The sequence below is a fragment of the Pseudomonas marginalis genome (assembly GCF_008692035.1).
Lineage (GTDB): Bacteria > Pseudomonadota > Gammaproteobacteria > Pseudomonadales > Pseudomonadaceae > Aquipseudomonas > Aquipseudomonas marginalis.
Window position 1 is genome coordinate 3,148,849 of the sequence record NZ_VTFG01000001.1, and the last position, 57,671, is coordinate 3,206,519.

The following is a 57,671-nucleotide window of genomic DNA, read 5'->3' on the forward strand; positions in this document are numbered from 1 at the left end:
GAGCATGAAATCAGGAGTAATCGGAAACTCGCCGACCCGACCACGGATACCGTCGGTGCCAAAGTATTTTTTAGTCATAAGTGCTCCATCATTCTTATTCGGCTGATTCCACAGCTGCAATCATGCGTACCACATCCAAGGTCTCAGCAACGTCATGCACACGCAAGATGCGCGCACCCTTGGTCACCGCGAGCGCCGCCAGTGCAAGACCGCCGTACAACCGCTCACCCACCGGACGGCTCAATGCCAGCCCTATCATGCTCTTGCGCGAAACACCGACCAACAGGGGCCGACCAAGGGCATGCAAGGACTCCATGTGTTTGAACAAACTCAAATTGTGTTGCAGGGTCTTGGCGAAACCAAACCCCGGATCAAGGATGATCCTTTCCGGCGCAATACCTACCGCGACGCACTGGGCAACGCGCTCGGAGAGAAAACCACTCACTTCACCAACTAGGTCATCATAGTGCGGGCTGTCCTGCATATTGCCGGGCTCACCCAGCATATGCATCAAACACACCGGCAAACCGGTAGCTGCGGCTGCATCCAGGGCACCGTCGCGCCGCAGGGACCGCACATCGTTGATCAAGCCGGCACCTAATCGCGCAGTCTCACGCATCACGGCCGGGGTGGAGGTATCAACCGAAATGATCACATCCAACTCTCGAGCGATGCGCTCGACAATCGGCGCCACGCGCTCCAACTCCTCCAGAGGAGAAACTGCGCGAGCACCAGGCCGAGTCGATTCACCGCCCACATCAATCAAGGTCGCGCCGGCCGCCACCATGGCTTCTGCGTGACGCAATGCAGCATCAAGCTGGCTGAAGCGGCCACCATCGGAAAAGGAGTCAGGGGTTACATTAAGAATGCCCATGACATGCGTATGGGCCAAATCAAGAACCCGGTTGCCGCAAGGCAACCGGGGGGAGGACGGAGCAAAAGTCATTTCAAACCTTAATGATCAGCTGCCGGGCCACCGATTGGGGTTTCAGGGCGTTCGTTCTGAACCACAGGCGGGGTGCCCGAAGTACCCGAACCACCTTCCCAATCACGAGGCTCACGAGGTGCCCGACCGGCCATAATGTCGTCGATCTGGTCTGCGTCGATGGTCTCGTACTTCATCAGTGCATCAGCCATTGCATCAAGTTTGTCGCGATTATCCGTCAGGATCTGCTTGGCAGTGCCGTAGCACTGGTCAATGATACTGCGCACCTCAGAATCGATCAGCTTGGCTGTCTCACCGGAGAAACTGGCGTTTTGACCACCGCCGCCACGCCCCAGGAATACTTCACCTTCTTCTTCGGCATACATCAAAGGACCGAGTTTTTCCGACAAGCCCCACTTGGTCACCATGTTCCGCGCAATCTGGCTGGCGCGCATGATGTCGTTGGAAGCCCCAGTGGTCACGCCGTCGAAGCCCAAGGTCATTTCTTCAGCAATTCGACCGCCGTACAGCGAGCAGATCTGACTGATCAGCGCACGCTTGGAGAGGCTATAGCGATCCTCCTCCGGCAGGAACATGGTGACACCCAACGCACGACCACGAGGAATAATCGACACTTTGTAGACCGGGTCATGCTCAGGCACGACGCGCCCCACAATGGCGTGGCCGGCTTCGTGATAAGCAGTGTTCTGCTTCTCTTTTTCGGACATGACCATGGATTTGCGCTCAGCGCCCATCATGATCTTGTCTTTCGCCAACTCGAACTCTTTCATTTCAACGATGCGCTTGCCGGTACGGGCTGCAAACAGCGAAGCCTCGTTCACCAGGTTGGCCAGGTCAGCACCCGAGAACCCCGGGGTACCACGGGCAATCACAGCCGGTGCAACGTCGTCGCCCATTGGCACTTTGCGCATGTGCACTTTCAGGATTTGTTCGCGCCCACGGATGTCCGGCAGGCCAACCACCACCTGGCGGTCAAAGCGGCCTGGACGCAGCAGCGCAGGATCCAACACGTCCGGACGGTTGGTTGCCGCGATGACGATGATGCCGTCATTCATCTCGAAACCATCCATCTCGACCAGCAACTGGTTGAGGGTTTGCTCACGCTCATCATGACCACCGCCCATGCCAGCACCACGATGGCGACCAACGGCGTCGATTTCATCGATGAAGATGATGCATGGCGCATGCTTCTTGGCCTGTTCGAACATGTCGCGAACGCGGCTCGCACCGACACCGACGAACATTTCAACGAAGTCAGAACCGGAAATGGTGAAGAACGGTACCTTGGCTTCGCCGGCAATGGCCTTGGCCAGCAAGGTTTTACCGGTACCTGGAGGGCCGACCATCAGCACGCCGCGAGGAATACGGCCACCCAGGCGCTGGAATTTGCCTGGATCGCGCAAGAACTCAACCAACTCGCCGACTTCTTCCTTGGCTTCGTCGCAACCCGCTACGTCCGCCAGGGTAGTCTTTACCTGATCTTCAGAGAGCAGGCGCGCCTTGCTCTTGCCGAAGCTCATCGGCCCGCCCTTGCCTCCCGCACCGCCTTGCATCTGGCGCATGAAGAACATGAACACGGCAATGATCACCAGGATCGGGAAGCTTGCCACCAGGAGTTGAGTCCAGATGCTCTGCTGCTCAGGCTGCTTGCCTTCGACAACCACGTGGTTATCCACCAGGTCGCCGATCAGACCGTTGTCCTGAATTGCCGGACGAATGGTCTTGAAGCTGTCGCCATCGTTGCGTTTGCCGGTGATCACGTAGCCATCAACCGCTACGCGCTCGACCTTGCCATCCTTAACTTGCTGGATGAAGTCGGAATAGTTGAGGGTCTGCGGCTCGTTAGGGCTGGAGAAGTTGTTCATCACCGTCACGAGGACAGCCGCGATGATCAACCACAGGATCAGATTCTTTGCCATATCGTTCAATTAACTACCCTCTGAAGCAAGCTCCGCTACTGGCGCGCGCTTCGCATGATATTCACCGGCCTAACTTACTACATTACCTACAACTCTGGCAGGCGCCGTCTGTAACCCTTTGTGAAACTTTGACTACACAATATTCGTAAAGCTTCGTGACGAAAGCGATATAAAAAAACCTATCGCCCTCCTCGAATTCCTCAAAAACGCTCTTCACTCGCCGCGCCTTCGACGCCACGGAAGCCGCGGCACAGCAGGTATTGCTCCCTGGACCGGTCCCGGGAAGAGTCTGGTTTACGCGTCTGCACCTTGTCGAACAATTTGCGGATGTTCTTGTGGTACTCGTCGAAACCCTCTCCCTGGAACACCTTCACCAGGAAATCGCCACCGGGACGCAACACCCGACCCGCCAAATCCAGCGCCAATTCGCAAAGGAACATGGCCCGCGGCATATCAACGGCCGGTAATCCACTCATATTGGGGGCCATGTCGGAAATCACAAGGTCTACCTGCGAATTTCCCACAGCCTCAAGGATCTGGGCGAGCACTGTGTCCTGGGTAAAGTCTCCATGAACAAAGGTCACATCCGGGATGCTGTCCATTTCCAGGATGTCGGAAGCAATCAGGCGACCTTGACCACCAATCAGACGACTGGTCACCTGGGACCAGCCACCGGGAGCCGCGCCAAGATCGATGACGCTCATGCCTGGACGAATCAACTTGTCCTTGTCCTGGATCTCCAACAGCTTGTAGCTGGCCCGGGAACGATAGCCATCCTTTTGCGCCTTTTTGACGTAAGGATCGTTGAAATGCTCTTGCAGCCACTTAAGGCTAGTTTTGGAACGGGCCACGGGCCACCTCGAAAATAAAACGGGTCGTGATTAACTGGGCGGTCCCGGACTCGCTCGGGTAAACTGGCCGCCGCTTTTTACAAGATCAGACGCAGGGGTCAGATTATGCCGCTCACTCAAGAGCAGAAGAAACAGTACAAATCCATTGGCCACCATCTGAAACCAGTTCTGATTGTGGCAGACAACGGTTTGACTGAAGGTGTGTTAGCCGAACTTGAACGCGCATTGGGCGATCACGAACTGATCAAGATCAAGGTCAACATCCTTGACCGCGAGGCGCGCCTGGCCGCCATTGCAGAACTGTGCAAGGCTGGCAAGGCGGACCTGGTTCAGGTCATCGGCAAGATGGCGCTGCTGTATCGCAAGAACTTCAGCGTCAACAAGCAACTGTCGAACGTACACCGCTTCAAGTAATACAAAGGGTCACGGGCGTGCTTCGCGCGCCCCGCCACTCCATCCCGGAGCAGGCTGTATAACCAGCACCAGGCCGGAGAACCCTAGCACAAGATAGCTGAATAGCTGCCAGCGCAACGCTTCCGGCAGCCAGACATGCACAATGCAATACATTGCACACGCATACAGCGCCATCAACAGCAGTTGGCCGCGAATATCCCGCCACAGACTCTCCAAGCCTTCAGCCTTGACCAGCACCAACGCCTGAAGTGCTACGCACGCCGCCGCGAAACCCACCAGCAGCGCACTCAGTAATCCATCGATTTCATCGATCAGCAACGGAGCCAGGCCAATCACGCCCAGCACCGGCAATACACCAAGATGTAACAACCATAGGCCGCCCACCCAAAGCATCTGGGCAAGCTGCCAAAGCATGGCGCCCGCACGAAGCGGGCGCCGCCTTTCAGACGTGACGAACTTCAACAATCTCGTACTCGATCACACCGCCTGGCGTTTTGACAGACACCACATCACCCTCTTCCTTAGCGATCAAGGCACGGGCCAGTGGTGAGCCGACGGAGATCTTGCCGAGCTTGAAGTCAGCCTCGTCCTCTCCCACGATGTGGTAGACCACGCTCTCGTCAGTCTCGACGTTGGCGATCTCCACGGTGGTACCGAAAATCACCTTGCCAGTGTGCGGAATAGTCGTGACGTCGATGATCACCGCATTCTGCAAACGGCCTTCGATATCACGGATCCGCGCTTCGACCATACCCTGCTGCTCACGAGCAGCGTGGTATTCGGCGTTTTCCTTCAGGTCACCCAGCTCGCGGGCCGTACCAATGTCCTGGCTCAGCTTTGGACGTACGACCTTGGTCAGATGGGCGTGCTCCTCTTCCAGGGCCTTGGCACCCTGGACGGTCATTGGGTATTTGATCATGCCTTCAATCCTGCGTGTAGATCCTGCAAGCGACGCACGGTCTTTTCCGGACCGAACTTGAGCGCTTCGCAGATAGCTTCGCCAGCAGCAATAGTGGTGGTGCAGTAGATCTTGTGCTGCAAGGCATTACGGCGAATGGAGTAGGAATCCGCGATCGACTGGCGACCTTCGGTGGTGTTGATGATCAGCGTGACTTCATCATTCTTGATCATGTCGACCACATGCGGACGGCCTTCCGTCACCTTGTTCACGCGGCGCACTTTCAAGCCGGCCGCTTCGATCAGCTTGGCGGTCCCGGCAGTTGCCACGATTTCAAAGCCCAAGTTGATCAGATCACGGGCCACGCCTGCAACCAGCGGCTTGTCATCATCACGCACGCTGATAAACGCAGTACCGCCGGTCGGCAGCACTTCGCTGGCGCCCATCTGGGCCTTGGCGAATGCTTCACCGAAGGTGTCGCCCACGCCCATCACTTCACCGGTGGACTTCATCTCCGGACCGAGGATCGGGTCCACACCAGGGAATTTGGCAAATGGGAACACTGCCTCTTTCACACTGTAGAAGTTCGGAATGATTTCCTTGGTGAAGCCAATTTCCTTCAGGGTCTTACCCGCCATCACACGCGCAGCGATCATGGCAAGGGACACGCCGATGCACTTGGAAACGAACGGCACGGTACGCGAAGCACGCGGGTTGACTTCAATGACGTAGATGTCTTCGCCCTGCAGCGCCAACTGTACGTTCATCAGGCCGACAACACCCAACTCCAAGGCCATTTTCTTGACCTGCTCGCGCATCTCGTCCTGGATATGTGCAGGCAACGAGTACGGCGGCAGCGAGCACGCGGAGTCACCGGAGTGGACCCCCGCCTGCTCGATGTGCTGCATGATCGCGCCGATGACCACGTCGGTACCGTCGCAAACTGCATCCACGTCCATCTCGATGGCGCAGTTGAGGAAGTGGTCCAGCAGCACCGGGCTGTCGTTGGACACTTTTACCGCATCACGCAGGTAACGCTTGAGCTCTTCTTCTTCGTAGACGATTTCCATCGCCCGGCCGCCCAGCACGTAGGATGGACGCACCACCAGCGGGTAGCCGATCTTGCTGGCTGCACGGATGGCCTCGTCTTCGCTGCGCACGGTAGCGTTTGGCGGCTGGCGCAGGTTCAGGCGCTCAACCATTTGCTGGAAGCGCTCACGATCTTCGGCACGGTCGATGGCGTCAGGGCTCGTGCCGATGATTGGCACGCCGGCGGCCTCAAGGGCACGCGCCAGTTTCAGCGGGGTTTGGCCGCCGTACTGGACGATCACGCCTTTGGGCTTCTCGACGCGACAGATTTCCAACACGTCTTCCAACGTTACCGGCTCGAAGTACAGGCGGTCGGAAGTGTCGTAGTCAGTGGAAACAGTTTCCGGGTTGCAGTTGACCATGATGGTCTCGTACCCGTCTTCGCGCAGCGCGAGGGCGGCATGTACGCAGCAATAGTCGAATTCGATGCCTTGGCCGATACGGTTCGGACCACCACCCAGGATGATAATCTTGTCGCGGCCCGACGGCGCGGCCTCGCACTCTTCCTCGTAGGTGGAGTACAGGTACGCAGTGTCGGTGGCGAACTCGGCAGCACAGGTGTCAACGCGCTTGTAGACCGGGAAGATCTCCAGCTTGTGGCGATGCGTGCGCAGGTTTTTCTCGGTCACACCCAGCAGCTTGGCCAGGCGCTGGTCGGAGAAGCCTTTGCGCTTGAGGCGGAACATCATGTCGCGATCGATGCTGGCCAGACCCAGGGTCTTGACCTTCTCCTCTTCCTTGATCAGATCTTCGATCTGCACCAGGAACCACGGATCGATCATGTTCATGCCGAAGATGTCTTCGACAGTCATGCCGGCGCGGAAGGCGTCAGCCACATACCAGATACGCTCGGCGCCCGGCACGGTCAGCTCGCGCTTGAGGATGCTCATGCTTTCCGGATTGCTCAGGTCGAGCTTCTCGTCCAGGCCGCAAACGCCCACTTCCAGGCCACGCAGGGCTTTCTGCAGGGACTCCTGGAAGGTTCGGCCGATGGCCATGACTTCACCCACCGACTTCATCTGGGTGGTCAGGCGCGCGTCGGCTTTGGCGAACTTCTCGAAGGCAAAGCGTGGCAGCTTGGTCACGACATAGTCGATGGACGGTTCGAAGGACGCCGGCGTAGCGCCGCCCGTGATTTCGTTTTGCAGTTCGTCCAGGGTGTAACCGATAGCCAGCTTGGCGGCGATACGCGCAATCGGGAAGCCGGTCGCTTTCGATGCCAGCGCCGAAGAACGCGATACACGCGGGTTCATCTCGATCACGACCATGCGGCCGGTGTCCGGGCAGATACCGAACTGAACGTTGGAGCCACCGGTTTCAACGCCGATCTCACGCAATACCGCCAACGAGGCGTTACGCATGATCTGGTATTCCTTGTCCGTCAGGGTCTGCGCCGGAGCAACGGTGATCGAGTCACCGGTGTGCACACCCATCGGGTCGAAGTTTTCGATGGAGCAGACGATGATGCAATTGTCCTTTTTGTCACGGACAACCTCCATCTCATACTCTTTCCAGCCAATCAGGGATTCGTCGATCAGCAGCTCTTTGGTCGGAGACAGGTCCAGGCCACGGGCGCAGATTTCTTCGAACTCTTCACGGTTGTAGGCAATGCCACCACCGGTGCCGCCCATGGTGAAGGACGGACGGATAATGCACGGGAAGCCGAGCTTTTCGAGAACTGCGTTAGCCTCCTCCATGCTGTGGGCGATACCGGAGCGCGGGCAGTCAAGGCCGATGGACTTCATGGCCTTGTCGAAGCGCGAACGGTCTTCAGCCTTGTCGATGGTGTCGGCATTGGCGCCGATCATCTCTACGCCGAATTTTTCCAGGACGCCTTCGCGCTCCAGATCCAGGGCGCAGTTCAATGCAGTCTGGCCGCCCATGGTCGGCAGCAGTGCGTCCGGACGCTCTTTCTCGATGATCTTGGCAACCGTCTGCCACTTGATCGGCTCGATGTAGGTAGCGTCGGCCATGTCCGGATCGGTCATGATGGTGGCCGGGTTGGAGTTCACCAGGATGACGCGGTAACCCTCTTCGCGCAGGGCTTTGCAGGCCTGGGCGCCGGAGTAGTCGAATTCGCAGGCCTGGCCGATAACGATCGGGCCAGCGCCGAGAATCAGGATGCTTTTTATGTCTGTACGTTTTGGCATGGGTTTGTCACTCAAATCCGCAGGTCAGTCGGCAAGCCGTCTTGAACAATCTTCGAAGAGCCTGCAGGGGCCGCCAAGGTAGGGGCCGCCCGCAGGCCGCTCAGTCAGCGTCGCTTGGCCATCTCATTGATGAAACGGTCGAACAGCGGTGCTACGTCATTCGGGCCCGGGCTTGCTTCAGGGTGGCCCTGGAAGCTGAACGCGCTCTTGTCAGTACGCTCGATACCCTGCAGGGAACCGTCGAACAACGACTTGTGAATCGCGCGGACATTGCTCGGCAAGGTCGCTTCATCCACCGCAAAACCGTGGTTCTGGCTGGTGATCATCACAACGCCGGTGTCCAGGTCCTGCACAGGGTGGTTGGCGCCGTGATGGCCATGACCCATTTTCAGGGTCTTGGCGCCGGAGGCCAGCGCCAGCAGTTGGTGACCGAGGCAGATACCAAATACCGGAATCTCGGTTTCCAGCACTTCCTTGATGGCCTGGATGGCGTAGTCACAAGGCTCAGGATCACCCGGGCCGTTGGACAGGAACACGCCGTCAGGTTGCAGGGCCAGCACGTCGCTGGCAGGCGTTTGCGCCGGCACCACGGTCACGCGGCACCCACGCTCGACCAGCATACGCAGGATGTTGTACTTGACGCCGTAGTCGTATGCGACCACGTGATACGGCAGGTCAGCCGCTTCGATAGTCTCGTGGCTGTCGGTCTTCAAGTCCCAGACAGTGGAGCGCCACTCGTACTGCTCCTTGGTGCTGACGACTTTCGCCAGGTCCATGCCTTTCAGGCCTGGGAAGCCTTGCGCTGCAGCAATCGCCGCTGCTTCGGAAATATTGTCACCGACCATGATGCAGCCATTCTGCGAGCCCTTTTCACGCAGGATGCGCGTCAGGCGGCGCGTATCGATACCGGCGATCGCCACAACGTTGTTGGCTTTCAGGTAATCGGACAGCGACATCGTGTTACGCCAGTTGCTCGCAACCAGTGGCAGATCACGAATGACCAGACCTGCCGACCAGACACGATCAGACTCAACGTCTTCCGGCGTAGTACCGGTGTTGCCGATGTGCGGATAGGTCAGGGTAACGATCTGTTGGGCGTAGGAAGGATCGGTAAGGATTTCCTGATAGCCGGTCATGGCGGTGTTAAACACCACCTCTCCAACGGTTTGACCGTCGGCTCCAATGGCTTCGCCGCGAAAAATGCTGCCATCAGCAAGGGCGAGTATGGCTGGCTTAGTCAAGAAGACCTCCCGTAAATAAAGCCTGAAAGGGCGATCGCAGGTTGTAAAAAAGCGGAGTGACGTATGGACACGTCACCCCGCTTCTTCACTGAATTATTCTGCGCGCTTTTAGTGGACACACTAAAGCTGTAGCTTACAGAAAAAGGCTTTTTTGGTCCACCGCTAATGAGCCTTAAAGGCAGGAGAATGCGACAGGACGTCGCTTAGCGGGTAAAAACGGGGCCTAGGATAATCCCGAGGCCCGGTTTTAGCTACTGCTTAGTGCAGATCCAACACATCGCGCATGTCGTACAGACCAGCCTCGCGACCTTCCAACCAGAGCGCGGCACGCACCGCGCCCTTGGCGAATGTCATGCGGCTCGAAGCCTTGTGGGTAATTTCCAGGCGCTCACCCTCGGTAGCAAACAAGACCGTGTGGTCGCCTACGACATCACCGCCACGGACGGTCGCAAAACCAATGGTGTCACGCGCACGCGCACCGGTATGCCCTTCGCGACCGTAAACCGCCACTTTGGACAGATCACGCCCCAGCGCATCGGCAATAGCCTCCCCCATGCGCAGCGCGGTACCCGACGGCGCATCGATCTTGTGACGGTGATGCGTCTCGATAATCTCGATATCCGCCTCATCCCCCAGCACCCGCGCCGCCATGTCCAGCAACTTGAGCGACAGATTCACGCCGACACTGAAGTTGGCTGCGAAGACGACGGGAATATCCTTACCCGCCTCCTCCAACAACTGCTTCTGCTGCGCAGTCAAACCCGTGGTACCAATCACCATCGCCTTGCCCGCCTTGCGGCAGAACGCGAGGTTTTTCAGCATCACTTCCGGCAGGGTGAAGTCGATCAGCACATCGAATTCGTCAGCCACCTGCTCCAGGCTGCCTGACAATGAGACACCGATACGCCCCAGCGAAGCCAACTCACCCGCATCCGCACCGATCAACGTGCTACCGGGACGAACAATCGCCGCGGTCAGCCCAGAGGCCGGGGAGCGCTGCTGCACCGCCTCGACCAGCGTCTTGCCCATGCGCCCGGCAGCGCCCATTACGGCTATACGTCGCATACTCACTTCCTTACAGGTCGCCGAAGAAGCGCTTCACGCCTTCGAAAAAGCCAGTGGTTTTCGGCGAATGCGTGTCATCGCCCTCCAGCGAACTGCGGAATTCCTCAAGCAATTCACGCTGACGGCGCCCCAGATTGACCGGAGTCTCCACGGCCACACGACACATCAAGTCGCCAGCACCGCCACCGCGCACCGGCGCTACGCCCTTGCCACGAATACGGAACTGCTTGCCGGTCTGCGTACCTTCAGGGATCTTGAGCTTGACCCGACCGTCCAGGGTCGGGATCTCCAATTCGCCACCCAGGGCTGCATCGACAAAGCTGATCGGCACTTCACAGAACAAGTGCTTGCCGTCGCGCTGGAAGATCGAGTGCTCGCGCACATTGATCACCACGTACAGGTCGCCCGTAGGACCGCCCTGGGTACCGGCCTCACCCTCACCCGACAGACGAATACGGTCTCCGGTATCGACTCCCGCCGGCACTTTCACCGCCAGGGTCTTGTACTCTTCGACGCGGCCTTCGCCGTGGCAGGAATCGCACGGATCGGAAATGATCTTGCCCTGCCCATGGCAACGCGGACAGGTCTGCTGCACCGAGAAGAAACCCTGCTGCATACGCACCTGGCCGATACCGCCGCATGTCGGGCAAGTAATCGGCGCGGAACCTTTCTTGGCACCCGAACCATCACACGGCTTGCAGTTAACCAGCGTCGGTACGCGAATATTGACGCTGGTGCCGCGTACAGCTTCTTCCAGGTTCAGCTCCAGGGTGTAACGCAAGTCGCTGCCACGCTGGGCACCGCCACGCTGACCACCCCGGCCACCACCAAAGAAGTCACTGAATACATCACCGAAAATATCGGAGAAGTTCTGACCGCCAAAACCGGCACCGCCGCCGCCCATGCTCGGGTCGACACCGGCATGTCCATACTGGTCGTAGGCCGCACGCTTGTTGGGATCAGACAAACATTCGTAAGCCTCGTTGGCCTCTTTGAACATGTCTTCGGATTCTTTGCTATCCGGATTACGGTCCGGGTGGTGCTTCATTGCCAGGCGACGGTAAGCCTTTTTCAGGTCCGCCTCGCTGGAGCCGCGCTCCACACCCAACACTTCGTAATAGTCACGCTTTGCCATAAGTCTTTGCACTCTTAAGGACGTCCAGCCAGACCCTCCTGAGCCTGGCTAAACTCGTTGAGCCCCAATACAGGCCCGGACCCAACTCACGTCAATTCAACGATCCTGGTCGTTACTACTTTTTAGCCAGGGACCCGGCCAAAAACGCGGTATTCATTGCTCGGAAAGCAGGAGCATCCCCGATCACACCGCCAACATCCGAACACAGTCGCATGCTGTAAAAATTCGCATACCCCAGACACGCCAACGCGGGAGCAAGCTCCCGCGCGGCGACATCCTACCAGTCACCGCTTGATAGCGGTCAACCGGACGACCAACTTACTTCTTGTCGGTAACTTCTTCGAACTCGGCATCGACAACATCGTCTTTAGCTTCTGGCTCTGCCTGTTGAGCAGCACCGTCAGCCGGCTGAGCCTGTTCGGCGTACATTTTCTGAGCCACTGGCGCGGAAACTTTCGACAACTCTTCAACCTTGGCTTCAATGGCAGCCTTGTCGTCGCCTTTGACAGCGGCTTCCAGGGCAACTACAGCAGCTTCGATCGCGGCCTTCTCTTCAGCGGTCACTTTCTCGCCAGCATCAGCGATCATTTTGCGTGTCGAGTGAACCAGTGCGTCGCCCTGGTTACGGGCACCTGCCAACTCTTCGAACTTCTTGTCAGCTTCAGCATTGGTTTCAGCATCACGGATCATCTGTTGAATTTCTTCATCAGAAAGACCGGAGTTGGCCTTGATGGTGATCTTCTGCTCTTTGCCGGTAGCCTTGTCTTTCGCACCTACGTGCAGAATGCCGTTGGCGTCGATGTCGAAGGTCACTTCGATCTGTGGCACGCCACGTGGTGCTGGTGGAATCTCAGCCAGGTCGAACTTGCCCAGGGACTTGTTCTGAGCAGCCTGCTTACGCTCACCTTGCAGCACGTGAATGGTCACAGCACCCTGGTTGTCATCAGCCGTCGAGAACACCTGGGATTTCTTGGTAGGAATCGTGGTGTTTTTCTCGATCAGCGCAGTCATCACGCCACCCATGGTTTCGATACCCAGGGTCAGCGGGCTTACGTCCAGCAGCAACACGTCTTTCACGTCACCGGCCAATACCGCGCCCTGGATGGCAGCACCCATGGCAACCGCTTCGTCCGGGTTCACATCTTTACGTGCTTCTTTGCCGAAGAACTCGGTAACCAACTTCTGAACCAGTGGCATACGGGTCTGACCGCCTACCAGGATCACGTCGTTGATCGCACCAACATCAATACCGGAGTCTTTCAGCGCAATGCGGCATGGCTCGATAGTGCGTTGAACCAGGTCTTCGACCAGCGCTTCCAACTTGGCGCGAGAAATCTTCACGTTCAAGTGCTTAGGACCGGTGGCGTCTGCGGTGATGTACGGCAGGTTAACGTCGGTCGACTGAGCAGAAGACAGCTCGATCTTGGCTTTTTCAGCAGCCTCTTTCAGGCGCTGCATCGCCAGCGGGTCACCCTTGAGGTTCATGCCGCTTTCTTTCTTGAATTCGTCAACGAGGTAGTCGATCAGACGAATGTCAAAGTCCTCACCACCCAGGAAGGTGTCGCCGTTGGTGGCCAACACTTCGAACTGGTGCTCGCCGTCTACTTCAGCGATCTCGATCACGGAAACGTCGAACGTACCGCCACCCAGGTCATAAACGATCACGGTGTGATCGCCCTTGGCCTTGTCCATACCGTAAGCCAGAGCAGCTGCGGTCGGTTCGTTGATGATACGTTTTACATCCAGGCCCGCGATGCGGCCGGCGTCTTTGGTCGCCTGGCGCTGGCTGTCGTTGAAATAGGCTGGAACGGTGATCACCGCCTCAGTCACTGTCTCACCCAGGTAATCTTCGGCAGTCTTCTTCATCTTCTTCAAGATTTCAGCCGAGATTTGCGGTGGCGACATTTTCTGGCCATTTACTTCAACCCAGGCGTCACCGTTGTCAGCCTTGGCGATCTTGTAAGGGACCATTTTGATGTCTTTTTGTACGACTTCTTCGTCGAACTTACGACCGATCAGGCGCTTCACCGCGTACAGGGTGTTATGCGGGTTGGTCACAGCCTGGCGCTTGGCCGACTGGCCAACGAGGATTTCACCATCGTTGGCGTAAGCGATGATCGACGGCGTGGTACGCGCGCCTTCGGCGTTTTCGATTACTTTTGCAACGCCGTTTTCCAACACGGAGACGCAGGAGTTGGTGGTCCCCAGGTCAATACCGATAATTTTGCCCATGATTTACTCTCCCGAAACTTGAATTTGGTTGCCGCAGCAGTGGTGGCTAACTGCGGTAGCACTTAAACGCTTGACTTATAAATGGGGGCCTTGCGGCGGATTTCAAGCCTGCTCATCAATAGAAGGTGCAACGGGTGCAGGAGCCTTGCTCACCACCACCATTGCAGGGCGCAACAGGCGACCGTTGAGCTGATAGCCCTTCTGGAACACTTTCAACACACTATTGGGCTCGAGGTCGTGGCTTTCTTGCATGGCCATGGCCTGGTGAAGCTCAGCGCTGAACGGTTCGCCGCCTTGCGGATCAATGGCTTCCAGCTGATAACGCTTCAGGGTGTCCTGAAACATTTTCAGGGTCAGTTCGATCCCTTCGCGCATCGGGCGGATGTTTTCGTCATCCGGGTTGGACAACTCGAGGCCACGCTCCAGGCTGTCAATAATTGGCAGCAGGTCGCCCGCGAACTTCTCCAGCCCGAACTTGTGAGCTTTTTCTACGTCCTGCTCGGCACGGCGGCGGACGTTCTGCAGATCGGCGGCAACACGCAAAGACTGATCCTGCGCAGCGGCCAACTGCTCTTCGAGCACTTGCACACGAGTTGCCAGTTCATCACCGACAGCCGAATTGGCGTCCGGAGTTTGCGTATCCTGCGTCTGTTCGTCAGCCATAGATTTCTCCTTTCAAAATCATGCGCGAACTCAACTCGCGCTTCTGTTCCGGTATATGGGGCCACAATTTCCAGGTTCAAGGGTGCAGGCTCTACCAAAAGTCTTTCGCCTGCCCCAGATCAACTTCGGCCCGATCATTCTCCTTTGCACTAAAAAAGCTGAACGACCGAGCAAATTGAGCTAAGCATCAGGATTGTCAGCCCAGAACAAAACACTGTATAAATAACCAGACCTAAAGCCTGGGAGCGGCCGTCATGCTCGTGCACCTGTCTGTACACAACTACGCCATCGTTGAACATCTGGATCTCGAACTGGATCGCGGGATGAGCGTAATCACAGGCGAAACCGGCGCCGGCAAGTCGATCATGCTCGACGCCCTGGGCCTGACCCTGGGCGACCGCGCCGACAGTGGCGTGGTGCGCCCGGGCGCGGACAAGGCCGACATTCTGGCCACCTTCGACCTCGCGGACATCCCCGAAGCCGAAGCCTGGCTGGTCGAGCGCGACCTTAATAACGACGGCCCGTGCATCCTGCGCCGAGTCATCACCGCCGAGGGGCGCTCGCGCGGCTACATCAATGGAACCCCCTGCCCCCTTGGCGACCTGAAGGCCCTGGGTGAACTGCTGATTGACATCCATAGCCAGCATGAACACCAATCCCTGCTCAAAACCGACACCCATCGCCGCCTGCTTGACGAGTACGCTGGCGCCACCGACCTTGCCCGGCAGGTACAACTGGCTGCCCAGCGCTGGCGCCAGACCCGACAGGAGCTGGAGCGACTGTCCAATTCCGGTGACGAGCAACGCGCTCGCCATCAATTGCTCAGCTATCAGCTTGAAGAGCTGGAAAGCCTGGGTCTGGGCGAAACCGAGCTGGAACAACTGGAACAGGAACACAAGAACCTCACCAACGCCGAAACCCTGCTGTCTATCTGCCGCCAGGTGGTGGAGCAATGCAGCGAGAGCGATTCCGGCAATGTGCTCAACGCACTCACCGCCAGCCTCAACCGACTGTCCAGCGTTAACAGCGCTTCGGGCTCACTGAGTGAAGCCACCACCCTGCTGACCAGTGCGCAAATCCAGGTAGAAGAAGCCGTCGGCGAACTCAATCGCTTTCTCGATCATTTCGACGCCGACCCGGCGCGACTGCAGGAAATAGAAGAGCGCCTGGACACCATCTATACGCTGGCGCGCAAACATCGAATCCAGCCCACCGAAGTGGCAACCATGCAGCAGAAACTGCTGGATGAAATCGAGACCCTGAACGCGAATGACGAATCCATTGAGCGACTGGGCGAAGAGCTCGGCTCTTTTGCCCGCCACTATCAGGAGAAAGCCCGCGAACTGAGCGATCTGCGCAAACAGGCTGCGACCAGCCTCGCTGGCGCCGTCGAGCAGGAAATTCAGCGCCTGGGCATGCCGGGCGGGCGCTTTACCATCGAGTTGCGCACCAACGCCAGCAATGAGCTGCAGCCCTACGGCCTGGAGCAGGTAGAACTACTGGTCAGCGCCAACCCGGGGCAACCGCTCAAGGCACTGGCAAAAGTGGCGTCTGGTGGCGAGCTCTCGCGAATCAGCCTGGCGATCCAAGTGATTACCGCGCAAACCTCACGGGTACCGACACTGGTGTTCGATGAAGTAGACGTAGGTATCGGTGGCCCCACGGCGGAAATTGTGGGTCAGTTACTGCGCCGCCTGGGGGATCGCGGCCAGGTGCTGACCGTCACTCACTTGCCGCAAGTCGCGGCCCAAGGGCATCAACACTTGTTTGTGCACAAGGTCAGAGGCAGCGAAGCGACACACACGGCAGTATCCAAACTGAACAAGTCGGAGCGCGTGGAAGAAGTGGCACGGATGCTCGGCGGGATCGACCTGACCAAAGAGTCTTTGGCACACGCGAAGAAAATGGTCGTAGCCACCAAGGCCTGAGCCGAGCTTTTCCTTATTATAGAAAGCACGAAGGCGACCCTAGGGTCGCCTTCGATCGTTTCGCAGAGCAATTCTGCGTCGCTTTTTACTTTTTCTTACGGATGTACAACACAAGATTGTGGTCGACCAAATCGAAACCATGCTCCTCAGCAATTTCGTGCTGGAGCTTTTCGATTGCCGGGCTGGTGAACTCGATAACCTCATTGGTATCCAGGTCAACCATGTGGTCGTGATGACCACCGTCAGCCAATTCGAACACAGCATGACCGCCGTCGAAATTATGACGAACCACCAGCCCTGCGGCTTCAAACTGGGTCAGTACACGGTAAACCGTGGCCAGGCCGACGTCCTCGTTAGACTCCATCAGCGCCTTGTAAACATCCTCGGCACTCATGTGGCGCTGCTCAGCAGAATCGAGCATTTGTAGAATCTTGACTCGTGGCAGAGTCACTTTAAGACCGGCTTTGCGTAGTTCGCTATTTTCAACCATGGTTAGCTTTCTCGCGGATGCTGCTTCGCAGCTTCTCTTAATACGGGTATGATCGGCGTTTACGTTGTCCCAGCCAAGATAGTGGAAGTCGCCCACCGATGCAAAACACCAAGCTCTTGCTAACCAGTTTCACCTTTGTGGGACTGCTCGCACTCGCCGGTTGTTCATTCCCCGGGGTTTACAAAATCGACATCCAGCAGGGCAATGTCGTCACGCAGGACATGATAGACCAGTTACGCCCGGGAATGACCCGACGGCAAGTACGGTTTATCATGGGCAACCCCCTGCTGACCGACACTTTCCACGCCGATCGCTGGGATTATCTCTACAGCCTGCAGCCTGGTGGCGGTGAACGCCAACAGGAGCGTGTCAGCGTCATTTTCAATGGCAATGACCAGCTTGTGAGCCTGTCGGGTGACTTCATGCCAGGCGTAAGCCGTGATCAAGCGCTGCTCGGCAACGATAACGGCACAAACGTGACTGCACCTGTGCAGGAAAGCGAGAAGCCGAAGTCCGAAGTACCGGCCAAGCCAGGCTCCTTGCTCGACAAGATCCAGAAAGACGTCGACGGGGTCGAAACGGTCCCCGTCCCGACGCCTCAGCCTCTGGACACCAGCCCGCAGTAACATTGCGGCGCATATAAAAAGCCCGGCATGCCGGGCTTTTTGCTGCCTGTCATTCAGCCAGCCTATGGATGCTGCCGCTTCGCCAACGCCGCCTTGGCAGCACGCAGCCTGCGCACTTCTTTAGGGTCCACAAGCAAGGGCCGATAGATTTCAATGCGATCGCCCGATTGTGCGGGGCGCACCTCCGCATCCGTGACGACCTTACCGAATACCCCCAAGGGGCAAGCAGCCAGATCCAGCTCAGGAAACTGCATAGCCATCCCTGACAATTGCACGGCTGCACGCAGACTGGTTCCCGAAGCCACCGTCAGCGCCAGCAGAACCTGGCGATCCTCGGCGGCATAAACCACCTCGACCTCAACCATGCAATTGCTTGGCTCGCTGACAGAATGCATCCACCAGGGTATTGGCCGCCTGATTGAACAACGGCCCCAATGTGGCCCGCACAATCGGCCCAGCGTAATCAAACGACAAATCCAGGCTGATCTTGCAGGCCTTGTCGGTAAGCGCCTTGAAAACCCATACACCATGCAGCTGGGTAAACGGCCCTTCCTGCAAATTCATTTCAATGGACTTGCCCGGCACCAGCGCATTCCGCGTAACAAAGTGCTGACTGAGCCCGCCTTTCGCCACCCCAACACTGGCAACCATATGTTCATCACTGCTTTCCAGCACCTCGGCAGTTGAGCACCAAGGCAGGAATTCCGGGTAACGCGCCACGTCGTTGACCAGGTCATAGAGCGCCTGCGCCGGATAGGGCAACAGGGCCGAACGTTGAATATGCGTCGTCATGTGTGCGTGATTTCCACAGCTGAGCGGCAAACATCGCGAAACAACAGTCCGATCCGCGAAAGAAAAAAACCAAAGAACTGCCGGTATTGTCCGGGATTCGACCAACACGCTCAAGCACGCAGGTTGACCGTAGCCGACACGCTCGCAACTCCCTATAATGCCGCCCCTATGGCTAAACAAAAGAAACACCCCACAGGGACCATCGCGCAAAATAAAAAAGCGCGACACGATTACTTCATCGAACATCGGTTCGAGGCTGGTCTGGTCCTGGCCGGCTGGGAAGTAAAGAGTCTGCGTGCCAGCAAGTTGCAACTGGTCGACAGCTACGTATTGCTCAAGGATGGCGAGGCATGGCTGCTTGGCAGTCATATCACCCCGCTGACAACCGCGAGCACCCACGTGATTGCCGACCCGGTGCGCACGCGCAAACTATTGCTCAATGCCCGCGAACTGGAAAAGCTCGCCGCAGCCGTACAGCAGAAAGGCTATGCCTGTGTCTGCCTGTCCTGGTATTGGAGCAAGCACCTGGTCAAGTGCGAGATCGCACTGGGCAAGGGCAAGAAGGAATACGATAAGCGTGATACTGAGCGCGAACGCGATTCCAACCGCGAACTGCATCGCGCGGTGCGCAACAAAGGCAAGGAAGAATAATCCTTGTAACGATGTAGCCTCGGGACTTCCCCCGGCTACATCCCCTTGCGCCGCTCCGCCCGCGCCACGCGCTGAACCTCCTGACGTACTTCCTCCAACACTTCCTGCACGTACTCCAGGTGACGTGTCGAGACTTCTCGCGCGTGTTCTGCCCGGCCCTCGATAATCGCCATGTACAGCTCCCGGTGCTGACTGATCAGCATGTCGCGCGTCTCCGTACGTTGCTGATACATGCCGCCAATATTGGTCACCACGTTACGCTTGAGCAGGTCGAACAAGCCGCGAATGGTGTGCAGCAACACCGCGTTATGGCTGGCCTCCGCAATGGCCAGGTGAAACTGTGCATCCGCAGCCCCCTCCTCGACCCGGCTCACGTCATCAACGCGGGCATAGCAATCCTGCAACGTCTCGAATGCAGCGGTCAGCCGCTCACGGTCGACCTCAGTCGCTCGCAATGCTGCGTAATAAGCACAGGACGCTTCAAGGGTCTGGCGAAACTCCAGCAGGTCACGCTGGGCCTCAGGATTGTTTTCCAGCAGATGCAGCAGCGGATCGCTGAACGTCGAGCCCAGTGACTCGGCAACATAATTGCCCCCTCCCTGACGGCTCACCAACAAGCCCTTGGCCGCCAGCTTCTGAATCGCCTCCCGCAACGACGGACGCGACACACCAAACTGTTCAGCCAAAGCGCGCTCGGCCGGCAAGCGTTCACCCGACTTCAACGTGCCCTCAAGGATCATCCCCTCAAGCTGCTCGACAATATCGTCAGACAAACGGCGCTGACGCACCTGATCAAACCCCATAACTCACTCTCCACCATCCCGACCACTCGCCGGGCCCTCTATTCTGGCCTATCGCCGCCCTTCCAGCACCTATCAGAACCGCTTCGATTCACCCGATCAAACCACCTCGCCTGCCGGGCTACGACCAAAGTTTCGCAAGCGGCAAATTGACACATACCCCGAAGACTTTTAACCTAGCCTCCGGCGATTGTAAATTGGTATTACCAATTATCCAAATCGACTATGAAGTGCCTGACCAACAACAATTAGGGGCCACCCCATATGCAAACCTGGCAACAGCTCTACAGCCCGCTCGGCAGCCTCGGCCTGTCCGCACTGGCCGCCGTTATTCCGATCGTGTTCTTCTTCCTGGCTCTGGCCGTGTTTCGCCTCAAAGGCCACGTGGCCGGCAGCATCACGCTGGCGTTGTCGATACTGGTAGCGATCTTTGCCTTCCACATGCCAGTGGACATGGCGCTGGCCGCCGCCGGTTACGGTTTTGCCTATGGCCTGTGGCCTATTGCCTGGATCATTGTCGCGGCGGTGTTTCTCTACAAACTCACCGTCAAGAGCGGCCAATTCGAGATCATCCGCAGCTCTGTCCTGTCGATCACCGATGACCAGCGTCTGCAGGTGCTGTTGATCGGCTTCTGCTTCGGCGCATTCCTGGAAGGTGCTGCCGGTTTCGGCGCCCCCGTGGCGATTACCGCCGCACTGCTGGTAGGCCTGGGCTTCAACCCTCTGTACGCGGCCGGCCTGTGCCTGATTGCCAACACCGCACCCGTCGCCTTTGGCGCCCTGGGAATTCCGATCATCGTTGCCGGGCAAGTGACCGGAATCGATGCATTCAAAATCGGCGCCATGACTGGCCGCCAACTGCCGCTGCTGTCGCTGTTCGTGCCGTTCTGGCTGGTCTTCATGATGGATGGCCTGCGCGGCGTTCGCGAAACCTGGCCAGCTGCGCTGGTCGCGGGCCTGAGCTTTGCCATTACGCAGTACTTCACGTCCAACTTCATCGGCCCGGAACTGCCGGACATCACCTCGGCCCTGGCCAGCCTGATCTCTCTGACCCTGTTCCTGAAAGTCTGGCAACCCAAACGCACTGCGGGCGCGCAGATTGCCGGCGCCACTTCCGACGCAGCGATTACCGCCAGCGCCGGCGGCTTCGGCCTGCCGCGCAGCACCGTCGCCTCACCTTACAGCCTGGGGCAGATCTTCAAGGCCTGGTCACCTTTCCTGATCCTCACCGTGCTGGTCACCATCTGGACCCTCAAACCGTTCAAGGCGATGTTCGCCGCAGGCGGTTCGATGTACAGCTGGGTATTCAACTTCGCGATCCCGCACCTGGATCAAATGGTGGTCAAGGTCGCACCCATCGTGACCAACCCGACTGCGATCCCAGCGATATTCAAGCTGGACCCGATTTCAGCGACCGGTACCGCGATTTTCTTCTCCGCACTGATCTCGATGCTGGTTCTGAAGATCAACATCAAGATTGGTCTTACCACTTTAAAAGAGACGTTCTACGAGTTGCGTTGGCCGATCCTGTCTATCGGCATGGTGCTGGCCTTCGCCTTTGTCACCAATTACTCCGGCATGTCTTCGACCATGGCGCTGGTATTGGCCGGCACCGGCGCAGCCTTCCCGTTCTTCTCGCCTTTCCTAGGCTGGCTGGGGGTTTTCCTGACAGGCTCCGACACATCGTCCAACGCCCTGTTCAGCTCGTTGCAAGCCACCACGGCGCACCAGATCGGCGTCAACGACACGCTTCTGGTCGCTGCCAACACCAGCGGCGGCGTGACCGGCAAAATGATTTCGCCGCAATCGATCGCCGTGGCCTGCGCCGCTACCGGACTGGTGGGTAAAGAATCCGACCTGTTCCGCTTCACCCTCAAGCACAGCCTGTTCTTCGCCACGATCGTCGGGCTGATCACCCTGGCCCAGGCTTACTGGTTTACCGGCATGCTGGTGCACTAAAGCCGTAGCAATAGGGTCATAACCGACGCCGGGCTATAACTTCGGCGTCGGCTTTGCGCAATCGTGTCAATACGGCGCCCAGGGGGTGCTGATCCTGGAGGACCAATGAGTCTGCCTGCCGCTTTCCTTGCTGACGTCGCACAGCTGATCCCACAAGATCGACGTTTCGACGATCCACTTTCCACCCTCGCATTCGGCACCGACGCCAGTTTTTACCGATTGATCCCACAACTGGTGATCCGCGTCGAATCGGAAGACGAAGTGGTGGCGCTGCTGCAACTGGCCCAGTGTGAACGTGTGCCGGTAACCTTCCGCGCAGCCGGCACCAGCCTATCCGGACAAGCGATAAGCGACTCGGTACTGATCGTACTGGGGGACAATTGGAACGGCCGTGAGATTCGTGGGCAAGGCACTCAGATCCGCCTGCAACCCGGCGTCATCGGCGCACAGGCCAACGCCTGGCTGGCGCCATTCGGGCGCAAGATCGGCCCAGACCCGGCGTCGATCAATGCCTGCAAGATCGGCGGAATCGTCGCCAACAACGCCAGTGGCATGTGCTGCGGTACGGCGCAGAACACCTATCACACCCTGGCCGGAATTCGTCTGGTCCTGGCCGATGGCAGCCGCCTCGATACAGAAGACGCAAGCAGCGTTACGGCGTTTCGTGAACAGCACGGCGCACTGCTCGAGCGCCTGGCCACACTCGGCCGTGAAACGCGGGCAAACGCTGAATTGGCAGCAAAAATCCGCCACAAATACCGTCTGAAAAATACCACCGGCCTGTCACTCAACGCCCTGGTGGATTTTGATGAACCACTGGATATCCTCAGCCATTTATTGGTGGGCTCCGAGGGAACCCTAGGGTTTATCAGCGCAGTCACCTACGACACCGTGATCGACCACCCGAACAAGGCGTCGGCGTTGATCGTGTTTCCGGATGTGGAGACCTGCTGCAACGCAGTCACCGTCCTGAAGACCCAACCGGTGTCGGCCGTCGAGCTGCTGGACCGACGCAGCATGCGCTCGGTGCAGAACAAACCGGGCATGCCCGCATTCGTACAGCACTTGTCAGAAAGTGCCTGCGCCCTGCTGATTGAATCCCGCGCCGCATCGCCGTCATTGCTGCATGAACAATTGGCGCTGATCATGGCGTCGCTGGCCGGTTTCCCGGTGGAGAAACAGGTCGACTTCACCGAAGACCCTGTGGAAAACGCCCGCCTGTGGGCCATCCGCAAGGACACCTTCCCCGCCGTAGGAGCCGTACGCAAAACCGGCACCACGGTGATCATCGAAGACGTCACCTTCCCGGTCGAGCAACTGGCCATTGGCGTGAACCGCTTGATCGAACTGTTCGACAAGCATCACTACGACGAAGCCATCCTTTTCGGACATGCCCTGGAAGGCAATCTGCACTTTGTGTTCACCCAAGGCTTCAACAGCGCGGATGAAGTCACACGCTATCAAGCGTTCATGGATGACGTCGCGCAATTGGTGGCCGTGGAGTTCGGCGGTTCGCTGAAAGCCGAACACGGTACCGGCCGCAATATGGCACCCTTCGTGGAGCTGGAATGGGGCAGCGACGCCTATCAATTGATGTGGCAACTCAAACGCCTGCTCGACCCCAACGGCATCCTCAACCCGGACGTGGTGCTCAGCCAAGACCCGCAGATTCACCTCAAGCACCTCAAGCCGCTGCCTGCGGCCGACGAGCTTGTGGATAAATGCATTGAGTGCGGTTTCTGTGAACCGGTGTGCCCATCGAAAGGCCTGACGTTGAGCCCGCGCCAGCGCATCGTGATCTGGCGAGATATACAGGCGAAAAAACGCGCCGGCGTCGACACCACCGAATTGGAGGCGGCCTACCACTACCAGGGCATCGACACGTGCGCCGCCACCGGCCTATGCGCCCAACGCTGTCCGGTAGGAATCAATACCGGCGACCTGGTGAAAAAACTGCGAAGCCGTGACGCCGACCGTACGAAAACCGCCGAATGGCTGGCCACCCATTTCGCCACGGCACTGCAAGGTGCACGCTTTACCCTGCATGTAGCCAATGGTGCACGCATGCTGCTGGGAGCGCCTCGCCTGGCGAAGCTGTCGGCCACCATGACCAAGTTGTCCAAGGGGCAGATTCCGCAGTGGACCAACGCCATGCCACAACCGGAAAAAGCCATTCGCTTCAGCCCGGCGGTGACGGATGAGCGGCCACGGGTGGTCTACCTGGCGGCCTGCGTCTCACGCGCCATGGGCCCGGCGGCCGGTGATAAAGAGCAGATGTCGTTGTACGAAAAAACCCAGGGCCTGCTGGAAAAAGCCGGTTACCAGGTCGTGTTTCCCGACAACCAGGACAACCTGTGCTGCGGCCAGCCTTTCGCTTCCAAAGGCTACGCCGAACAGGCAGAACACAAACGCCAGGAACTGATCGGCGCCCTGCTCCATGCCAGCCGCGGCGGCCTGGACCCGATCTATTGCGACACCAGCCCCTGCACCCTGCGCCTGGTGCAAGACCTTGGCGAAACGCGCCTGGACCTTTACGACCCCGTACGTTTCATCCGCACGCACCTGATGGACCGTCTCGACTTCACACCGCAGGAGGCGCCGATCGCCGTACACGTCACCTGCAGCACCCAACACCTGGGAGAAAGCCAGGCGCTGATCGACCTGGCCCGCCGTTGTGCCAAGACCGTGGTGATCCCGGAAGGCATTCACTGCTGCGGGTTTGCCGGCGACAAAGGTTTCACCACGCCGGAACTCAACGCCCACTCGCTGCGCTCCCTCAAGGATGCAGTGCAGTACTGCAGTGAAGGCATCTCCACCAGCCGCACCTGCGAGATCGGCCTGAGCCAGCATGGCGGCATCGACTATCACGGATTGGTGTACCTCGTGGATCGCGTGACCCAGGCCCGCGCCCATTGATCCCGCAAAAAAAACAGAACCCCTGCGCGCTGGCGTAGTCATCTGCATAGGCCTCGACGCACGAGGCCCATCAGTGATGTCGCTGGCTGCCCATGAACGCCAGCAGCGTCGAGCCTTTTTTGTGCAAGGAGATACCCTATGAAGCGTTCCGCTCTTGCTGGCTTGTTCATTACCGCTGCGATGTTGGCCTCCCCTGCTTTCGCTGCTGGCGAGCCCGACCTGTGCAAGATCAACCTGGACAAAATCAACAACGGTAAAGCGCTGCTCGCCACTGACACCAGTGGCAAAAGCGGCGAAATCGACACAGCCGTCTCCCAAGCCAAGGCCGCCCACGCCGCTGGTGATGACAAGAAGTGCATCGAAATCACCTCCAAGGCCCTGCAAGACCTGCAGAACCTCGACAAAGGCGGCCAGTAAACGAGAGGGTCAACCTTCGGGTTGGCCTTCCGTGACCGTTTGGCGTACACTGCACAGGCTTGTCACTCACTATGAAACAACGAGTTACAAGCACGGGGCCGTTTAGGATTCGACGCCGGTCGCGAAACTTTAGGTGCATGCCGAGTTGGTAACAGAACTCGTAAATCCACTGTTGCAACTACTTATAGTTGCCAATGACGAAAACTACGGCCAGGAATTCGCTATCGCTGCGTAAGCAGCCTTAGACCTGAGCTTCTGGTACCTTCGGGTCCAGCAATCACCAGGGGATGTCTGTAAACCCAAAGTGATTGTCATATAGAACAGAATCGCCGTGCAGTACGTTGTGGACGAAGCGGCTAAAACTTACACAACTCGCCCAAAGCACCCTGCCCTTCGGGTCGCTGAGGGTTAACTTAATAGAAACGGCTACGCATGTAGTACCGACAGCGGAGTACTGGCGGACGGGGGTTCAAATCCCCCCGGCTCCACCACTTGATCAACTAAAGACGTCCACGGACGTCTTTTTTTGTGCCTGAAACCCAGCAAACACAATGTTTTTATGACCGCTTTGCGCTTTCTAGCGCTTTTTGAGTTCCAGACGCTTTGGTATTCCATTGGTATTCACGGCTGCCCAGCACCAGTCTTGGGAAAGCCCCCCTGCCCTTGTGAAGACGACGTTCTCCGAATTTATCTCCAGCAGAGGCCCAACCGGGATACAGCGCTAAAAAGGTACAGACGCAATTCACTCTGATGCAGGAACTCTACGCAACATCAACATTGCAATGAAAACCGCACCGACTGTCCCCACCGAGATCATCAGCCCATGCTCGCTGACATATGACACTGTGGCGCCCGTGGCAATGGGACCCAATACGCTACCCAAGGTGTAGAACATCGCAATCGCCGTCATGGCGGTGGACACTTGATGTTCGCCCACCCGGTCTCCCGCCTCGATCACTGCCAGGGTGTTCATGCCGCCAATGGCGCCCCCCCAGAGGAACACGGTAATCGTCGCCAACCAAGGGAGCGGCTGGCTGAACGGAATAGCGAGGGTGCCCAGCAACAGTATCAAGCCGCAGATTAATTGACCGACCTTGTAGGAACTGCGGTCGGCCATCCAGCCGATCGGCAGTTGCAGGACGGTGCCTCCAATGCCGAACACCGATATCAGCAGGGTGGCGGCGGTCAATAGATAACCGGCCGAGAGGCTGTAGCCGGCAAGGAACGATACGGATGAGGTTTCCGAAAAGCCTGCGATAAACGCACCACACAGCGCCGTGGGGATGACGCTGAATAACTTGCCATGGCGTTTTTCCGCCGGGGTTTGCGGTCGCGTATCGTAGCCCTTGAGGGTTAAGGCCAGCGCGCCGGATAACAACACGATCACGGCACAGGCGTAGTAAGGCGCGGTACTCCCGACGCCGAATACCACCAACAGCAGCGGGCCAACGGCAATACCCAGGCCCATCAAGGTCTCATGTACGCCGATCGTCCGGCCGCGCTCGTCTTTCGAGGCGACCGCGAGGATCCACGTATCGCAGGCAATCCAGCGCAGGATCAAGCCAATACCGAGTACGAAGTTCAGCGAAAAAATTAGTACCAAATGGGTAGTCAAGGTCATACCGATCAGCGCGGCAATCGTCAGCGCTGCGCTGAGGATATTCGTCCTGACGAGCCCCAAATGGGCCAGCAAGCGCGGAACCCATTTGTAGAGCAGCAGGATCGCCAACCACGAGGCACTGACAATCACCCCGATCTTTGCCGGCTCGACCCCATGCTGATCCAGCGAAAGCGACAGCAGCGGAGTGACAGTACCTATCTGCACGATCTGTGACAGGGCCGAGAGCGTGTTTATCTTGGTGAGCGCAAACCAGCGTTGTTTGTCGGTGTACTCAATACCGGTATTTTCCATTCGTGACCGACCTTGGCTAGACAGCGCTAAAGTGTTCGAACAACCACGGGCAGAGCTCACCTTCGGGCTTGTGGAACAGCGCACTGATGGTGTCCAGAGGCGTCCAGTCGGCCTGGATGCCTTAGAGACTTTCGAGGAAGGGTAGAGCAATTTCCAGCACCCGACGATGATCCATCTGTTCCGGCTCGACTATCCCGCGGTGAAGCATGTATTACGCACCGGTCCCCCGAGCCCCTGCTGATTCAGGCAAGCGAAACCCTCGCCTCACTCAACGCCATGACCACCGACCAGGCCTTCGGGTTCGAAGGTGCCAACCGTCACAAGCTACTGGCCACCTAACAATTGATCGTGCCAGGTGAACTGATGGTCGAACGAGTGCTGGTACTCACCCAAGACGCGCGCATTCCAGTAACAAGAAAGGCCGAGTCGCATTCAGCGTCTCGGCCTTTTGTTGTCATACATCCACCCTGCTATTTTCCAATCTTAATCATTATCAACTCCCAAACCAGCAAGTTAGCCAACTAACTATTTTCAAACATCCGCCTGAATAGCTAATCATCCGCGTCGCTGTTGCTTTAACGATAAACCCCTCGATTATTTTTATTTCACATATATTTTACATTCCCCCACATATGCTAATGTCATTACGACATCAACGCTGTTCCAACCAGAATCAAGGGGTGTGTATGGCAGGTGTAATGGCATCCGTTAACAGCCGTACACAACTGGTCGGTCAGAACAGGCTGGAATTATTGCTATTCCGCTTCAACGACCAACAGCTGTACGGAATCAACGTCTTTAAAGTTCGGGAAGTTATCCGCTGCCCCAAGTTATCTCTACTACCAAAGTCTAATAACAACATTTGTGGCGTTGCCAATATACGCGGCGCTTGCATTCCTATTCTAGACCTCGCGATGGCAACGGGGCTGCCCGGGATCACGGATAAAGAAAGCGCCTTTATTATACTTACGGAGTACAACAACCGCGTTCAGGGCTTCCTGGTGTATGCGGTTGAACACATCGTCAATTTGAACTGGGAAGATATTCATCCGCCCCCCAAGGGCAGCGGCGACAACAATTACCTGACGGCCGTTACCCGTACCGATGATCGTCTGGTCGAAATCATCGACGTGGAAAAGGTGCTGACGGAAATCTCGCCCTCGTCCGAGGAAATATCCGTCGGCGTGGTGGATGACGCGGTCACTCAACAGGCCAGGCATCTGCGTGTGTTGACCGTGGACGACTCGATGGTGGCGCGTAAACAGGTGACCCGCTGCCTGGAGACGGTAGGCGTCGAGGTGGTCGCCTTGAACGATGGGCGCCAGGCGCTGGATTACCTTCGGGCCATGCTCGACGAGGGGCGCAACCCGCATGAGGAATTCCTGATGATGATTTCGGACATCGAAATGCCGGAAATGGACGGTTATACCCTGACCGCCGAAATCCGCGGTGACCCGCGCATGGCCAAGTTGCATATCGTGCTGCACACCTCCCTGTCGGGCGGTTTCAACCAGGCCATGGTCAAGAAAGTCGGAGCCGATGACTTCCTGGCGAAGTTTCGCCCGGATGACCTGGCAGGCCGCGTAGTCGCGCGTATCAAAGCCGCGAGCCCGATCTGAAAGGTAAGACAACATTGCTCAAGCCAGGGAGGCTGATGAGATACATATAAGAAGAACATCAACAGAGGGCATACCATGTTGAAGTGCAATGAACTTAATCTGCAGTCGCCTGACGGCGAGGCAAAGCCCTTCTGGCGGGGCGGTGCACCTTCAGAGGGGCCGTGCGCCCTGGGTTGCGGCGCTCCGCCAGCCACCCAGCCCCCAACAGCTGCTCCGGTCATCGCCGTCGTCCCCACCTCCATGCAGGACGAGTTGGTCGCCGCACAGGAAATCTGTAGCCGCGCCAAGACCGCCGTTGTCGAAATGTTCGGCCATGCCCGCATGGGCCGGGCCCTGGAGCTTGAAGACGTCAGTGCACTGGTGGACGACATTTCGAGCTCGATCGCCCGCCATCCCAACGCCTTTATCAGCCTGGCACGCCTTAAAAGCATCGACGACTACACCTACATGCATTCGGTCGCCGTGTGTGCGTTGATGATTGCCCTGGGTAACCAATTGGGCCTGTCCTCCGCACTGATTCGTCGGGTCGGGATGGCCGGGTTGCTGCACGACATCGGCAAAATGGCCATACCAGGTGCCATCCTCAACAAGCCTGGCCGGTTGAGCAGTGACGAATTGCAGTTGGTGCGCACCCATCCACTGGAGGGGGAGAAAACCCTGCTGGCGGCCTCGCAGATGTGCGAAATGGTCGTGGATGTGTGCCTGCATCACCACGAAAAAGTCGACGGTACCGGCTACCCCCATCAGTTGGCGGGTGACCAGATCAGCCTGGTGGCCCGGATGGCGGCGGTATGCGATGTCTACGATGCAATCACCTCGGACCGTTCCTACAACCAGGGCTGGGACCCCGCCGTCGCCATCCAGCAGATGTCCACATGGGACGGACACTTTGATGACGAGGTATTTCGTGCGTTTTTAAAGTCCGTGGGTATTTACCCGATCGGTTCTATCGTTCAATTGAAAAGTGGCAGTATCGGCGTAGTCATAGAACAACATCCTGATTCTTTATTGACGCCAAAAATAAAAGTGTTTTTCCTGCCCGTTCTGAATATCTATGTAACGCCGAAAATAATAGACCTGAGTGATCCCGCACAACCCGACCGGATTGTCGCGAGGGTGCCGCACCAGCGTTACGGTTTTAAAAACACCGACCGTTTATGGCTCGATGAAGAGACGCCCAAAGAGCACTAAGCAACACCCAGCGCTGTACCGCATGTATATGCCTAAGCAGCCAATGATAAAACACTATGCCTTGTGCAAAGAAAGTACCGGAATGTCGACATTCGATGATGTTTGCGACTATTAGCATGGGCAGGAAATATCATGAAATTCAACTCACTGCAGACTCGAATTTGCTTCACCGCCGGACTCTGCCTGTTTATCTCCTGTGCGAGCCTGGTGCTGTATGGCCTGTATTCCTCGAGCGCCAACCAGGCCTATGTAGGTGCTGAAGTTTCAACCCTGATTGAAAGCGCCACTATCCGCGAAGTGCAAAACCTGGCTGAGGCGCGTGCCAATGCCATCCAGGCAAAACTGCAAAACGCCTTGGATTCGGCCCGCACAATGGCCAATACCCTGGAAGCGAGTAAAAGTGCCCAGAGCCCGCTGAGCCTGGGCCGCGAGCAGATCAATGCGATGCTGCTCAGCGTGCTCAAGGACAACCCTGACTTCAACGGCACGTATTCATGTTGGGAGCCCGATGCGCTGGACGGCCAGGATCAAGCCTTTCGTATCAATGAGGGCGGTAACAACCCGCTGACGGGCCGCTTCACGCCTTACTGGACACGCAGTTCAGACGGCCATATCGCCGTGCAACCGCTGGTTGAGTACGATTCCGATGCCCGCCACCCCAACGGTGTGTTGAAGGGCGGCTGGTATTCCGGCCCGCGGGACACCCAGAAAGAAAGCGTGCTCGACCCGCTTCCCTACGTAGTGCAGGGCAAAAATGTATGGCTGACCACGCTGTCGGTACCGATCATCGCCAATGGCAAGTTCTACGGCGTGGTCGGTGCAGACTTCGACATTTCGTTTATCCAGAAACTCAGCGAACAAATGTCCGCCGACCTGTATGGCGGCAAAGGCTCGGTGTCGATCCTGAGCAATCAAGGGTTGGTGGTGGCCGACAGTAAACGCCCGGAGCTCATCGGCCAGTCGCTGAAAGCCTTGCTGCCCGGCACATGGGAAAAAGTGTTGGCCAATGTACAGAAGGGCCAGGGAGACAGTCGGCTCAACCCGGACTCACAGGAAATCGAAGTGCAGATGCCGATCAACCTGGGCCGCACCGGCAAGCCCTGGGCGATCGTGATCCATCTGCCCAAGGCGGTGGTCATGAGCCAGGCCATTGCCCTGGAGCAGGAACTGCAGTCACGCGGCGTCAAGAGCAGCATCTGGCAGGTCTCGGTCGGCGTGGGTATCTCCTTGCTGGCATTGCTGGCGCTGTGGTTCGCCACGGCGAAAATCGTCGGTCCGATTCGTGAAGCCGCCGCCCTGGCCGCCAACATCAGCCTGGGTGATTTCTCGCGTCGGCTGGTGCAAAAATCTGAAGATGAAGTGGGCCAATTGTCCTTTGCCTTGAACGATATGTCGGAAAGCCTGCAGCGCCAGGTGCGCGTGGCCGAGCGAATTTCCGAAGGGGACCTGGATCTGGAAGTGCGCCTGTCCTCGCCCAATGACACCCTGGGCAAGTCGTTGGAAAAAATGGTCGGCAACCTGAACACCTTGATTTCCCAGGTGCAGGCCAGCGCCACGCAAATCACCGGCAGTTCCGCGCAGGTCACCGAGTTGAGCCAGTCGCTGTCCGACGGCGCGTCCAATTCTGCCTCGTCCATCACGGAAATCAGTGCGGTGATGACCCAGATGGCAGCGCAAACCACCGACAACGCCGCCAATGCGAAAAAGGCCGACGAGCAATCCCAGGCCTCCCGCGCCGACGCCGGGGAAAGTGACAAGTTGATGAGTGAATTGATCGCCGCCATGGCGGAAATCGACAACTCGGGCAAAGACATCACGGCCATTATCACCACCATCGACAACATCGCCGCTCAAACCAATCTGCTGGCGCTGAACGCGGCCATCGAGGCCGCCCGTGCCGGCGAACTGGGCCGTGGCTTTGCGGTGGTCGCCGATGAGGTCAGGAGCCTCGCCGCCCGCAGCGCCGAAGCCGCCCAGCAAACCGCCGCGCTGATTGCCGACTCCTCGACCAAGACCCAGCGCGGCATGATCATCGCCGGCCGCACAGCCGACTCGTTGAGAAATATCGTCAGCGGCACCAGCACGGTGTCCAGCCTGGTGTCGTTGATCTACCAAGCCTCCAGTGAACAGGCTTCCGGCCTGCAGCAGGCGAGCATCGGCCTGGAGCAGATCGATGAAGTCACCCAGCAGAATCAGGTCAACTCCCAACAATGCGCGGTGGCGGCCAAGAACCTGTCGGAACGGGCCAGTTCCATGCAACAGGGCCTGAGCCGCTTCAAAGTCAAAGCCTCGTAATGCCTCACGCGAAGCCAGGGGGGAACATCAACCTCCTGGCCCAGCGCTATAAACCCACTCCCATTCATGAAATATTAAGAATCGCCTCCCTATACTCACCGATTGCGAGCCGTTCTCCCGAACGGCCTTCTGCCTCGGTAGCCAGACTCCATGACGCGCCCCGCTCCCCTGCTGCTCCTGCTTGCTGCTCTGTTGTTCTTCTTTGCCCTGGGAAACCACGAACTGCAAGGCTCCACCGAGGCCCGCGTCGCGGGGATCGCCATGGCCATGCACCTGGACAATGACTGGGTCGTGCCGCAACTGTTTCGTGAACCCTTCCTGGAAAAACCACCCCTGAGCCTGTGGCTGGACGCCGGAGCGATTCGCCTGTTCGGCGGCACGCCTGGGGCGGTCCGCCTGGCGTCGGCATTTGCCGGTCTGTTCAGCGTGATGCTGTTCTATGGAATGCTGCGCCGGTTCGGGCGCCCGAAAACATTGGCCTTCAGTGCGGCGCTGATCCTGGCGACCATGGCCAGCTACTGGAGCAATGTGCGCGGCGTGGGGGAAGACTCACTGCTCAGCCTCGGCGTGACCACCGCGCTGCTGGCGTTCTACCAGGCGATGCGGCCTGAGTCCGAGCGCCAAAGCTCGACGACCTGGGCCTGGGCGCTGTTTACCGCCGGCATGGTGATCGCCACCTTGAGCAAAGGCGTACTGGGCCTGGCGATGCCGGGCATCGTGATTTTCGTGTACCTGGCCAGCACCAGCCTGATGGACAGGCGCCTGCGCCTCGCCGACTGGCTCAAGCCGGCGCTGTTCACCCTGCTGGCATTGGTGCCGCTGATGATCTGGTTGTGCTTCCTGTTCCAGCGCGGCGGGATGCAGGCCGTGGGCGAAGTGCTGTGGACCAACAGCGTCGGGCGCTTCAGCGGCTCGTTCGTGGAGGCCGGGCATTACGAACCGTTCTATTACTACATCGCCAAGCTGCCCGAGGCCTTCCTGCCGTGGAACATCCTGGTGTACCTGGGCCTGTGGCATTTTCGTAAAAGCCTGGTGCACAACCGCTACCGCCTGTTTTTCAGCGTATGGCTGGTGGCGCAATTCACCCTGCTGACGCTGGCCTCAAGCAAGCGCACGGTTTACCTGATGGCCCTGACACCGGCCGCCGCTGTACTGGCTGCGGAATATGTGCGGGTGCTGCTGAAATGGCTGAAGGATCACAAGCCGGCGTTGTACGCCTATCACCGCCGCGTGATTGGCGGCGTGTTCACCCTGGCCGTCGCCTGCTACCTGATAGCCGCCTTCTGGTTCGCGCCCAAAGCCGACGTGCGCCAGTCGTTCGTGCCGTTGATCAGTCAGATCCAGGCACTGCAAGCCGAAGGCAAGGAGGTGGTGTTGTTTCAGCCCAATGAGCGGATTGCCGGCGCCAGCGTGTTCTACACCCAGGCCTACCTCCCGATCCTGCAGACCGAAGCCGAGCTTCAGCGCTTTTTGACCGCCAAACCCGGCAACGTCGCGCTGCTGGACCATACCAACGACTTGACCACCAAGGTCACGGTGATCAAGGAGATGGCCATCAACCGCCAGCCCTACTACTTCATCGAGCAGTAAGGCCAGCGCGGGGCATCAGTGCTTGGTGACCTTGTCCAGGTAACCCATGGCGAACGCCGAGATCACGAAGGTCATGTGAATGATCACGTACCACATCAGGTGTTGCGGATCGACGTTCTTGGCGTCCATGAAGATGCGCAGCAAATGGATGGAGGAAATCGCCACGATGGAGGCCGCCACTTTCATCTTCAGCGACGAAGAGTCCATGGTGCCCAGCCAATTGAGCTTTTCCTTGTTTTCATCGATGTCCAGCTGCGAGACGAAGTTCTCGTAGCCGGAAATCATCACCATCACCAGCAAGCCGCCGACCAGGGCCATGTCGATCAACGACAGCAGCACCAGGATCAGCTCGGACTCGGCCATCGAGAACACGCTCGGCAGCAGGTGAATCACTTCCTGGAAGAATTTCAGCGCCAGCGCCAGCAACCCGAGGGACAGGCCGAAATAGATAGGCGCCAGCAGCCAGCGCGAGGCGTACATAGCATTTTCGATAAAGCGTTCCATTGGATCTCACACAGCATGGCTAGAAATGGCGGCGAGTATACCAGCCGCTATAAGACACCTGTAACCACGAGAAAACTGACCTGGGCGGCATCTGTAAGAGAATTTTTCTGCTAGTGTCGAGCCCAATAACTCGGCTCGATGACGTCGGACAGGAAAAAACTCAGATGATGGATGTGCGATCCCCTTTGGCCAGCGTTGGCCTGTGCGCCGCCTTGTTGCTGGCCGGCGGCTGTTCCCCAAGCGATGAGCAGAAACAGGCCACCCTCGAAGAGAAAACCGCGAAGTTCGAGCAGTCCCTCGACAGCATCCAGGATCCGAAACTGCGCGACGCCATTGCCGACCTCGGCGGCTCGCTGCTGCTGCTGGAACGGGCGCGGGTCAAGCTCGCCACCAAGCCCATCGAGGCCGAATACGGCGAGGACACCCTCGCGCTGCTCAAGCACTACCCCACGCCGCAAGGGCTGGTGGACACCTACATCAATGGCTTGTTCGTACTGCGCAAAGCCTCACATTCCGACTACCTGACCGATCTGCAGCCGGTCTTCCCGTTCAACTTCAATGTGCCGGACCAGTTCCCCTTCCCCCACGGCCTGGAATGGCAGTCCGTCACCTTAAGCAACAACAAGGTCGTGCCGTTCCAGCCGGAATGGTCGGAAACCGATCCCGGCATCCAGTTGAGCCCCAGCAGCTCCAACCTGACCAACCCGGATGACCTGACGGTCACCTACCCGTTTATCGATGGCATCGAGACGGAAAACAAAAGCCAGCCGCAACCCGTTCGCCTCAAAGGCGCAGTGGAAGTGATCGCACCGGGCAAAGTGCTGACCTTCGACTTGTCGAAAAAGGACGTCGGCCACAAACGCACCGAAGGCAATATCACCGTCAACCTGCTGCTCCTGGAAAAGAACTACGCCGAAATCGAACTGACCAACAGCCAACCACTGGCCCCCGAAGTGGGTGACGAATCGCCCAACCCCTTGCTGGTACAGGCACGGGACGGCACCGGACAATTCCTCACACGCTCGGGTTCGATCAACGAAAGCAGCGCGCAAGTCGAGTTCTACCAGAAACAGTTGGCCGAGATGCAAAAACAGAAGGCCTGGTCCGATGGGTTTGAAAAGCAACTGGTCGATGAGCAGAAAGCCTTCGAACACAAGCAGAGCAGCCATTACGCCAAGGTCTATTTCAATGGCCTGATCGACACCCTGCAGATCAATGTGCTGGATTTCTCCACGGCCACGGTCACGCGCAAGGACCTCGACCTGCCGGTCCTGCGCTTCGACAAGAACAGCCTGGAAAAAACCGTACAAGCCTTGCCCATGCCGGTCACCGTGTACGACGACGGCGCCGCCAGCTGGCTCAAGGACGCCTCGTTGACCGAGGAACAACTGAAGAACAGCGTCACCATCAGCCAGTCCGTCGAAGACGCCAGCGCCGCCCATATCGTGTTCGACCACCCATTCACCTTCAATGACGACCTGGTGGGCAGCGAGCGCAACAGCAGCGAATCACCGGTGACGTTTTTCACTGCCGATGAGAAAGGTGAACGCGGCGAGCCCATCGAGTTACCGACCGAGGCGTATGAATTGAACCCGGCCCGCGGCACCCTCACCTACGACCTCAACCTGTTCCCGGAAAACCCGGCGTTTGTGGTGGGTTCGATCCCGCTGTTCCTGGCGACTATCGAGAAAGGTGACATCGATGCGGCCAAGCTGCCCAAGGGTTTATCACTCAAGGACAACGCACTGATCGTCGACCAAAAGGAGTTCCCGGCCGACAGCTGGCGCTTCTATGCCAAGGACGCCAGCGGCAACTACCTCAAGGAAATCCTCGGCGTCAGCCACCGCGCCGAGGAATACGGCACGGCCTTGTTTGACGTGCATTACTTCTACGGCCAGCCGACCGCACTGGAAAGCTACCAGCGCACCGACCTCAGTACCGTGCAATACGGCTTTGAGGTCAAGCTGGACAAACCCGAGAGCAAATAACCGCGCCTACAGCGCCAGTTGCTCATGGCTGCCATTGAGCTGCCGCAGATGGGCCTGCATGTGCAGGCACCAGATCTGCGGGTCACCCGCCAGCTCATAGCCGTGCAGGGTCAGGCTGTCGACGATCGATTGCAGCATGCTTTCTGCCACGAAGGGCCCATGAAACGGGCCCTGGGACTTGATTGTGGAAGGCTGTTCACCCGTCATTCCGGCGGCAAACAACAAGGTCCACATCCCGTTATCCCCCGCGAGCGGGCGAACGGAACATTCGATTCGGGTAACCAGGCCGAAGCACTGGCGGGTAAGGCAAAGGTTGCGCGGCATGGCGGCGACCCTCGGTAGATCGGTGTTCAGCCTCAACCTATGGCGAGGCTGTTTCTATCCAGCGACTCCTGTGGATATCCCTAAGGCTCAGAATAGAATAAAAACATGACAAACCAAGGCTGTAGGGACCAACGGGCGTTGGCCCCTCAGAAGGACGTCAATTTAGTGACGTAACCAGATCCAAATGTGGGAGGGGGCTTGCTCCCGATGCAGTGTGTCAGTCGACATCTACATGACTGACCCATCGCAATCGGGAGCAAGCCCCCTCCCACATGTTTGATCCGGCCTGGCCTCAGAACTCAGGTGGGCTTGGCTTCGGCCAGCGCCTGCTGCGCCAGTTCCTTCTCCGCGTCCTTCAGGTCTTCCTCGCTGATCATCTCGGCAATCGCGCGCAAGCGCTCGACCACGCGGGCATTGACCGTGCCTTCCGGGAACTGCCCCTCGGCGTCCGGCTCACCGGCATCCTCGCCCACCAGCAGGCTCAATGCCTCGTCGGCCTGACGCACCGCATAGATGTGGAATTGCCCGGCGCGCACGGCCTGCAACACCTTTTCATCCAGCATCAACGTGGCCACGTTCGCCTGGGGAATGATCGCCCCTTGCTCGCCGGTCAAACCGCGGGCTTCGCACAGGCGGAAGAAGCCTTCGATCTTCTCGTTGACCCCGCCCACGGCCTGCACTTCACCAAACTGGTTGATCGAACCGGTGATCGCAAAGCACTGCTTGAGCGGCGTCTTCGACAAGGCCGAGATCAACGTGCAGGCCTCGCCCAGGGACGCGCTGTCACCGTCCACGTAACCGTAGGACTGCTCCAGCGCGATACTCGCCGAGATCGCCAGCGGAAATTCCTGGGCATAGCGGCTGCCCAGGTAACCGGTGAGGATCATCACGCCCTTGGAGTGGATCGGCTGCCCGAGGTTAACTTCACGCTCGATGTCGACGATGCCGCTGCCGCCCGGGTACACCGTGGCGGAAATCCGCGCCGGCACCCCGAACGCCGAGTCACCGACCTCCAGCACCGTCAGCCCATTGCACTTGCCGACCGCCGCGCCGGCGGTGTCGATCAGGATCACCCCGGCGAGCATATCGTCGAGAATCCGCGCCGACACCCGCCCGGTACGCGTGGCCTTGGCCTTCAGCGCACGCTCGATATGGCCCGCATCGGTCATCTCATCGCCCGCCAGGTGCCGGATAAAGTCCGCTTCGCTGACCAGCTGGAACAAATCCCCAATACGTGCCGACAAACGGCCCTGGTGCTCCGCCAGCCGTGCGCTGTAGGTGGCCAGCCGCGCCACCGCGTCCGAAGTCAGCGGCGCCATGCCTTCTTCCGAAGTGCGGGTCTTGAGCAACTGGGCGAACTGCTCCAGGCTCTCGTCCACCATCGGGATGTCTTCGTCGAAATCCACCAGCACCCGGAACATCTCCTGGAAGTCCGGATCGGCGTCCTGCAGCGCGTAATACAACTGGCGCGAACCGATGATGATGACCTTGACCTGCAACGGGATCATCTGCGGGTTAAGGGTCACGGTGGCCAGGCGGCCCAGTTCGCCCAGGGGCGATTCCATCTTCAGCTTGCGCGACTGCAGGGAACGCTTGAGGGCGTCCCACACAAACGGCTCGCTGAGCATCTTCTCGGCTTCAAGAATCAGAAACCCGCCGTTGGCACGGTGCAACGCACCTGGGCGTAACTGCCGATAGGTGGTGTACAGCGCGCCCTGGTCGGTGCTGTATTCGATACGGCCGAACAGGTTGTCGTAGGTCGGGTGCGGTTCAAACACCACCGGCGCGCCACCGTTGACCGCATGGCCCACCACCAGGCTCGGGCAGTATTGCTCTTCGAGCAGCTTGCGGGCCTGGGCGTCGGTCTTGGCGTCGTCCACCAGTTGCTCGACCACGGTTTTCAGCAGGTACACCTGCATGGCCTGCAGATAACCGCAGACACCGGCGTTCTCCGCGTACTTTTCCGACAGCGGTGCGAGCAAAGGCTGCAAGGCCAGGGTGATGGTTTCTTCGTTGAACTGACGCAGTTGGTTGTTGGACTCGCGCTTCCACTGGGGCAGGCTGGCCAACTCCTCGTTGAGGCGTTCTTCCAGCTCGGAAATATCCGTGTGGAAACGCTCGCGATCCACTTCCGGCAGCTGCGAGAACTCGGCCTCATCCAGGGCCTTGCCGTCGAGCATCGGGGTGAAGGCGATATTTGAGCTGTCGCGGTACAGCGCCACGTCCTTTTCCAGGGCCAGGCGCTCGATCACGTCCAGGGCCTTGTCATAGCGCTGGTTGAAGGCACGGTCGATGGCACTCTTGCGCTGTTGATAAGTCGGGTGTTCGAACACCGCCGGGAAGGTCGCGACGAGGTTGTCGACCAGGCCATTGATATCGGCAATGAACGCCGCCGCACCGCCGCCTGGCAATTCCAGGGCGCGGGGTTCGCGAGGCTCGTCAAAATTGTTCACATAGACCCAGTCCGCCGGGGTCTGCAGGCGCTTGCCCTCGGCTTTCAGGTAGCGTTTGACGAACGAAAAGCGGCCGGTGCCCGGCTCGCCCATGACAAATACGTTGTAACCGGGGCGCGGCATGGCCACACCGAACTGCAACGCTTCAACCGCACGTTCCTGGCCAAGCACACCGCGAAAGGGCTCCAAATCATTGGTGGTCGAGAAGCTGAACTGTTCAGCGGAGAAAGGGCGAGTCAGCGCTTCGGGCGCTAGACGCAAGCTGGCAGCAACAGGATCAGGCATCGGGCTTCCTTACATCAGGCGGGGCAGATGACGGCATTCTGGCTCCCTGTTGCGCGCTCTGGCAAGGCGCGCCGTTGGGAAACCCTGGACACGGGAGGCGCCCTGCAAAAAAAATCGCGACATTGCTGATTGTTTTATAAAAACACACGGAACCCTTGGAACGTGCCTAAACTCCAAACTGCGCGGGTTGGACTAATAACCGATCCCTAGGGCGCTATGAAGTGCCTGAACCCTTGTCCATTGGTTTGCACACAAAGAGAACAAAGCTATGAAACGGATCCTTCTCGGTACTCTCTTCACCGTCGTCTCCCTCAATGCAATGGCTGAAGCACCAGGTGGCCCGAACTGCGGTTGGGGCAACATGTTGTTCGAAGGCCAGCGCGGTACTCCAGCTCACTTCCTGGCTTCCACCACCAACGGTACTTCGGGTAACGCCACCTTCGGCATGACCTCGGGCACCAACGGTTGCAGCACCAACAGCGCGCTGACCTACGGCGGCAAGTCCTGGATTGCCATGAATGGCATGATGAACGAGCTGTCCGAAGACATGGCCAAGGGTAATGGCGAAGCACTGACCACCTACGCCGTGGTACTGGGTGTTGCTCCGGAAGATCGCGAGCACTTCGCTGCCGTGGCTCACGAACACTTCCAGCAAATCTTCAGCAAGGCCGATGTGACCGCTGAAGACGTGCACAACAACACCCTGGCTGTACTGAAAGGCGATGCCCGTCTGGCGAAATACGCTACCCAGGCTTAAGCTCGTCCTGCCCGCGCCTACCCAGGCGCGGGTTTTATTTTTGGACCCGCCTCTCCTTGGGTCTCTCTAATTTCCGACTTAAGTTGCCCCTATGCTCAAACGCTTTGCCTGGATGGCACTCTTTGCCTGCGCCCCGCTGTACGCGGCACCGCATCTTGATGATCAACGTTTGCAGCAACTGGCCAATGATCCGTTCTGGCTTTCTCTGGGCCATTACGAAGCCGGCAAAGTCAGTGGCTGGCGCAGCTATGTCAGTGAAAAGAAATTCTTCCTCGCCGCCGATGGCGCCCACCACCCGGATGCAGAACTCAAGGCCACCGTTGAAGCGCTTTACGCTCCGGCCAGCCTGGGTGAAAAACACGCCCAATGCGTTTACCCCGCACGTACCCGCTGGCTCAAGGATCAGTTGCACCTCACTGACCTGCCCGCCGTGGACTGCAAGGAATTCAAGCAATGGTTCAAGGACGTCGCCCCCCATAGCGCGGTGATGATCTTCCCGGCGGCCTACCTCAACAGTCCGTCGTCGATGTTCGGTCACACCCTGCTGCGTATCGACCAGGCCGACGTGCAGAGCAACAAGACCGCACTGCTCAGCTACGCGATCAACTTCGGCGCCTATATCGAAGGCTCGGACAACAGCATCCTGTACGCCTGGAAAGGCCTGATGGGCGGCTACCCCGGCCTGTTCGCCCTGGTGCCCTACCAGGAAAAACTCTCCGAATACCGCAGCCTCGAAAACCGCGACCTGTGGGAATACCGCCTCAACCTCACCCAGGTCGAGACCGAGCGCATGGTCGAGCACGTGTGGGAGCTCAAGCAGATCCAGTTCGACTACTTCTTCTTCGATGAAAACTGCTCCTATCGCCTGCTGGAACTGCTGCAAGTGGCGCGCCCCGGCCTGCGCCTGACCGAGCAATTCCCGCTCACCGCGATCCCCACCGACACGGTCAAGGCCGTGAAGGACGCGGGCCTGGTGGAAAAGATCGACTACCGTCCCTCCCGCGAGCGCGAGTTGCTGGAGCGTGCCAAGCCGCTCGACAGCGACGAGCAACAATGGGTACTGAAAGTCAGCGACGACCAGCAGCAATTGCAGGCGCCAGCCTTCAAAGCATTGCCTCGCGACCGCCAGGCGCTGATCATCGACGCCGCCTACCGCCTGGGCCGCTACCGTGCCAATGGCCTCGAGCGCGACACCGCGCGCTCCCAACGCAGCTTCGAACTGCTGCGCGCGATCAACCAGAACCCCGCGCCCGACCTGACGATCACGCCCCCCGGCCTGCCCGAAAACGGCCATGAATCGCGCACCTGGCAAGCCGGCCTCGGCACCCGTGGCGACAAGGCCTTCGGCGAATACGGCCTGCGCATGGCCTATCACGACCTCAACGACAACGCCGAAGGCTTCCCCCTCGGCGCCCAGATCGAAATCCTGCAGATGAAACTGCGCCAGTACGAAGGCAACCACTGGCAACTGCAGCAACTGGACCTGGCCACCATCCGCTCCCTGACCCCGCGCAACGCCTTGCTGCAGCCGTGGTCCTGGCAAGTTACCGGCGGCCTGGAGCGGGTGCCCGGTAAACACGACGACGAAACCCTGGTCGCCCACGTCAACGGCGGCGCCGGCGGCACCTGGCAACTGCGCGACGATATGCTCGGCTTCGCCCTCGGCACCGTGCGCGTGGAACACAACAACGACTTCAACGAAGCCATCTCTCCCGCGGCCGGGTTCAATACCGGCGTGCTGTGGAAAAACCCGCTGGGCAATTTGAGCCTGGAAGCGAAAGGGGATTTCTTCACCAATGGTGAAGTGCGGCGCAGCATCAGCCTGAACCAGCAGTGGGAACTGTCCCGCAACCTCGGCCTGCGCCTGAGTGCACAGCGCGAGTACAGCCACTTGTCGACGCCGGTGAATGAAGTGATGCTTGAGGTGAAGTGGTATCACTACTGACTAACACCTTTTGTCAGCATTGCCCGCACCATCAGGAGTTCACTCGACATGGCCGTTACCTGCACCACCCTTGAAGAAGTTCGAAACAACATCGACCGCCTCGACCAGCAAATCGTCACCCTGCTGGCCGAACGCGGCCACTACGTCTCCCAGGCGGCACGCTTCAAAAAAGACACCGATGGCGTCAAGGCCCCGCAGCGGGTCGAGCAGGTGATCGCCAAGGTGCGGGATCTGGCGCAGACCGTGGGCGCCAACCCCGAGGTGACCGAGCAGGTCTATCGCGCAATGATCGCGGCGTTTATCCAGCAGGAATTGGCGGATCATGCGGCTCTGGCGACCAACCAGGCAACCTAGGCCCTTGTGGGGAGGGCGCCAACGGCTTCGGTGCCCACCGCCCGACCTCATCGTGCTCCACACCTTTCTCACACCCCTTTCACACCTCCCCGACAAATCCCTATCTAGACTTCTCCTATCAGCCGTGAAACGGCCAGGGAGCAAGCAATGTGGCGGTATGCAGTAATGCTGTGTGCGGTGGTGTGGCTATCGGGTTGCCAGTCAACCCATCAGGAATTGCTGGCTCGGGGCTATCCGCCCGCCTTTGCCGATGGTTTTGACGATGGGTGCAGCAGCGGCCGCCAGGCGGCGGGGGTGATCACTGGGGTGTTTCGCAAAAACGTGCCGCGTTACCTGAAAGACCGGGTCTACGCCGAAGGCTGGGAGGATGGCTTTCGCCAGTGCAAGGCCATGCGCGAGAACGAGGAGCTGCGCGACTACAAGGACAATCACTGGGATGACCGTGAACGCGCCTGGCAACAGGAGAAGAACCGGGATGCTGCGCGGGCCTATCGCTCGCAATAGGTCGCTTTCAGACATTCATCGAAACTAAAGTGCGGCGAACATGGCCCAAGCTCCATAGAGGGAGAACGTCATGAGCCGAGCTTTTGTAAATGAGGACAACGCCGCCGCCCAGGCCGATCAGCCGGTGGAGCGCCAGGTCAGTGAGCAGCCCAATCGCCTGACCGCCCAGGGGTTGGCGCAATTGCAGGCCAAGGTTGCGCAGCTACAGGCCGCCCACAGCGCCGAGTCCGCCAAGGGCGAACAGGCCGATAAGCAGCGCCAGGCCGACCTTGAGCGGGATTTGCGCTACTTCAACCAGCGCGTGCAGAGCGCCCAGGTGGTGGCACCCGCTACGTCTACCGACAAGGTGCAGATCGGCAGCTGGGTGACGTTCGCCAATGAGCATGACGAACAGCAGCGCATTCAATTGGTCGGGGAAGACCAGGCCGATGCCGGCGCCGGCCTGATCAACTGGGGCTCGCCCCTGGGCCGTGCCTTGCTGGGCGCCCAGGTGGGTGACGAGGTGCTGTGGAAGCGCCCCGTCGGTGACCAGTTGATCGAGGTGCTGCGCATCGAGGCCGAGGCTTAGACGATGCCCTGGGCCAGCATCGCGTCGGCAACCTTGACAAAGCCCGCAATGTTCGCGCCCTTCACGTAGTTGATCCGACCGTTCTCTTCACCGTAGTGCACACAGGCATGGTGGATCGACTGCATGATGTTGTGCAGCTTGCTGTCCACTTCACCGGCGGTCCACAACAGGCGCATGGCGTTCTGCGACATCTCCAGGCCACTCACGGCGACGCCGCCGGCATTCGATGCCTTGCCCGGCGCAAACAGGATGCCCGCCTCGATAAAGATATCCACAGCCTCAAGGGTGGTCGGCATGTTGGCGCCTTCGGCCACGCAGATGCAGCCGTTGCGCAGCAGCGTGCGGGCCGCTTCGGCGTCGAGTTCGTTCTGGGTAGCGCATGGCAGGGCAATGTCGCAGGCCAGTTCCCAAGGGGTCTTACCGGCGCGGAATTCCAGGCCGTAACGGCCGGCCAGTTCGCTGATGCGCCCGCGCTGCACGTTTTTCAGCTCCAGCAGCGCCGCCCATTGTTCCTCGGTCAAGCCGCTTTCGGCGTAGAGCGTGCCTTCGGAGTCGGACAGGGAAATCACCTTGCCGCCCAGGTCCATGACCTTGCGCGCCGCGTATTGGGCGACGTTGCCGGAGCCGGAGACCGCCACGCGCTTGCCTTCCACCCGCTGGCCGTCGCGCTTGAGCATTTCTTCGGCGAAGTACACACACCCGAACCCAGTGGCTTCCGGGCGGATCAGGCTGCCGCCGTAGGTCATGCCCTTGCCGGTGAGCACGGAGGTGAATTGGTTGCTCAGGCGCTTGTACTGGCCGAACAGGAAGCCAATCTCACGGGCGCCCACGCCGATGTCGCCGGCCGGCACATCCACGTCTGCGCCAATATGGCGGTACAGCTCGCTCATGAACGCCTGGCAGAAACGCATGACTTCGGCATCGCTCTTGCCTTTGGGATCAAAATCCGAGCCGCCCTTGCCGCCGCCCATGGGCAGCGAGGTCAGGGAATTCTTGAAGGTCTGCTCGAAGGCGAGGAACTTCAGCACCCCCAGGTTTACCGACGGATGGAAACGCAAGCCGCCCTTGTAGGGGCCGATGGCGCTGTTCATCTGGATACGAAAGCCGCGGTTGACCTGGACCTTGCCGTGATCATCCACCCACGACACCCGAAAGGTAATCGCACGCTCCGGCTCGCAGATGCGCTCCAGGATGCCCGAGGCCAGGTAATGGGGATTGGCTTCAAGAAACGGCCACAGGCTGCGTAGGACTTCTTCTACGGCCTGGTGGAATTCCGGCTGGTCGGGGTCGCGTTTTTTCAGGCGGGCGAGGAAGGATTCGACGGATTCGATCATGAAAAGTCTCGGCAAATTGATTGTTTTTAAATGAGATTGAGCCGGACTTTATCAATTCATGTCGCACCGCGACAGGGCAAAATGTCGCTTTTGTGAATTTAAATGGTGCATTAGATATAAATAAACCCAAGAAACAGGGATTTATCGCACTTAAAAGGGGATTGCCAAGGCAGGTTATGCACCAGCAGGGAAAAAGCTATCGGGGGCAAGCCCCCTCCCACATTTGATCGGTGTGGGTCAGGAAAAATGTAAAAAAAAACGGAGTCCGAGGACTCCGCTTTTTTCACACCAGCCGGATCAGGCCAGTTTTTTGTGGCGCACACGGTGCGGCTGGGCAGCCGCTTCGCCCAGGCGCTTTTTACGGTCCGCTTCGTACTCGGTGTAGTTGCCTTCGAAGAACACCGCTTGCGAGTCGTCTTCGTACGCCAGGATGTGGGTCGCGACGCGGTCAAGGAACCACCGATCGTGAGAGATCACAATGGCGGCGCCCGGGAAGTCCAGCAGGGCTTCTTCCAGGGAACGCAGGGTTTCAACGTCGAGATCGTTGGACGGTTCGTCGAGCAGCAGGACGTTGCCGCCCTCTTTCAGGGTCAGGGCCAGGTGCAAGCGACCGCGCTCACCACCGGACAGGTCCTTGACGAACTTCTGCTGGTCGCCGCCCTTGAAGTTGAAACGGCCGACGTAGGTGCGCGACGGGATTTCATAGTTGCCGATGCGGATCTGGTCGGAACCGTCGGAAATTTGCTGGAACACAGTCTTGCTGCCATCCAGGTCTTCGCGGCTCTGGTCCACGCAGGCCAGTTGCACGGTTTCGCCGATTTCGATGCTGCCCGAATCCGGCGTTTCCTTGCCCATCAGCATGCGGAACAGGGTGGATTTACCCGCACCGTTACCACCAATGACGCCGACGATCGCGCCTTTTGGCATGGAGAACGACAGGTTGTCGATCAGCACGCGGTCGCCATAGCCTTTGCACACGTTCTTGAACTCGATGACCTTGTCACCCAGGCGCGGGCCGGCCGGGATGTAGATCTCGTTGGTTTCGCTGCGCTTCTGGAATTCCTGCGACTGCATTTCTTCGAAGCGTTGCAGACGTGCCTTGGATTTGGACTGGCGGGCCTTGGCGCCTTTGCGCACCCACTCCAGTTCTTCCTTCATGGCTTTTTCGTGGGCCGATTGCTGCTTGGATTCGGCGGCCAGACGGTCGGACTTGGCTTCCAGCCAACCGGAGTAGTTGCCCTCGTAAGGGATACCGGCGCCACGGTCAAGCTCGAGGATCCAGCCGGCAACGTTGTCGAGGAAGTAGCGGTCGTGCGTGATCGCAACCACAGTGCCCGGGAAATCGTGCAGGAAGTGCTCCAGCCAGGCGACGGAGTCGGCGTCCAGGTGGTTGGTCGGTTCGTCGAGCAGCAGCATGTCGGGCGCCGACAGCAGCAGGCGGCACAAGGCCACGCGACGTTTTTCACCACCGGACAGATGTTCGACCTTGGCGTCCCACGCCGGCAGGCGCAGTGCATCGGCGGCGACTTCCAGCTGGCGCTCCAGGTTGTGACCGTCGCCGGCCTGCAGGATGGCTTCGAGCTTGGCTTGTTCAGCGGCCAGCTTGTCGAAGTCGGCGTCCGGTTCGGCGTAGGCGGCGTAGACCTCGTCCAGGCGGGCCTGGGCGTCCTTGATCACGCTGACGGCTTCTTCGACCACTTCACGCACGGTCTTGGTCGGGTCCAGGATCGGCTCCTGGGGCAGGTAACCGATGTTCAGTTCCGGCATCGGGCGGGCTTCGCCTTCGAACTCGGTGTCGACGCCGGCCATGATTTTCAGCAGCGTGGACTTACCCGAACCGTTGAGGCCGAGCACGCCGATCTTGGCGCCGGGGAAGAAGGACAGCGAAATATTTTTCAGGATTTCCCGCTTCGGAGGGACAACTTTTCCCAGCCGATGCATGGTGAAGACGTATTGAGCCATGGTGAACCTAGCGTCAGTGACTGATGAATTAAGCGGGCGAAGCCCGTGCCAGGCCATGCGCCGCGCGGGCCGTTGACTATCATCAATGCCAGCGAGCGGAAAAAGCCTGAATGTCTGGGGCTGGAACGCCCCCGCGTAACCGGCAAAGCTACCTGAATGCGCTTGGTCAGTCCAGCCAAGCGGGGCTGGCACTTTGCCACAAGTCAAGGCATGCTAGCCGCCCTTCGGGCGTCCGGCTTATAGTGCACGTCGCGCGCCAGTCCAGCCAAACCGCAGGATCACAGCTTGTCCAAAGTCACGCCGCCAACGCCCTTGCGCGCCGCTCATGTAGCGCCGGGAACGCCCCTGCACGGCACCCTCAAAGGCGCATTGGCGACGCTTGTCCTCCTGCTGCTCGCATTATTGTTCTGGCAACTGCTGGACCAGTTGCAGCAAAACCAGAAAAACCAACAGCAATACACCATCGACTACAGTGCCGACCTGGCTGAACAGATCAGCCTGAACATGGCCCTGAGCGCAAAAATTGCCCTGAACCTGCTACCGATGGTCGAGCCGCCGCGCGACATCGAACAGCAGCAGGCCTTGACGCGCACGTTGCAGCGCTCGCTGCCGGAACTGCGCAGTATCGCCCTGCTGGCGCCCAGCGGCGCGATGATCAGCGACAGCGCCAATGACAGCCAGGACAGCGCCTGGCTGGAAGAATTGGTGCAGCGCAGCCACGGCCAACCCTACTACCTGAGCAATAACAACGACGGCACCCTCATCTATCTGCTGCTGCACCAGCCCAGCGGCGGCTCAAGGATGTACTGGGCGCTGCGCCTGGCACCCGAGTACCTGGTCAACCTGACCCGCCAGGACAGCCAGGGCCAACGGCCGATGTGGGCCATCGAGAACCGCCTGAACCACCGCGTGGTCAGCCGTGACAGCGGCATGCCGGCGCAATGGGGCGACGCCCTGACCCCGGATGACCTGAATAAAAGCGTGCTGGTCACGCCCCTGAGCAAAAGCGACTGGCAATTGCGTGGGATGTTCGACCGCGCAGCCGTGCTGGAACAACTGCTGCCGGCGTTTATCGGTAAATGCCTGCTGGGCCTGGCCTTCTCGCTGATCCCCGTGATCGTGCTGCTGAATATGCGTCGCCGCCAGCGCCAGGTGCATGAAGGCCGGCGTCGGTATCAGGATATTTTCGAAGGCACCGGCGTCGCCCTGTGCGTACTTGACCTGTCGGGCCTGAATGCATTTTTTGGCAAGGTGCACTTGCAGACCCGCGAGCAACTGCACGCCTGGCTGCAAACCTCCCCCGAGGAATGCCGGCAGTTGCTCACCGAACTGCGCATCACCGAGATCAACCAGGTGGCGGTGAGCCTGCTCAGAGTGGGCTCCTGCGAGGAAGCGTGGGAGCGGCTGATCGATGATTGCCCGCGCAATACCACGTCCATCGGGCATCAGATACTCGAAGCGGTCCTGACCCAACAGAATCAGCTTGAGTTGGAAATCCAGCTCAAGGATGTGGCCGGCAACGAACAGTACCTTTGGATGGTGATGCGCCTGCCGGAGCAGCAGGACGACTTCAAGGCGGTGATCCTCAGCATCAGCGACATCACCAGCCGCAAGCTGATCGAACTGTCGCTGGTGGAACGCGAAAGCTTCTGGTCGGACGTGGTGCGTACCGTGCCCGACCACTTGTATGTGCAGGACGTGATCAGCCAGCGCATGATCTTCAGCAACCACCATCTGGGCCACACCCTCGGCTATACCAAGGCCGAACTGCAGCAAATGGGCGAGTATTTCTGGGAAATCCTGCTGCACCCCGAAGACGCCGAGCATTACCACGATTTGCGCCAACAGCAACGCCAGGCCGGCTACGCGACGCAGTTGCACTGCCAGTTGCGCTTTCGCCATCGCAACAATCAATGGCGGCGCTTTGATATCCGCGAGCAGGCCCTGGCGCGGGACAAATCGGCGCAAGTCACGCGTATCATCGGTGTGGCCAAGGACATCACCGACCAGATCGAAGCCAGCGAGTCCCTGCGCGACAGCGAAAAGCGCTACCGCATGCTGGCCGAAAGCATCAGCGACGTGATCTGCTCCACCGACAGCCAACTGGCCCTCAACTACATCAGCCCGTCGGTCAACGCCGTGCTGGGTTACGACGTGGACTGGGTATTCAAGAACGGCTGGCAGTCGATCATCGCCAACCCCCAGCAACTGACCGGCATCTATAGCTTGCTGGAACAGGTCAGCCGGGCGCTGGGCGATCCCGACGCGCTGAACAGACTCCGTGATCAAGTGCAGACCCAATTGTTCCTGTTCGACTGCCTGCGCGCCGACGGCCGCAAGGTGCCGATCGAGCTGCGCCTGGTGCTGGTGTGGGATGAGCACGGCGCCTTCGAAGGCGTCCTCGGCGTGGGCCGCGATATCAGCCAGCAACGCCGCGCGGAAAAAGACCTGCGCATGGCCGCCACCGTATTCGAACACTCCACGTCGGCGATCCTGATCACCGACCCGGCCGGTTATATCGTGCAGGCCAACGAGGCGTTCAGCCGGGTCAGCGGTTATGCAGTGAGTGACGTACTCGACCAGTTGCCGAACATGCTCACCGTCGACGAACAACAGGAAGCCCACCTGCGCTATGTGCTCAAGCAATTGCACCAGCACAGCACCTGGGAAGGCGAAGTGTGGCTCAAGCGCCGTAACGGCGAGCACTACCCGGCCTGGGTCGGCATTACGGCGGTGTTCGACGACGAAGGCGACCTGGCCAGTTATGTGTGTTTCTTCAGTGATATCAGCGAACGCAAGGCCAGCGAACAGCGCATCCACCGCCTGGCCTACTACGACGCCCTGACCCACCTGCCCAACCGCACGCTGTTCCAGGACCGCCTGCACACCGCGCTGCAATCAGCCGAACGGCAGAAGTCGTGGGTGGTGCTGATGTTCCTTGACCTCGACCGTTTCAAGCCGATCAACGACTCCCTGGGCCACGCCGCCGGCGACCGTATGCTCAAGGAAATGGCGACCCGCCTGCTCGGCTGCGTGGCCGAAGACGACACCGTGGCACGCATGGGCGGCGACGAGTTCACGTTGCTGCTGCAACCGCGGGTCAACCGCGAGATGGCGCTGAACCGCGCGATCCATGTGGCCGAGCAGATCCTCGCCAGCCTGGTGAAGCCCTTCGTGCTGGAGGGTCGCGAGTTCTTTGTGACCGCCAGTATCGGCATCGCACTCAGCCCCCAGGACGGCAACGAGCTGAGCCAGTTGATGAAAAACGCCGACACCGCGATGTATCACGCCAAGGAACGCGGCAAGAACAACTTCCAGTTCTACCAGGCCGATATGAACGCCAGCGCCCTGGAACGCCTGGAACTGGAGAGCGACCTGCGCCACGCCCTGGAGCAGGACGAATTCGTGCTCTATTACCAGCCGCAGTTCAGCGGCGACGGCAAACGCCTGACCGGTGCCGAGGCGCTGCTGCGCTGGCGCCACCCACGCCGTGGACTGGTGCCGCCGGGGGACTTCATTCCGGTGCTCGAAGAGCTGGGCCTGGTGGTGGACGTGGGCGACTGGGTGATCAGCGAAGCCTGTCGCCAGCTCAAGACCTGGCACCAGAACAAGGTGCGGGTGCCGAAAGTCTCGGTGAACATCTCTGCGCGGCAGTTCTCCGACGGCCAACTGGGCACGCGCATCGCCACCATCCTCAAGGACACCGGCCTGCCGCCGGCGTGCCTGGAGCTGGAGCTGACCGAAAGTATCCTGATGCGCGAAGTCAACGAAGCCATGCACATCCTCGACAGCCTGAAAAACCTGGGCCTGAGCATCGCGGTGGATGACTTCGGCACCGGTTATTCGTCCCTCAACTACCTCAAGCAATTCCCCATCGACGTGCTGAAAATCGACCGCACCTTCGTCGATGGCCTACCCTCCGGCGAACAGGATGCGCAAATCGCCCGCGCCATTATCGCCATGGCCCACAGCCTCAACCTGGCGGTGATTGCCGAAGGTGTGGAAACCCATGAGCAGCTGGACTTCCTGCGCGAGCATGGTTGCGACGAGGTGCAGGGGTATCTGTTCGGGCGGCCGATGCCGGCGAATCGGTTCGAGGCGCAGTTCAGCAATGATGCGCTGTTCATGTTCGATTGAGCGGTGTGATGAGGCCGGCACAGTCACCGCCCATCCCGAGATGAGCCCCGCTTGTCCGCGACATGATGTCCTTTCATATGCCATCTAAAACCCATTGGGTTAGAATGCCCTCCTTTTCTGCCCCCGATCCTTGAGGACCGCCATGTTCAGCCGTGATTTGACTATTGCCAAGTACGACGCCGATCTCTTCGCCGCCATGGAGCAAGAAGCCGTGCGCCAGGAAGAGCACATTGAGCTGATCGCTTCGGAAAACTACACCAGCCCTGCGGTGATGGAGGCTCAAGGTTCGGTTCTGACCAACAAGTACGCCGAAGGCTACCCAGGCAAGCGCTACTACGGTGGCTGCGAGTACGTCGACGTGGTTGAGCAACTGGCCATCGACCGTGCAAAAGAACTGTTCGGCGCCGATTACGCCAACGTCCAGCCGCACGCCGGCTCCCAAGCCAACAGCGCCGTGTACCTGGCCCTGCTGCAGGGCGGCGACACCATCCTGGGCATGAGCCTGGCCCACGGTGGTCACCTGACCCACGGCGCCAGCGTTTCCTCCTCCGGCAAGCTGTACAACGCCGTTCAGTACGGTATCGATGCCAACGGCCTGATCGACTACGACGAAGTCGAGCGCCTGGCGGTCGAGCACAAGCCAAAAATGATCGTGGCCGGTTTCTCTGCCTACTCGCAGATCCTCGACTTCCCACGCTTCCGCGCCATCGCCGACAAGGTGGGCGCCTACCTGTTCGTCGACATGGCTCACGTAGCCGGTCTGGTCGCCGCTGGCGTCTACCCGAACCCTGTGCCTTTCGCTGACGTGGTGACCACCACCACCCACAAGACCCTGCGCGGTCCACGTGGCGGCCTGATCCTGGCGCGCGCCAACGCCGAGATCGAGAAAAAGCTGAACTCCGCCGTATTCCCGGGCGCCCAGGGCGGCCCACTGGAGCACGTGATCGCCGCCAAGGCGATCTGCTTCAAGGAAGCCCTGCAACCTGAGTTCAAGACCTACCAGCAACAAGTGGTGAAAAACGCCCAGGCCATGGCCGGCGTGTTCATCGAGCGCGGTTTTGACGTGGTGTCCGGCGGTACTGAAAACCACCTGTTCCTGCTGTCCCTGATCAAGCAGGACATTTCCGGTAAAGATGCTGACGCTGCCCTGGGCAAAGCCTTCATCACCGTGAACAAAAACTCCGTGCCGAACGACCCGCGTTCGCCGTTCGTGACTTCCGGCCTGCGCTTCGGCACCCCGGCTGTGACCACTCGTGGCTTCAAGGAAGCAGAGTGCAAGGAACTGGCCGGCTGGATCTGCGACATCCTGGCGGACCTGAACAACGAAGCCGTGATCGACGCGGTACGTGAGAAGGTCAAGGCCATCTGCAAGAAGCTGCCGGTATACGGCGCTTGATTGCAGTTGCTTGACTAAGAAGCCCGGCTCTTGAGCCGGGCTTTTTTATGCCTGGTCTCCAACTTGAAATGAGATCAACTGTGGGAGGGGGCTTGCCCCCGATAGCAGTGTGTCAGTCACATATAGGTTTACTGACCCACCGCCATCGGGGTGTAGAACCGTAGACATCGTTTACATCTGAAACCGGGGACATCGTTTACACATTTGAGGCCTGGACGCGGGTCATACCTCGTCCAAGCCTCCCCAAGGGATAATCACACAGGTACAAATCCCAAGCATCATCTTCAGCTTCTTTGAGCCCTATCCTTTCCCCGGACAGCGCCTCGCTGATAAATACCAACTTGCCGTTCCACTTGATCGATCCGTCCTGCCTGACGCTTCGAACTTTCATTTCTGCCGGATATTCCACATCGGGCAAGCACCCTGGATAAATTCGGGTGGACGGCACATACAAGTCTCCCGGACTTTTCATGCCGAGCGCTTCGTGAGGGCGTACGTAATTAAACTCATGCCTGAAATGCTCCAGCAAAAGCTGCTGCTCGACTAAGTTTTTCCCTAAGGGCAACTCAAGTTTCAAGCTACGGTGCATTCGTTCATGGCGACCATTCTGGGCGGGCCTTCCCGGCATGGTTCGCTCGGGATAAATACCCAGCCGAATCCACCAAACTGCCAGTGTGGATATTCTTGCCAGGCCAGGAGAGGCGAACGGTACCCCGTTGTCCGAACGGATAACTTCCGGCATGCCGTACTCCTGAAAAAGCCTCTCAAAGGCCTGTTTTACAGGCTGGGTCATGATCTTGGGATGGGCCCTGCACGCTAAAATCAGCCGCGACGCATGGTCTGTGACGGTCAAAGGGAAGCACATCTGAGCATTAAGCATCTTGAACTGCCCTTTGTAGTCAGCACACCACGTCTTGTTAGGTTCGTCGGCCTTTCGCATTTGTGCGTGGGAAATGCTGTGTCGGCGTTTGAAGCGCCGCTTTTTGACGAGCCCAAGTCGGTCAAGCCATTGACCGGCCGTACTTGGAGAGGGCCAGGTGACGGAGGGATCTTCCAGCCGTAATAGCTCGAGAAGCTTTTTCGGCCCCCATTTATCGTGAGCCTCCTTCATCGCGACTACACGGGCCAAAATCTCGTCGTCGGTTTTATTTGGGCTGTTGTGAGGTCGCCGGGACAGTTCGGATAAAGACCTCAAATCGCCGTCGTGCCGGGTAATCCACTTATCGACGGTAGGTCGGCTAACGTCAAAGCGGCGTGCCAACTGGCTTTTAGTGAAGTTGCCAGAAAGCCAATCAGCTACCAGCTTGATTCTTTGATTCATGGGGGACTCTTGGTTCCAGGGCATGATCAGTTACCTCCTGATCATGCGTATTAGCCTGTAAACCATGTCCCCGGTTAGAAATGTAAACGATGTCCCCGGTTTGTACCGGGGCAAGCCCCCTCCCACATTTGACTGCATTACACGTCAAGGTTGGTAGACCTTGGCAAAGCCTTCGCGGATTTTGTCTTCGGGCAATTCATCGGCAATAAACACGATCACACTCTCCCGCGCCTCACCCTCGGCCCATTCGGTATCCCAGTCGAAACCATAGAGCTTGAGCACGCCCTGGAACACCATGCGACGGTCTTCGCCGGCAATATTGAGTACGCCCTTGTAGCGCAGCAGCTGCTTGCCATGGTCTTCCAGCAGTTCGTTCATGAACTCACTGAGACGGTCGATATCCAGCGGCTGGTCGGTGCGCAGCACCAGGCTGGAAATACGGTCGATGGACGGCGCCTTGCTCACCGGGCGCAGACTCATGCCCGCATTAAGGTTGAAGCCGCGCACATCGAGCAGTTCGGCCAGATCAATCTTGCCGTGCTCGACCACGCGAATCGGCGCGCGGCGGTTGATGCGTGTGAGGCGTTCACTGAGTGCCTCGAAGGCAGCATCGTCCACCAGGTCACGCTTGCTCACCAGCAGCCGGTCGGCGAAACCGATCTGCGCCTGGGCGATGGTCTGGGTCAGGTGATGCTCGGCGTGGGCGGCGTCCACCAGGGTGATGATGCCGTCGAGGATGTAGCGTTCGCGCAGCTCCTCATCAATGAAAAAGGCCTGGGCCACCGGCGCCGGGTCGGCCAGGCCGGTGCACTCGATCACCAGGCGGTCGAAGGCGATCTCACCGCTGTCCAGGCGCTCCAGCAACAAATACAGGGCCTTGGTCAGGTCGGTGTGGATGGTGCAGCACACGCAGCCGTTGGACAGGGTCATGACTTGCACCGGTTCTTCGCCCAGCAATTGGGTGTCGATACCGGCATCGCTGAATTCGTTTTCGATCACGGCAATTTTCAGCCCGTGCTCGGCCTTGAGCAGATGGCGCAGCAAGGTGGTCTTGCCCGCGCCGAGAAAGCCGCTAAGAACGGTGACTGGAATGGGAGAGGACAAAAGAAATTCTCCTTAAAGGAACACAGAAACAAATGTGGGAGGGGGCTTGCCCCCGATAGCAGTGTGTCAGGCACTGATCTGTCACTGACACACCGCTATCGGGGGCAAGCCCCCTCCCACAGGGCATTGCGTTAAATCAACAGCACTTGGGCCCACCCTTGCCGCCGTAACGGGCCTCCTGGCGTTCCCGGAAGAACGCCTTGTAGTCCATCATCGGCTTGTCCGGGTGCTTGGTTTGCATATGCTCGACGTACGTGTCGTAGTCGGGCATGCCGACCATCAGGCGCGCGGCCTGACCGAGGTATTTACCGAGGCGACTGATGTCATTGAACATGCTTGCAATCCTCGGTTAGGCGTCCGGTACTGCCTGGAACGGGGCTTCTTTATCCGTACGCTCTTTGTTGCCCCAGGCGGCGACGCCGACCTTGAGCGCATAGAACAGGATGCTGAACACCACGAACAGGAACAGCACAGTCAGCGTTGCGTTGGTGTAGGCATTCCAGATCACGTGCTGCATCTGGTCCACGCTCTTGGCCGGAGCCAGGATCTGGCCGTTTGCCAGGGCATCACTGTACTTCTTCGCCAGCGACAGGAAGCCGATCGCCGGGTTGGCGTCGAACAGCTTGATGAAGCCCGCGGTGGTGGTGCAGATCAGCAGCCAGACCGCCGGCAGCATGGTCACCCAGATGTAGCGCTGGCGCTTCATTTTGATCAGCACAACGGTGGCGAGCATCAGCGCGATACCGGCCAGCATCTGGTTGGAGATACCGAACAGCGGCCACAAGGTGTTGATGCCGCCCAGCGGGTCGATCACGCCCTGGTACAGCAGGTAACCCCACATGGCGACGCAACCGGCGGTCGCGATCAGGTTGGCGGTCCAGGACTCGGTGCGCTTGAGCGCCGGTACGAAGGAGCCAAGCAGGTCCTGAAGCATGAAGCGACCGGCACGGGTGCCCGCATCGACGGCAGTCAGGATAAACAGCGCTTCGAACAGGATCGCAAAGTGGTACCAGAACGCCATGGTGTTTTCACCCGGCAGCACACTGTGCAGGATCTGCGCGATACCCACCGCCAACGTCGGCGCACCACCGGCACGCGCGAGGATGGTGGTTTCACCGATGTCATGGGCCACCGCCGACAGCGCCTCGGGGGTAATTGCAAAACCCCAGCTGCTGACGGTTTGTGCCACGGTCACCACGTCGGTGCCGACGATTGCCGCCGGGCTGTTCATGGCGAAGTAAACGCCTGGCTCGATCACCGAAGCGGCAACCATCGCCATGATCGCCACGAAGGACTCCATCAGCATGCCGCCGTAACCGATGTAACGGGCGTGGCTTTCATTGGCCAGCAGCTTGGGCGTGGTGCCCGAGGAAATCAGCGCGTGGAAGCCCGAGACCGCACCACAGGCAATGGTGATGAACAGGAACGGGAACAGGCCGCCCTTCCATACCGGGCCGGTACCGTCGATGAACTGGGTCAGCGCCGGCATTTTCAGGTCGGGCATGGTCACCAGGATGCCGATCGCCAGGGCGATGATGGTGCCGATCTTCAAGAAGGTAGAAAGGTAGTCACGTGGCGCGAGGATCAGCCACACCGGCAGTACCGCCGCCACGAAACCGTAGCCGATCAGCATCCAGGTGATCTGGATCCCGGTGAAGGTGAAGGCCTTGGCCCAGACCGGATCAGCGGCGATCTGCCCGCCCAGCCAGATCGAACCGAGCAGCAACAGCACGCCGATGATGGAGATTTCACCGATACGGCCCGGGCGGATGTAGCGCATGTAGATGCCCATGAACATCGCAATCGGGATGGTCGCCATCACCGTGAAGATGCCCCATGGGCTCTCGGCCAGGGCCTTGACCACGATCAGCGCCAGCACCGCGAGGATGATGATCATGATCAGGAAGCAGCCGAACAGCGCGATGGTCCCCGGGATACGCCCCATCTCTTCGCGAACCATGTCGCCCAGGGAACGGCCATTACGACGGGTGGACAGGAACAGGACCATGAAGTCCTGCACCGCACCGGCCAGCACCACGCCGGCAATCAGCCAGAGCGTGCCGGGCAGGTAGCCCATTTGCGCCGCCAGTACCGGGCCGACCAGGGGACCTGCACCGGCAATCGCCGCAAAGTGGTGACCGAAAAGGATGTGTTTGTTGGTCGGCACATAGTCCAGACCGTCATTGTTGAGCACTGCGGGGGTGGCCCGCCGTGGATCGAGTTGCATCACATTATTAGCGATGAACAGGCTGTAGTAGCGATAAGCAACCAGATAGATGGCCACGGCAGCGACCACGATCCACAAGGCGTTGATCGCCTCGCCTCGGCGCAGGGCTACTACGCCCAGGGCGCACGCTCCTACGATTGCCAGCACCAGCCAGGGTAGGTGGCGTAGCAGGCTATTATTATTTTTCATTTTTATATTCCAGCCAGGGTGGACAGAAAGGACAGCCATCCGGAGTTTAGCGCTACTGGCCTTAAAGGCCACCCCCCTACGTTGGTCTAGAGCCTTGCAGAGGCAAAAAAAGCAGAAAAAACCACCCGATGATGGCGCAGGGCTACAATCCTTTTATCCACAGAGGGTTTCACCATGACCGAGCAAGCGTCTGATCGCCGTCGTTTTCGCCGGATCGCCTTTGATGCCAAGACCGAACTTCGGCAAAACGGCAACGAATGGCCGGTGCAATTGGTGGATTTGTCGCTCAAGGGCCTGTTGGTGCAACGGCCTGAAGAGTGGAAGGGAAATAAGGCGCTGCCCTTTGACGTCGATATTCGTCTGGATCCAAAGGCCCATATAAAGATGCAGGTGAAGCTGACCCACGAGGATCCTGGCCAGTTGGGTTTCGTATGCCAATACATCGACCTGGACTCGATCAGCCACTTGCGGCGGCTGATCGAGCTGAACCTAGGCGATCAGGAAGAACTGGATCGGGAGCTGGCGGCGTT

46 protein-coding genes, 1 other RNA gene and 2 pseudogenes (2 of these 49 only partly in view) are annotated in these 57,671 nt (G+C 58.9%); 23 read left to right on the forward strand and 26 right to left on the reverse strand.

Going from position 1 to position 57,671, the window contains the following annotated elements; all coding sequences use genetic code 11:
- The 4 genes from glmM to rlmE all read right to left on the reverse strand — a co-directional run.
- Positions 1 to 78, reverse strand: the start of a protein-coding gene (glmM, locus tag FX984_RS14710; protein ID WP_027605367.1) for a phosphoglucosamine mutase. The gene continues 1,260 nt to the left of window position 1, outside the view; the window shows 78 of its 1,338 coding nt (coding positions 1-78); its start codon is at positions 76 to 78; its stop codon lies off the left edge, out of view.
- Between the two features lie 16 nt (positions 79 to 94).
- Positions 95 to 946, reverse strand: coding sequence for a dihydropteroate synthase (folP, locus tag FX984_RS14715; protein ID WP_146478305.1), 852 nt, complete (start codon positions 944 to 946; stop codon positions 95 to 97).
- Between the two features lie 8 nt (positions 947 to 954).
- Positions 955 to 2,865 carry an ATP-dependent zinc metalloprotease FtsH gene (gene ftsH, locus FX984_RS14720; RefSeq protein ID WP_027605365.1) on the reverse strand — a complete coding sequence of 637 codons (1,911 nt, stop codon included), beginning with the start codon at positions 2,863 to 2,865 and terminating at the stop codon, positions 955 to 957.
- A 200-nt stretch (positions 2,866 to 3,065) separates the two neighbouring features.
- Positions 3,066 to 3,716: a 23S rRNA (uridine(2552)-2'-O)-methyltransferase RlmE gene (gene rlmE / locus FX984_RS14725; protein ID WP_015885924.1), complete on the reverse strand. Its 651-nt coding sequence runs from the start codon at positions 3,714 to 3,716 to the stop codon at positions 3,066 to 3,068.
- Positions 3,717 to 3,821: 105 nt separating this feature from the next.
- Between rlmE and yhbY the strand changes: the two genes are divergently transcribed.
- Positions 3,822 to 4,130, forward strand: coding sequence for a ribosome assembly RNA-binding protein YhbY (yhbY, locus tag FX984_RS14730; protein WP_003235044.1), 309 nt, complete (start codon positions 3,822 to 3,824; stop codon positions 4,128 to 4,130).
- Between the two features lie 9 nt (positions 4,131 to 4,139).
- Here the strand turns inward: yhbY and FX984_RS14735 are convergent, their stop codons facing one another.
- The 8 genes from FX984_RS14735 to grpE all read right to left on the reverse strand — a co-directional run bounded on the left by FX984_RS14735 (position 4,140) and on the right by grpE (position 14,603).
- On the reverse strand, positions 4,140 to 4,544 hold the full coding sequence (locus FX984_RS14735) for a hypothetical protein (RefSeq protein ID WP_027605364.1): 405 nt from the start codon (positions 4,542 to 4,544) through the stop codon (positions 4,140 to 4,142).
- 28 nt (positions 4,545 to 4,572) lie between these two features.
- The gene (greA, locus tag FX984_RS14740; RefSeq protein WP_115487576.1) at positions 4,573 to 5,049 is read right to left on the reverse strand and encodes a transcription elongation factor GreA; all 477 of its coding nucleotides are present in this window, start codon (positions 5,047 to 5,049) and stop codon (positions 4,573 to 4,575) included.
- Positions 5,046 to 8,267: a carbamoyl-phosphate synthase large subunit gene (gene carB, locus FX984_RS14745; protein ID WP_027605362.1), complete on the reverse strand. Its 3,222-nt coding sequence runs from the start codon at positions 8,265 to 8,267 to the stop codon at positions 5,046 to 5,048. Before carB ends, greA begins: the two co-directional genes overlap by 4 nt.
- 104 nt (positions 8,268 to 8,371) lie before the next feature.
- Positions 8,372 to 9,508 carry a glutamine-hydrolyzing carbamoyl-phosphate synthase small subunit gene (gene carA, locus FX984_RS14750; RefSeq protein ID WP_027605361.1) on the reverse strand — a complete coding sequence of 379 codons (1,137 nt, stop codon included), beginning with the start codon at positions 9,506 to 9,508 and terminating at the stop codon, positions 8,372 to 8,374.
- A gap of 258 nt (positions 9,509 to 9,766) precedes the next feature.
- Entirely contained in the window at positions 9,767 to 10,573 is an 807-nt protein-coding gene (dapB, locus tag FX984_RS14755) for a 4-hydroxy-tetrahydrodipicolinate reductase (RefSeq protein ID WP_027605360.1), read from the reverse strand.
- A gap of 10 nt (positions 10,574 to 10,583) precedes the next feature.
- Positions 10,584 to 11,708, reverse strand: coding sequence for a molecular chaperone DnaJ (gene dnaJ / locus FX984_RS14760; protein ID WP_065925314.1), 1,125 nt, complete (start codon positions 11,706 to 11,708; stop codon positions 10,584 to 10,586).
- Between the two features lie 318 nt (positions 11,709 to 12,026).
- Positions 12,027 to 13,940 (reverse strand): molecular chaperone DnaK, encoded by a 1,914-nt coding sequence (gene dnaK, locus FX984_RS14765; RefSeq protein WP_027605358.1) that lies wholly within the window; start codon positions 13,938 to 13,940, stop codon positions 12,027 to 12,029.
- Positions 13,941 to 14,042: 102 nt separating this feature from the next.
- Positions 14,043 to 14,603, reverse strand: a complete 561-nt coding sequence (gene grpE / locus FX984_RS14770) for a nucleotide exchange factor GrpE (RefSeq protein ID WP_027605357.1) — start codon at positions 14,601 to 14,603, stop codon at positions 14,043 to 14,045.
- 254 nt (positions 14,604 to 14,857) lie between these two features.
- Here grpE and recN point away from each other — a divergent pair, with 254 nt between their 5' ends.
- On the forward strand, positions 14,858 to 16,531 hold the full coding sequence (gene recN / locus FX984_RS14775; RefSeq protein WP_027605356.1) for a DNA repair protein RecN: 1,674 nt from the start codon (positions 14,858 to 14,860) through the stop codon (positions 16,529 to 16,531).
- Positions 16,532 to 16,616: 85 nt separating this feature from the next.
- Here recN and fur read toward each other — a convergent pair whose 3' ends face one another.
- Positions 16,617 to 17,021 carry a ferric iron uptake transcriptional regulator gene (gene fur, locus FX984_RS14780; RefSeq protein ID WP_010562662.1) on the reverse strand — a complete coding sequence of 135 codons (405 nt, stop codon included), beginning with the start codon at positions 17,019 to 17,021 and terminating at the stop codon, positions 16,617 to 16,619.
- Positions 17,022 to 17,119: 98 nt separating this feature from the next.
- On the opposite strand from fur, the gene FX984_RS14785 reads away from it, so the two are divergent.
- A complete protein-coding gene (locus FX984_RS14785; RefSeq protein WP_027605355.1) occupies positions 17,120 to 17,647 on the forward strand; it encodes an outer membrane protein assembly factor BamE in 528 nt (175 codons plus the stop codon).
- A gap of 62 nt (positions 17,648 to 17,709) precedes the next feature.
- Here the strand turns inward: FX984_RS14785 and FX984_RS14790 are convergent, their stop codons facing one another.
- A complete protein-coding gene (locus tag FX984_RS14790; protein ID WP_027605354.1) occupies positions 17,710 to 18,012 on the reverse strand; it encodes an RnfH family protein in 303 nt (100 codons plus the stop codon).
- Positions 18,005 to 18,439: a type II toxin-antitoxin system RatA family toxin gene (locus FX984_RS14795; RefSeq protein ID WP_027605353.1), complete on the reverse strand. Its 435-nt coding sequence runs from the start codon at positions 18,437 to 18,439 to the stop codon at positions 18,005 to 18,007. The genes FX984_RS14790 and FX984_RS14795 overlap by 8 nt, the downstream gene beginning before the upstream one ends.
- Positions 18,440 to 18,607: 168 nt before the next feature.
- Between FX984_RS14795 and smpB the strand changes: the two genes are divergently transcribed.
- Positions 18,608 to 19,090 carry an SsrA-binding protein SmpB gene (gene smpB, locus FX984_RS14800; protein WP_014719962.1) on the forward strand — a complete coding sequence of 161 codons (483 nt, stop codon included), beginning with the start codon at positions 18,608 to 18,610 and terminating at the stop codon, positions 19,088 to 19,090.
- A 35-nt stretch (positions 19,091 to 19,125) separates the two neighbouring features.
- On the opposite strand, the gene FX984_RS14805 is transcribed toward smpB, so the two are convergent.
- The gene (locus FX984_RS14805) at positions 19,126 to 19,893 is read right to left on the reverse strand and encodes an FCD domain-containing protein (RefSeq protein WP_027605352.1); all 768 of its coding nucleotides are present in this window, start codon (positions 19,891 to 19,893) and stop codon (positions 19,126 to 19,128) included.
- 261 nt (positions 19,894 to 20,154) lie between these two features.
- Here FX984_RS14805 and FX984_RS14810 point away from each other — a divergent pair, with 261 nt between their 5' ends.
- The 4 genes from FX984_RS14810 to ssrA all read left to right on the forward strand — a co-directional run bounded on the left by FX984_RS14810 (position 20,155) and on the right by ssrA (position 25,673).
- Entirely contained in the window at positions 20,155 to 21,849 is a 1,695-nt protein-coding gene (locus FX984_RS14810; RefSeq protein ID WP_027605351.1) for a lactate permease LctP family transporter, read from the forward strand.
- A gap of 105 nt (positions 21,850 to 21,954) precedes the next feature.
- The gene (locus tag FX984_RS14815; RefSeq protein ID WP_092358286.1) at positions 21,955 to 24,765 is read left to right on the forward strand and encodes an FAD-binding and (Fe-S)-binding domain-containing protein; all 2,811 of its coding nucleotides are present in this window, start codon (positions 21,955 to 21,957) and stop codon (positions 24,763 to 24,765) included.
- A gap of 138 nt (positions 24,766 to 24,903) precedes the next feature.
- Positions 24,904 to 25,182, forward strand: coding sequence for a hypothetical protein (locus FX984_RS14820; protein WP_027605349.1), 279 nt, complete (start codon positions 24,904 to 24,906; stop codon positions 25,180 to 25,182).
- 94 nt (positions 25,183 to 25,276) lie between these two features.
- Positions 25,277 to 25,673: a transfer-messenger RNA gene (gene ssrA, locus FX984_RS14825) on the forward strand.
- Between the two features lie 251 nt (positions 25,674 to 25,924).
- On the opposite strand, the gene FX984_RS14830 is transcribed toward ssrA, so the two are convergent.
- Positions 25,925 to 27,094: an MFS transporter gene (locus FX984_RS14830; protein ID WP_027605335.1), complete on the reverse strand. Its 1,170-nt coding sequence runs from the start codon at positions 27,092 to 27,094 to the stop codon at positions 25,925 to 25,927.
- A 210-nt stretch (positions 27,095 to 27,304) separates the two neighbouring features.
- On the opposite strand from FX984_RS14830, the pseudogene FX984_RS33200 reads away from it, so the two are divergent.
- The 6 genes and pseudogenes from FX984_RS33200 to FX984_RS14850 all read left to right on the forward strand — a co-directional run.
- A pseudogene (locus tag FX984_RS33200) lies at positions 27,305 to 27,430 on the forward strand (DUF6124 family protein); the annotation flags it as partial.
- Positions 27,431 to 27,780: 350 nt separating this feature from the next.
- Positions 27,781 to 28,713, forward strand: coding sequence for a chemotaxis protein CheV (locus tag FX984_RS14835; RefSeq protein WP_027605334.1), 933 nt, complete (start codon positions 27,781 to 27,783; stop codon positions 28,711 to 28,713).
- Between the two features lie 240 nt (positions 28,714 to 28,953).
- Positions 28,954 to 29,904, forward strand: coding sequence for an HD-GYP domain-containing protein (locus FX984_RS14840; RefSeq protein WP_315899085.1), 951 nt, complete (start codon positions 28,954 to 28,956; stop codon positions 29,902 to 29,904).
- A 132-nt stretch (positions 29,905 to 30,036) separates the two neighbouring features.
- A pseudogene (locus tag FX984_RS33370) lies at positions 30,037 to 31,299 on the forward strand (cache domain-containing protein); the annotation flags it as partial.
- Between the two features lie 111 nt (positions 31,300 to 31,410).
- The gene (locus FX984_RS33375) at positions 31,411 to 32,199 is read left to right on the forward strand and encodes a methyl-accepting chemotaxis protein (RefSeq protein WP_438811760.1); all 789 of its coding nucleotides are present in this window, start codon (positions 31,411 to 31,413) and stop codon (positions 32,197 to 32,199) included.
- A 150-nt stretch (positions 32,200 to 32,349) separates the two neighbouring features.
- On the forward strand, positions 32,350 to 33,789 hold the full coding sequence (locus FX984_RS14850) for an ArnT family glycosyltransferase (protein ID WP_146478309.1): 1,440 nt from the start codon (positions 32,350 to 32,352) through the stop codon (positions 33,787 to 33,789).
- Between the two features lie 15 nt (positions 33,790 to 33,804).
- Here FX984_RS14850 and FX984_RS14855 read toward each other — a convergent pair whose 3' ends face one another.
- Positions 33,805 to 34,293 carry a TIGR00645 family protein gene (locus FX984_RS14855; protein ID WP_017253710.1) on the reverse strand — a complete coding sequence of 163 codons (489 nt, stop codon included), beginning with the start codon at positions 34,291 to 34,293 and terminating at the stop codon, positions 33,805 to 33,807.
- Between the two features lie 164 nt (positions 34,294 to 34,457).
- On the opposite strand from FX984_RS14855, the gene FX984_RS14860 reads away from it, so the two are divergent.
- Positions 34,458 to 36,281, forward strand: coding sequence for a hypothetical protein (locus tag FX984_RS14860; RefSeq protein WP_081744420.1), 1,824 nt, complete (start codon positions 34,458 to 34,460; stop codon positions 36,279 to 36,281).
- 6 nt (positions 36,282 to 36,287) lie between these two features.
- Here FX984_RS14860 and FX984_RS14865 read toward each other — a convergent pair whose 3' ends face one another.
- Positions 36,288 to 36,605, reverse strand: a complete 318-nt coding sequence (locus FX984_RS14865; RefSeq protein WP_027605329.1) for a PA4575 family protein — start codon at positions 36,603 to 36,605, stop codon at positions 36,288 to 36,290.
- A 299-nt stretch (positions 36,606 to 36,904) separates the two neighbouring features.
- Positions 36,905 to 39,343 carry a Lon protease family protein gene (locus FX984_RS14870; RefSeq protein WP_027605328.1) on the reverse strand — a complete coding sequence of 813 codons (2,439 nt, stop codon included), beginning with the start codon at positions 39,341 to 39,343 and terminating at the stop codon, positions 36,905 to 36,907.
- A gap of 268 nt (positions 39,344 to 39,611) precedes the next feature.
- On the opposite strand from FX984_RS14870, the gene FX984_RS14875 reads away from it, so the two are divergent.
- From FX984_RS14875 to FX984_RS14895, 5 genes are all read left to right on the forward strand, one after another.
- Positions 39,612 to 40,100, forward strand: coding sequence for a DUF3015 domain-containing protein (locus tag FX984_RS14875; RefSeq protein ID WP_027605327.1), 489 nt, complete (start codon positions 39,612 to 39,614; stop codon positions 40,098 to 40,100).
- 91 nt (positions 40,101 to 40,191) lie between these two features.
- On the forward strand, positions 40,192 to 42,045 hold the full coding sequence (locus FX984_RS14880) for an Lnb N-terminal periplasmic domain-containing protein (protein WP_146478310.1): 1,854 nt from the start codon (positions 40,192 to 40,194) through the stop codon (positions 42,043 to 42,045).
- 48 nt (positions 42,046 to 42,093) lie between these two features.
- Positions 42,094 to 42,399: a chorismate mutase gene (locus tag FX984_RS14885; RefSeq protein ID WP_092358274.1), complete on the forward strand. Its 306-nt coding sequence runs from the start codon at positions 42,094 to 42,096 to the stop codon at positions 42,397 to 42,399.
- Between the two features lie 147 nt (positions 42,400 to 42,546).
- The gene (locus tag FX984_RS14890) at positions 42,547 to 42,903 is read left to right on the forward strand and encodes a hypothetical protein (protein WP_065938304.1); all 357 of its coding nucleotides are present in this window, start codon (positions 42,547 to 42,549) and stop codon (positions 42,901 to 42,903) included.
- A gap of 70 nt (positions 42,904 to 42,973) precedes the next feature.
- Positions 42,974 to 43,471, forward strand: a complete 498-nt coding sequence (locus FX984_RS14895) for a GreA/GreB family elongation factor (RefSeq protein WP_027605322.1) — start codon at positions 42,974 to 42,976, stop codon at positions 43,469 to 43,471.
- On the opposite strand, the gene gdhA is transcribed toward FX984_RS14895, so the two are convergent.
- Positions 43,468 to 44,805 carry an NADP-specific glutamate dehydrogenase gene (gene gdhA / locus FX984_RS14900; protein WP_027605321.1) on the reverse strand — a complete coding sequence of 446 codons (1,338 nt, stop codon included), beginning with the start codon at positions 44,803 to 44,805 and terminating at the stop codon, positions 43,468 to 43,470. The genes FX984_RS14895 and gdhA overlap by 4 nt on opposite strands.
- Before the next feature lie 297 nt (positions 44,806 to 45,102).
- A complete protein-coding gene (gene ettA / locus FX984_RS14905) occupies positions 45,103 to 46,767 on the reverse strand; it encodes an energy-dependent translational throttle protein EttA (protein WP_027605320.1) in 1,665 nt (554 codons plus the stop codon).
- A 285-nt stretch (positions 46,768 to 47,052) separates the two neighbouring features.
- Between ettA and FX984_RS14910 the strand changes: the two genes are divergently transcribed.
- Positions 47,053 to 50,904, forward strand: a complete 3,852-nt coding sequence (locus FX984_RS14910) for a bifunctional diguanylate cyclase/phosphodiesterase (protein ID WP_098480905.1) — start codon at positions 47,053 to 47,055, stop codon at positions 50,902 to 50,904.
- Between the two features lie 142 nt (positions 50,905 to 51,046).
- Positions 51,047 to 52,300: a serine hydroxymethyltransferase gene (gene glyA, locus FX984_RS14915; RefSeq protein WP_027605318.1), complete on the forward strand. Its 1,254-nt coding sequence runs from the start codon at positions 51,047 to 51,049 to the stop codon at positions 52,298 to 52,300.
- A gap of 196 nt (positions 52,301 to 52,496) precedes the next feature.
- On the opposite strand, the gene FX984_RS14920 is transcribed toward glyA, so the two are convergent.
- The 4 genes from FX984_RS14920 to FX984_RS14935 all read right to left on the reverse strand — a co-directional run bounded on the left by FX984_RS14920 (position 52,497) and on the right by FX984_RS14935 (position 57,141).
- Positions 52,497 to 53,645 (reverse strand): integrase core domain-containing protein, encoded by a 1,149-nt coding sequence (locus FX984_RS14920; protein ID WP_146478394.1) that lies wholly within the window; start codon positions 53,643 to 53,645, stop codon positions 52,497 to 52,499.
- Positions 53,646 to 53,765: 120 nt separating this feature from the next.
- Positions 53,766 to 54,725, reverse strand: a complete 960-nt coding sequence (gene yjiA / locus FX984_RS14925; RefSeq protein ID WP_146477852.1) for a GTPase — start codon at positions 54,723 to 54,725, stop codon at positions 53,766 to 53,768.
- 136 nt (positions 54,726 to 54,861) lie between these two features.
- Positions 54,862 to 55,059, reverse strand: a complete 198-nt coding sequence (locus tag FX984_RS14930) for a YbdD/YjiX family protein (protein ID WP_003176208.1) — start codon at positions 55,057 to 55,059, stop codon at positions 54,862 to 54,864.
- A 15-nt stretch (positions 55,060 to 55,074) separates the two neighbouring features.
- Positions 55,075 to 57,141 carry a carbon starvation CstA family protein gene (locus FX984_RS14935; protein ID WP_027605316.1) on the reverse strand — a complete coding sequence of 689 codons (2,067 nt, stop codon included), beginning with the start codon at positions 57,139 to 57,141 and terminating at the stop codon, positions 55,075 to 55,077.
- 174 nt (positions 57,142 to 57,315) lie between these two features.
- Here FX984_RS14935 and FX984_RS14940 point away from each other — a divergent pair, with 174 nt between their 5' ends.
- Positions 57,316 to 57,671: the 5' portion of a PilZ domain-containing protein gene (locus FX984_RS14940; RefSeq protein ID WP_027605315.1), read on the forward strand. The gene runs 13 nt beyond the window's last position; 356 of the gene's 369 nt are visible here — the first part of the coding sequence; it begins with the start codon at positions 57,316 to 57,318; its stop codon lies beyond the right edge, outside the window.

Excerpts from the sequence above, each read along its gene's own strand:
- folP (WP_146478305.1), bottom strand. The coding sequence starts at position 946 with ATGACTTTTGCTCCGTCCTCCCCCCGGTTGCCTTGCGGCAACCGGGTT.
- ftsH (WP_027605365.1), bottom strand. The coding sequence starts at position 2,865 with ATGGCAAAGAATCTGATCCTGTGGTTGATCATCGCGGCTGTCCTCGTG.
- yhbY (WP_003235044.1), top strand. The coding sequence starts at position 3,822 with ATGCCGCTCACTCAAGAGCAGAAGAAACAGTACAAATCCATTGGCCAC.
- FX984_RS14735 (WP_027605364.1), bottom strand. The coding sequence starts at position 4,544 with ATGCTTTGGCAGCTTGCCCAGATGCTTTGGGTGGGCGGCCTATGGTTG.
- greA (WP_115487576.1), bottom strand. The coding sequence starts at position 5,049 with ATGATCAAATACCCAATGACCGTCCAGGGTGCCAAGGCCCTGGAAGAG.
- carB (WP_027605362.1), bottom strand. The coding sequence starts at position 8,267 with ATGCCAAAACGTACAGACATAAAAAGCATCCTGATTCTCGGCGCTGGC.
- dapB (WP_027605360.1), bottom strand. The coding sequence starts at position 10,573 with ATGCGACGTATAGCCGTAATGGGCGCTGCCGGGCGCATGGGCAAGACG.
- dnaJ (WP_065925314.1), bottom strand. The coding sequence starts at position 11,708 with ATGGCAAAGCGTGACTATTACGAAGTGTTGGGTGTGGAGCGCGGCTCC.
- dnaK (WP_027605358.1), bottom strand. The coding sequence starts at position 13,940 with ATGGGCAAAATTATCGGTATTGACCTGGGGACCACCAACTCCTGCGTC.
- grpE (WP_027605357.1), bottom strand. The coding sequence starts at position 14,603 with ATGGCTGACGAACAGACGCAGGATACGCAAACTCCGGACGCCAATTCG.
- recN (WP_027605356.1), top strand. The coding sequence starts at position 14,858 with ATGCTCGTGCACCTGTCTGTACACAACTACGCCATCGTTGAACATCTG.
- fur (WP_010562662.1), bottom strand. The coding sequence starts at position 17,021 with ATGGTTGAAAATAGCGAACTACGCAAAGCCGGTCTTAAAGTGACTCTG.
- FX984_RS14785 (WP_027605355.1), top strand. The coding sequence starts at position 17,120 with ATGCAAAACACCAAGCTCTTGCTAACCAGTTTCACCTTTGTGGGACTG.
- FX984_RS14790 (WP_027605354.1), bottom strand. The coding sequence starts at position 18,012 with ATGGTTGAGGTCGAGGTGGTTTATGCCGCCGAGGATCGCCAGGTTCTG.
- FX984_RS14795 (WP_027605353.1), bottom strand. The coding sequence starts at position 18,439 with ATGACGACGCATATTCAACGTTCGGCCCTGTTGCCCTATCCGGCGCAG.
- smpB (WP_014719962.1), top strand. The coding sequence starts at position 18,608 with ATGGCTAAACAAAAGAAACACCCCACAGGGACCATCGCGCAAAATAAA.
- FX984_RS14805 (WP_027605352.1), bottom strand. The coding sequence starts at position 19,893 with ATGGGGTTTGATCAGGTGCGTCAGCGCCGTTTGTCTGACGATATTGTC.
- FX984_RS14810 (WP_027605351.1), top strand. The coding sequence starts at position 20,155 with ATGCAAACCTGGCAACAGCTCTACAGCCCGCTCGGCAGCCTCGGCCTG.
- FX984_RS14815 (WP_092358286.1), top strand. The coding sequence starts at position 21,955 with ATGAGTCTGCCTGCCGCTTTCCTTGCTGACGTCGCACAGCTGATCCCA.
- FX984_RS14820 (WP_027605349.1), top strand. The coding sequence starts at position 24,904 with ATGAAGCGTTCCGCTCTTGCTGGCTTGTTCATTACCGCTGCGATGTTG.
- FX984_RS14830 (WP_027605335.1), bottom strand. The coding sequence starts at position 27,094 with ATGGAAAATACCGGTATTGAGTACACCGACAAACAACGCTGGTTTGCG.
- FX984_RS14835 (WP_027605334.1), top strand. The coding sequence starts at position 27,781 with ATGGCAGGTGTAATGGCATCCGTTAACAGCCGTACACAACTGGTCGGT.
- FX984_RS14840 (WP_315899085.1), top strand. The coding sequence starts at position 28,954 with ATGCAGGACGAGTTGGTCGCCGCACAGGAAATCTGTAGCCGCGCCAAG.
- FX984_RS33375 (WP_438811760.1), top strand. The coding sequence starts at position 31,411 with ATGGTCGGCAACCTGAACACCTTGATTTCCCAGGTGCAGGCCAGCGCC.
- FX984_RS14850 (WP_146478309.1), top strand. The coding sequence starts at position 32,350 with ATGACGCGCCCCGCTCCCCTGCTGCTCCTGCTTGCTGCTCTGTTGTTC.
- FX984_RS14855 (WP_017253710.1), bottom strand. The coding sequence starts at position 34,293 with ATGGAACGCTTTATCGAAAATGCTATGTACGCCTCGCGCTGGCTGCTG.
- FX984_RS14860 (WP_081744420.1), top strand. The coding sequence starts at position 34,458 with ATGATGGATGTGCGATCCCCTTTGGCCAGCGTTGGCCTGTGCGCCGCC.
- FX984_RS14865 (WP_027605329.1), bottom strand. The coding sequence starts at position 36,605 with ATGCCGCGCAACCTTTGCCTTACCCGCCAGTGCTTCGGCCTGGTTACC.
- FX984_RS14870 (WP_027605328.1), bottom strand. The coding sequence starts at position 39,343 with ATGCCTGATCCTGTTGCTGCCAGCTTGCGTCTAGCGCCCGAAGCGCTG.
- FX984_RS14875 (WP_027605327.1), top strand. The coding sequence starts at position 39,612 with ATGAAACGGATCCTTCTCGGTACTCTCTTCACCGTCGTCTCCCTCAAT.
- FX984_RS14880 (WP_146478310.1), top strand. The coding sequence starts at position 40,192 with ATGCTCAAACGCTTTGCCTGGATGGCACTCTTTGCCTGCGCCCCGCTG.
- FX984_RS14885 (WP_092358274.1), top strand. The coding sequence starts at position 42,094 with ATGGCCGTTACCTGCACCACCCTTGAAGAAGTTCGAAACAACATCGAC.
- FX984_RS14890 (WP_065938304.1), top strand. The coding sequence starts at position 42,547 with ATGTGGCGGTATGCAGTAATGCTGTGTGCGGTGGTGTGGCTATCGGGT.
- FX984_RS14895 (WP_027605322.1), top strand. The coding sequence starts at position 42,974 with ATGAGCCGAGCTTTTGTAAATGAGGACAACGCCGCCGCCCAGGCCGAT.
- gdhA (WP_027605321.1), bottom strand. The coding sequence starts at position 44,805 with ATGATCGAATCCGTCGAATCCTTCCTCGCCCGCCTGAAAAAACGCGAC.
- ettA (WP_027605320.1), bottom strand. The coding sequence starts at position 46,767 with ATGGCTCAATACGTCTTCACCATGCATCGGCTGGGAAAAGTTGTCCCT.
- glyA (WP_027605318.1), top strand. The coding sequence starts at position 51,047 with ATGTTCAGCCGTGATTTGACTATTGCCAAGTACGACGCCGATCTCTTC.
- FX984_RS14920 (WP_146478394.1), bottom strand. The coding sequence starts at position 53,645 with ATGCCCTGGAACCAAGAGTCCCCCATGAATCAAAGAATCAAGCTGGTA.
- FX984_RS14930 (WP_003176208.1), bottom strand. The coding sequence starts at position 55,059 with ATGTTCAATGACATCAGTCGCCTCGGTAAATACCTCGGTCAGGCCGCG.
- FX984_RS14935 (WP_027605316.1), bottom strand. The coding sequence starts at position 57,141 with ATGAAAAATAATAATAGCCTGCTACGCCACCTACCCTGGCTGGTGCTG.